The sequence below is a fragment of the Microcoleus sp. K1-B1 genome (genome assembly GCF_036704705.1).
GTDB lineage: Bacteria > Cyanobacteriota > Cyanobacteriia > Cyanobacteriales > Microcoleaceae > Microcoleus.
Genome location: NZ_JAUBSH010000022.1, coordinates 1 through 57,671 on the forward strand (window position 1 = coordinate 1; position 57,671 = coordinate 57,671).

General features: G+C 45.3%; 50 protein-coding genes (1 of these 50 running past the window's edge). 21 read left to right on the forward strand and 29 right to left on the reverse strand.

The window, feature by feature from the left end; translation table 11 throughout:
* Positions 1-502: 502 nt before the first annotated feature.
* The 7 genes from QUA83_RS10740 to QUA83_RS10770 form a co-directional block, all read right to left on the reverse strand.
* Positions 503-1,561 carry a potassium channel protein gene (locus tag QUA83_RS10740; protein ID WP_333293131.1) on the reverse strand — a complete coding sequence of 353 codons (1,059 nt, stop codon included), beginning with the start codon at positions 1,559-1,561 and terminating at the stop codon, positions 503-505.
* A 332-nt stretch (positions 1,562-1,893) separates the two neighbouring features.
* Positions 1,894-4,734 (reverse strand): AAA-like domain-containing protein, encoded by a 2,841-nt coding sequence (locus QUA83_RS10745; RefSeq protein WP_333293133.1) that lies wholly within the window; start codon positions 4,732-4,734, stop codon positions 1,894-1,896.
* 22 nt (positions 4,735-4,756) lie between these two features.
* Positions 4,757-5,269: a type IV pilin-like G/H family protein gene (locus QUA83_RS10750; protein ID WP_333293135.1), complete on the reverse strand. Its 513-nt coding sequence runs from the start codon at positions 5,267-5,269 to the stop codon at positions 4,757-4,759.
* Positions 5,270-5,370: 101 nt separating this feature from the next.
* Positions 5,371-5,898 (reverse strand): type IV pilin-like G/H family protein, encoded by a 528-nt coding sequence (locus QUA83_RS10755; protein WP_333293137.1) that lies wholly within the window; start codon positions 5,896-5,898, stop codon positions 5,371-5,373.
* Positions 5,899-6,005: 107 nt separating this feature from the next.
* A complete protein-coding gene (locus QUA83_RS10760; protein WP_333293139.1) occupies positions 6,006-6,524 on the reverse strand; it encodes a type IV pilin-like G/H family protein in 519 nt (172 codons plus the stop codon).
* Between the two features lie 116 nt (positions 6,525-6,640).
* Positions 6,641-7,201 carry an SPFH domain-containing protein gene (locus QUA83_RS10765; protein WP_333293140.1) on the reverse strand — a complete coding sequence of 187 codons (561 nt, stop codon included), beginning with the start codon at positions 7,199-7,201 and terminating at the stop codon, positions 6,641-6,643.
* A gap of 166 nt (positions 7,202-7,367) precedes the next feature.
* A complete protein-coding gene (locus QUA83_RS10770) occupies positions 7,368-7,913 on the reverse strand; it encodes an NfeD family protein (protein WP_333293141.1) in 546 nt (181 codons plus the stop codon).
* A gap of 175 nt (positions 7,914-8,088) precedes the next feature.
* Between QUA83_RS10770 and QUA83_RS10775 the strand changes: the two genes are divergently transcribed.
* Positions 8,089-9,870 (forward strand): AAA-like domain-containing protein, encoded by a 1,782-nt coding sequence (locus QUA83_RS10775; protein WP_333293142.1) that lies wholly within the window; start codon positions 8,089-8,091, stop codon positions 9,868-9,870.
* A gap of 7 nt (positions 9,871-9,877) precedes the next feature.
* Here the strand turns inward: QUA83_RS10775 and QUA83_RS10780 are convergent, their stop codons facing one another.
* On the reverse strand, positions 9,878-10,438 hold the full coding sequence (locus QUA83_RS10780; protein WP_333293144.1) for a Uma2 family endonuclease: 561 nt from the start codon (positions 10,436-10,438) through the stop codon (positions 9,878-9,880).
* A 312-nt stretch (positions 10,439-10,750) separates the two neighbouring features.
* Between QUA83_RS10780 and QUA83_RS10785 the strand changes: the two genes are divergently transcribed.
* Complete coding sequence (locus QUA83_RS10785) at positions 10,751-11,851, forward strand: iron-containing redox enzyme family protein (protein ID WP_333293145.1); 1,101 nt, start codon at positions 10,751-10,753, stop codon at positions 11,849-11,851.
* Between the two features lie 269 nt (positions 11,852-12,120).
* Here QUA83_RS10785 and QUA83_RS10790 read toward each other — a convergent pair whose 3' ends face one another.
* Positions 12,121-12,840 carry an SAM-dependent methyltransferase gene (locus QUA83_RS10790; RefSeq protein ID WP_333293147.1) on the reverse strand — a complete coding sequence of 240 codons (720 nt, stop codon included), beginning with the start codon at positions 12,838-12,840 and terminating at the stop codon, positions 12,121-12,123.
* 248 nt (positions 12,841-13,088) lie between these two features.
* On the opposite strand from QUA83_RS10790, the gene QUA83_RS10795 reads away from it, so the two are divergent.
* Positions 13,089-13,721: a hypothetical protein gene (locus QUA83_RS10795; protein WP_333293149.1), complete on the forward strand. Its 633-nt coding sequence runs from the start codon at positions 13,089-13,091 to the stop codon at positions 13,719-13,721.
* A gap of 186 nt (positions 13,722-13,907) precedes the next feature.
* Here the strand turns inward: QUA83_RS10795 and QUA83_RS10800 are convergent, their stop codons facing one another.
* Complete coding sequence (locus tag QUA83_RS10800; protein WP_333293151.1) at positions 13,908-14,081, reverse strand: ChaB family protein; 174 nt, start codon at positions 14,079-14,081, stop codon at positions 13,908-13,910.
* A 1,258-nt stretch (positions 14,082-15,339) separates the two neighbouring features.
* On the opposite strand from QUA83_RS10800, the gene QUA83_RS10805 reads away from it, so the two are divergent.
* Complete coding sequence (locus QUA83_RS10805; protein WP_333293152.1) at positions 15,340-16,269, forward strand: hypothetical protein; 930 nt, start codon at positions 15,340-15,342, stop codon at positions 16,267-16,269.
* A gap of 71 nt (positions 16,270-16,340) precedes the next feature.
* Complete coding sequence (locus QUA83_RS10810) at positions 16,341-17,084, forward strand: DUF4142 domain-containing protein (protein ID WP_333293153.1); 744 nt, start codon at positions 16,341-16,343, stop codon at positions 17,082-17,084.
* A gap of 191 nt (positions 17,085-17,275) precedes the next feature.
* On the opposite strand, the gene QUA83_RS10815 is transcribed toward QUA83_RS10810, so the two are convergent.
* Positions 17,276-17,644 (reverse strand): Lin0512 family protein, encoded by a 369-nt coding sequence (locus QUA83_RS10815; RefSeq protein ID WP_333168719.1) that lies wholly within the window; start codon positions 17,642-17,644, stop codon positions 17,276-17,278.
* A gap of 286 nt (positions 17,645-17,930) precedes the next feature.
* Here QUA83_RS10815 and QUA83_RS10820 point away from each other — a divergent pair, with 286 nt between their 5' ends.
* The gene (locus QUA83_RS10820; protein ID WP_333293154.1) at positions 17,931-18,845 is read left to right on the forward strand and encodes a branched-chain amino acid transaminase; all 915 of its coding nucleotides are present in this window, start codon (positions 17,931-17,933) and stop codon (positions 18,843-18,845) included.
* A gap of 163 nt (positions 18,846-19,008) precedes the next feature.
* On the opposite strand, the gene fghA is transcribed toward QUA83_RS10820, so the two are convergent.
* Positions 19,009-19,863 carry an S-formylglutathione hydrolase gene (gene fghA, locus QUA83_RS10825; protein WP_333293155.1) on the reverse strand — a complete coding sequence of 285 codons (855 nt, stop codon included), beginning with the start codon at positions 19,861-19,863 and terminating at the stop codon, positions 19,009-19,011.
* A gap of 137 nt (positions 19,864-20,000) precedes the next feature.
* Positions 20,001-21,110, reverse strand: a complete 1,110-nt coding sequence (locus QUA83_RS10830; RefSeq protein WP_333293157.1) for an S-(hydroxymethyl)glutathione dehydrogenase/class III alcohol dehydrogenase — start codon at positions 21,108-21,110, stop codon at positions 20,001-20,003.
* Positions 21,111-21,188: 78 nt separating this feature from the next.
* On the opposite strand from QUA83_RS10830, the gene QUA83_RS10835 reads away from it, so the two are divergent.
* The 3 genes from QUA83_RS10835 (at position 21,189) to sppA (ending at position 25,132) form a co-directional block, all read left to right on the forward strand.
* Complete coding sequence (locus QUA83_RS10835) at positions 21,189-21,872, forward strand: SDR family NAD(P)-dependent oxidoreductase (protein WP_333293159.1); 684 nt, start codon at positions 21,189-21,191, stop codon at positions 21,870-21,872.
* Positions 21,873-22,018: 146 nt separating this feature from the next.
* A complete protein-coding gene (gene fni / locus QUA83_RS10840; RefSeq protein WP_333293161.1) occupies positions 22,019-23,068 on the forward strand; it encodes a type 2 isopentenyl-diphosphate Delta-isomerase in 1,050 nt (349 codons plus the stop codon).
* 243 nt (positions 23,069-23,311) lie between these two features.
* Entirely contained in the window at positions 23,312-25,132 is a 1,821-nt protein-coding gene (sppA, locus tag QUA83_RS10845) for a signal peptide peptidase SppA (protein WP_333293162.1), read from the forward strand.
* 228 nt (positions 25,133-25,360) lie between these two features.
* Here the strand turns inward: sppA and QUA83_RS10850 are convergent, their stop codons facing one another.
* Complete coding sequence (locus tag QUA83_RS10850; RefSeq protein WP_333293164.1) at positions 25,361-25,633, reverse strand: GlsB/YeaQ/YmgE family stress response membrane protein; 273 nt, start codon at positions 25,631-25,633, stop codon at positions 25,361-25,363.
* A gap of 299 nt (positions 25,634-25,932) precedes the next feature.
* Between QUA83_RS10850 and QUA83_RS10855 the strand changes: the two genes are divergently transcribed.
* On the forward strand, positions 25,933-27,120 hold the full coding sequence (locus QUA83_RS10855) for a tetratricopeptide repeat protein (protein WP_333293165.1): 1,188 nt from the start codon (positions 25,933-25,935) through the stop codon (positions 27,118-27,120).
* Positions 27,121-27,230: 110 nt separating this feature from the next.
* On the opposite strand, the gene QUA83_RS10860 is transcribed toward QUA83_RS10855, so the two are convergent.
* Positions 27,231-27,956: a carbonic anhydrase gene (locus QUA83_RS10860; RefSeq protein ID WP_333293167.1), complete on the reverse strand. Its 726-nt coding sequence runs from the start codon at positions 27,954-27,956 to the stop codon at positions 27,231-27,233.
* Between the two features lie 389 nt (positions 27,957-28,345).
* On the opposite strand from QUA83_RS10860, the gene QUA83_RS10865 reads away from it, so the two are divergent.
* Positions 28,346-29,161, forward strand: a complete 816-nt coding sequence (locus tag QUA83_RS10865) for an MOSC N-terminal beta barrel domain-containing protein (protein ID WP_333293168.1) — start codon at positions 28,346-28,348, stop codon at positions 29,159-29,161.
* A gap of 19 nt (positions 29,162-29,180) precedes the next feature.
* Here QUA83_RS10865 and ylqF read toward each other — a convergent pair whose 3' ends face one another.
* Together ylqF and QUA83_RS10875 are read right to left on the reverse strand one after the other, a co-directional pair.
* Positions 29,181-30,035 carry a ribosome biogenesis GTPase YlqF gene (gene ylqF, locus QUA83_RS10870; protein WP_333293170.1) on the reverse strand — a complete coding sequence of 285 codons (855 nt, stop codon included), beginning with the start codon at positions 30,033-30,035 and terminating at the stop codon, positions 29,181-29,183.
* A 193-nt stretch (positions 30,036-30,228) separates the two neighbouring features.
* Positions 30,229-30,642 (reverse strand): universal stress protein, encoded by a 414-nt coding sequence (locus tag QUA83_RS10875; protein WP_333128466.1) that lies wholly within the window; start codon positions 30,640-30,642, stop codon positions 30,229-30,231.
* A 183-nt stretch (positions 30,643-30,825) separates the two neighbouring features.
* On the opposite strand from QUA83_RS10875, the gene QUA83_RS10880 reads away from it, so the two are divergent.
* A complete protein-coding gene (locus QUA83_RS10880) occupies positions 30,826-32,025 on the forward strand; it encodes a phosphoglycerate kinase (RefSeq protein WP_333052811.1) in 1,200 nt (399 codons plus the stop codon).
* Positions 32,026-32,216: 191 nt separating this feature from the next.
* Entirely contained in the window at positions 32,217-32,933 is a 717-nt protein-coding gene (locus tag QUA83_RS10885) for a pentapeptide repeat-containing protein (protein WP_333293171.1), read from the forward strand.
* A 215-nt stretch (positions 32,934-33,148) separates the two neighbouring features.
* On the opposite strand, the gene QUA83_RS10890 is transcribed toward QUA83_RS10885, so the two are convergent.
* Entirely contained in the window at positions 33,149-33,814 is a 666-nt protein-coding gene (locus QUA83_RS10890) for a response regulator (protein WP_333293226.1), read from the reverse strand.
* A gap of 266 nt (positions 33,815-34,080) precedes the next feature.
* Here QUA83_RS10890 and QUA83_RS10895 point away from each other — a divergent pair, with 266 nt between their 5' ends.
* On the forward strand, positions 34,081-34,218 hold the full coding sequence (locus QUA83_RS10895; RefSeq protein ID WP_333293173.1) for a hypothetical protein: 138 nt from the start codon (positions 34,081-34,083) through the stop codon (positions 34,216-34,218).
* A gap of 20 nt (positions 34,219-34,238) precedes the next feature.
* Here QUA83_RS10895 and QUA83_RS10900 read toward each other — a convergent pair whose 3' ends face one another.
* The 3 genes from QUA83_RS10900 to QUA83_RS10910 all read right to left on the reverse strand — a co-directional run bounded on the left by QUA83_RS10900 (position 34,239) and on the right by QUA83_RS10910 (position 38,544).
* Positions 34,239-35,585, reverse strand: coding sequence for an EAL domain-containing response regulator (locus QUA83_RS10900; protein WP_333293174.1), 1,347 nt, complete (start codon positions 35,583-35,585; stop codon positions 34,239-34,241).
* 574 nt (positions 35,586-36,159) lie between these two features.
* Positions 36,160-36,429, reverse strand: coding sequence for a hypothetical protein (locus QUA83_RS10905; protein ID WP_333232223.1), 270 nt, complete (start codon positions 36,427-36,429; stop codon positions 36,160-36,162).
* Between the two features lie 222 nt (positions 36,430-36,651).
* On the reverse strand, positions 36,652-38,544 hold the full coding sequence (locus QUA83_RS10910) for a serine/threonine-protein kinase (RefSeq protein WP_333293176.1): 1,893 nt from the start codon (positions 38,542-38,544) through the stop codon (positions 36,652-36,654).
* A gap of 253 nt (positions 38,545-38,797) precedes the next feature.
* Here QUA83_RS10910 and QUA83_RS10915 point away from each other — a divergent pair, with 253 nt between their 5' ends.
* Positions 38,798-40,057, forward strand: a complete 1,260-nt coding sequence (locus QUA83_RS10915; RefSeq protein WP_333293178.1) for a transposase — start codon at positions 38,798-38,800, stop codon at positions 40,055-40,057.
* A 189-nt stretch (positions 40,058-40,246) separates the two neighbouring features.
* Complete coding sequence (locus QUA83_RS10920) at positions 40,247-41,776, forward strand: phenylacetate--CoA ligase family protein (RefSeq protein ID WP_333293180.1); 1,530 nt, start codon at positions 40,247-40,249, stop codon at positions 41,774-41,776.
* Positions 41,777-41,963: 187 nt separating this feature from the next.
* Here QUA83_RS10920 and QUA83_RS10925 read toward each other — a convergent pair whose 3' ends face one another.
* Positions 41,964-43,058: a Rho termination factor (modular protein) gene (locus QUA83_RS10925; protein WP_333293182.1), complete on the reverse strand. Its 1,095-nt coding sequence runs from the start codon at positions 43,056-43,058 to the stop codon at positions 41,964-41,966.
* Positions 43,059-43,222: 164 nt separating this feature from the next.
* On the opposite strand from QUA83_RS10925, the gene QUA83_RS10930 reads away from it, so the two are divergent.
* Entirely contained in the window at positions 43,223-43,348 is a 126-nt protein-coding gene (locus QUA83_RS10930; RefSeq protein WP_333293183.1) for a hypothetical protein, read from the forward strand.
* A 125-nt stretch (positions 43,349-43,473) separates the two neighbouring features.
* Here QUA83_RS10930 and QUA83_RS10935 read toward each other — a convergent pair whose 3' ends face one another.
* The 4 genes from QUA83_RS10935 to QUA83_RS10950 all read right to left on the reverse strand — a co-directional run bounded on the left by QUA83_RS10935 (position 43,474) and on the right by QUA83_RS10950 (position 47,658).
* Positions 43,474-44,403, reverse strand: coding sequence for a ParB N-terminal domain-containing protein (locus QUA83_RS10935; RefSeq protein WP_333293185.1), 930 nt, complete (start codon positions 44,401-44,403; stop codon positions 43,474-43,476).
* On the reverse strand, positions 44,403-45,905 hold the full coding sequence (locus tag QUA83_RS10940) for an AAA family ATPase (RefSeq protein WP_333293187.1): 1,503 nt from the start codon (positions 45,903-45,905) through the stop codon (positions 44,403-44,405). The genes QUA83_RS10935 and QUA83_RS10940 overlap by 1 nt, the downstream gene beginning before the upstream one ends.
* 182 nt (positions 45,906-46,087) lie before the next feature.
* Positions 46,088-47,140, reverse strand: a complete 1,053-nt coding sequence (locus QUA83_RS10945) for a fatty acid desaturase (protein WP_333293188.1) — start codon at positions 47,138-47,140, stop codon at positions 46,088-46,090.
* 257 nt (positions 47,141-47,397) lie between these two features.
* A complete protein-coding gene (locus QUA83_RS10950; RefSeq protein ID WP_333251484.1) occupies positions 47,398-47,658 on the reverse strand; it encodes a hypothetical protein in 261 nt (86 codons plus the stop codon).
* Between the two features lie 138 nt (positions 47,659-47,796).
* Between QUA83_RS10950 and thrC the strand changes: the two genes are divergently transcribed.
* Positions 47,797-48,921, forward strand: a complete 1,125-nt coding sequence (gene thrC / locus QUA83_RS10955; RefSeq protein ID WP_333293190.1) for a threonine synthase — start codon at positions 47,797-47,799, stop codon at positions 48,919-48,921.
* Between the two features lie 579 nt (positions 48,922-49,500).
* Positions 49,501-50,355, forward strand: coding sequence for a formyltetrahydrofolate deformylase (gene purU, locus QUA83_RS10960; protein ID WP_333293192.1), 855 nt, complete (start codon positions 49,501-49,503; stop codon positions 50,353-50,355).
* A gap of 137 nt (positions 50,356-50,492) precedes the next feature.
* On the opposite strand, the gene QUA83_RS10965 is transcribed toward purU, so the two are convergent.
* Together QUA83_RS10965 and QUA83_RS10970 are read right to left on the reverse strand one after the other, a co-directional pair.
* Positions 50,493-51,482, reverse strand: coding sequence for a mechanosensitive ion channel family protein (locus tag QUA83_RS10965; protein ID WP_333293194.1), 990 nt, complete (start codon positions 51,480-51,482; stop codon positions 50,493-50,495).
* Between the two features lie 415 nt (positions 51,483-51,897).
* A complete protein-coding gene (locus tag QUA83_RS10970; protein ID WP_333293195.1) occupies positions 51,898-52,533 on the reverse strand; it encodes a hypothetical protein in 636 nt (211 codons plus the stop codon).
* Positions 52,534-52,662: 129 nt separating this feature from the next.
* On the opposite strand from QUA83_RS10970, the gene QUA83_RS10975 reads away from it, so the two are divergent.
* Both QUA83_RS10975 and QUA83_RS10980 read left to right on the forward strand, forming a co-directional pair.
* On the forward strand, positions 52,663-53,679 hold the full coding sequence (locus tag QUA83_RS10975; protein ID WP_333293197.1) for a YihY/virulence factor BrkB family protein: 1,017 nt from the start codon (positions 52,663-52,665) through the stop codon (positions 53,677-53,679).
* A gap of 368 nt (positions 53,680-54,047) precedes the next feature.
* Positions 54,048-54,710 (forward strand): hypothetical protein, encoded by a 663-nt coding sequence (locus QUA83_RS10980; RefSeq protein WP_333293198.1) that lies wholly within the window; start codon positions 54,048-54,050, stop codon positions 54,708-54,710.
* Between the two features lie 331 nt (positions 54,711-55,041).
* On the opposite strand, the gene QUA83_RS10985 is transcribed toward QUA83_RS10980, so the two are convergent.
* Positions 55,042-57,671, reverse strand: the final stretch of a protein-coding gene (locus tag QUA83_RS10985) for an AAA family ATPase (RefSeq protein WP_333293200.1). It continues 2,644 nt past the right edge of the window; the window shows 2,630 of its 5,274 coding nt (coding positions 2,645-5,274); the start codon falls outside the window, past its right edge; it ends in the stop codon at positions 55,042-55,044.

The window sequence follows — 57,671 nt, forward strand, 5'->3', positions numbered from 1 at the left end:
TCCCCCCAAGTCAAACAAATAAAATTTTCGTAATCGAACGGTCGTGGGTTCAAATCCCACCATCGGCTTTGGGTTTCAGCGATTTTTGTCTATGACTTGTCTATGATTGTTGCAAATCTGTAGCAAAACGCAGTTTAACTGCTCAAAAATGCTCTCGGCAAAGTAGCCGAGAGCATTTTTATTTGCCCTAAATCCTTGTGTGGTGGAGATGGTGAATTTTTAAAATCATATCGTTTCCGGTTGCATCGGTATTGTTCAAATGTCCAAACAGTCAGTTGTCATATCAATTCCGGTTGTATCGGAATGATGAAACCGCTCTTGACACAGAGGATACAGAGAAAGGGAAGAGAGAGATGAATTATTCCGATGCCAACGGATTTGATATCATATCGTTTCCGGTTGCATTGGAATAATAAAATCGACTCAACATTTAACAGTCAACAGTCAACAGTCAACAGTCAACAATCAAGAGGAGTGCAACCGGAATTGATATGACATCGTATTAGTTCGGGGGTCGGGGGAGGCGAAAACTCAGGGGACTGAGGATTTGATTGAGAGTTCGCAGTTGTTCAGCAGTACCCAAACAAATCAGCATATCTCCTCCTTCGATCGCAGTTTCTCCGGTAGGCCCGACAATCAAAGTCCCGCTAGCGCGCCGCACTGCTAAAACCAAGGCCCCTGATTGCGATCGCAACTTGGCATTTCTCAAAGTTTGCCCTACGTAGACACAAGTATTGGGATCGACCAAAAATTCTTCCATGTAAAAAGAACTATCAGTCCCGGTCAAAACACCATCTAAAAAATCCATAACTTGAGGCCGCAAAGCAGCCGCAGCCATGCGTTTTCCCCCGGTAATGTAGGGGGATACTACGGCATCGGCGCCGCCCCGCTGCAACTTCTTTACGGCTTCTTCTGTGGTGGCGCGGGCGATCGCCCGTACCTTCGGATTCAGAGTTTTCGCCGACAGCACAGTGTATAAATTCTCGGCATCCGAAGGCAAAGCTGCTACTATGCAAATTGCGCGATCGATCCCTACACTCAGCAAAATTTCGTCCAAAGTCGCGTCTCCTTGGACAGCCATGTACCCCAGCGTCAAAGCTGCCTCAACCGACTGTACCGCCGAATCTATCACCACAAAAGAGATGTTTTCTGCCTGAAATTCCAAGGCAATTTGGCGGCCAGTGCGCCCAAAACCGCAGAGAATGTAATGCCCGATCAAAGAATCTACCAATCGTCGCTGCTGCCTAATTCTTGCTCCTTCTTGAAAATATCCTTCAATCAGCGCTTCTGTAAAGCGGTTGACGATGAAACCTATCACAATCACACCCATCAAAATCAGGCATATAGTAAACATTCGCCCGCGTTGACCAAGGGGCTGAAGTTCACCGTAGCCCACAGTTGCTAGGGTAAAGACTGTCATGTAAGCGGCATCGAGCAAAGACCATTTTTCCACCAGGCAATACCAGAGAGTACCCGTGCATAAAATGCCGCCCAGGGCGATGACTCCGTTTCTTAAGTCTTTTTGCAGGCGCTGGTACTTTTGTTCTAGAGTTGAATACACCGATCGGGCTTACCTATTACCTATTAGCTCCTACTAATTTTAACGATATCAGCCCTAGACGCAGGGGCGGTCAATCGATTTTAGATTTTAGATTTTAGATTTTAGATTGACCCCAGGGATAAATGCGGGGGCTTGAGGATTTTAGATTGACTCCACGGATAAATCCGGTGGCTTGTACCATCAAGAAAATCTTGGTCAAAAAGCCAGTTTCTGCCTAGATACTTTGCTGCAAAACTCAACATTTTGACCGAAAGCATCCAGGATACAAGCCACCGAATTTATCCGTGGGGTCAATGCTTCAATTCTAAAATCTCAATTCTAAAATCTAAAATCTAAAATCTAAAATCTAAAATCGATTGACCCGGTTTTTTTTGCGTGAGTTCCGACTGAGTTCCAATCCCGTCGCAGAGGTGGCGATTGTTTGGATTTGCGATCGGATTTGTCTGAAAATAACTGCGGGCTCCATTACAACCCTGCTGCAACAAATCGTCAAGATTAAAATTCCACAGCATCACAGTACCGTCAGCACTAGCACTTGCGATCGCCTTGCCGTCTGGACTAAAACTCGCACTCCAAACAGCATCCTTGTTACCTTTTAAAGTTTTGAGCAATGTACCGTCAATGTTCCACAGCCTCACCATTTTGTCTGTGCTTGCAGATAGCAACATTTGACTGTCGGGACTAAAGCTGATATTAGTCACTCCACTTGTATGCTTTAAAATAGTTAGTGGTGTGCCGTCTTTGCTCCAAATTCTCGCAGTTCCCCCAGCACTTGCAGCCGCCAGCATTGCTCCGTCTGGACTGAAAGTTACACTCATAATTTTATCACTTTCTACCTGTAAAGTTCGGAGCAATTTGATATCGGTGCTTGCTTGGATTGACTGCTGTTTTTGCAACTTTTCCGCAACCTTTCTCAAATTCCAAAGTTTAACAGTGCCATCAGTGGCAGCCGCAGCAATTATCTGACCGTCTGGGCTAAAACTGGCGCTGGTTATCCAACCTCGTTCCACTTTTAAAGTTGACAATTCTTCACCGTTGATTTTCCAGAGTTTAACAGTTCCATCGGCACTTGCTGAAGCAATAATTTTACCATCGGGACTTAAACAGACGCTGGTTATCAGACCGCGGTGTCCTTTTATATCATGAATTAACTTGCCATCTTTTTGCCAAATTTTGATAGTTTTGTCGTCGCTTGCAGAGACAATTATCTGACCGGTAGGACTGAAAATAGCCCTGATAATTTTATCAGTATGCCCTGTCAATGTTGCTTGCAAAGTTCCATTAGTTTGCCAAAGTTTGATATAATTATCATCGGTAGCAGTCACAATTGTTTGACTGTCGGGACTGAAACTCACGAAAGCGAGGGTACTGGCTTGACTCTGCAAGCGGCGGCGTTCCCGAAAGTTGTATACTGCCTGTTCGAGGGCGATCGCCACTCGCATCTGAATATCTGAACTCACTCCGAGCGATCGTTTCATTTCTGTAACAGCTCTGATGCTTTCTAGCAAAGCTTCTTCTTTTTTATCTGCGGCAAATAGCGTTTCTGATAGTAAACTGAGAGTGAGAATTTTGTGGTTTCTTTCTTCGATTGACGGTTTTACCCAAAAAGCTACTATCAGGATTGATATTAATATGACTGCGGCTCCTGTAACTGTTTGCACTCTCAGTTGTTGCTCGCGCCAAAGTTTAACTGCAATCACTTTTTTCTGCTTTTGTGCTTCGCTTAGTTCCTCTAGTAACTTTTTTTCGCGGCGCAGTTGTTCAATTTCAGTTTGAGTTTGTTTTTCGCGATCGCGCAATTTGGCAAATTCCGCTTCTTGACTTACACCTAAAAATTGATAATCTTGAGTGCTCAAGCTTTTATTGGCCGCCCACTGTTGGGCATCTTCCAGTGCTTGACCGCGCAACAAGCGAGATTCGTCTTGACAATTTGTAGCTATCCATGCTGTTAGGGATTCAGCATAGGGGCGCAAGTCGCCGAGCGCTTTTTCTACCCAGTTATGGCTGAATATAGCTGCGTAAATGCGGTTGGATACGGTTAATTTTCCGGCTCGTTTTACTACTAATCCGCTCAGCCGCAATTCTGTTTGTTCGGGAGTATCATCCGCCCAGATTCCCCCTACCAGGGCGGGCACGGGGGCACCGCCCCTACAATCGGGGGGTTCTGAAAGTGGCAATATTTTTTGATATAGCCCTAATAACCTACTGGCGCGGTGCTGACTTCTGAGAAGGCGATCGCGAATTGTTTTGATGTGTACAGGTTCATCGGATGATTCCCAATTATCAATAATATGAGATTGCACTATCTCGCTAATTAATAATGATGGATTTGTAGTAAAATTTTCAGTTTTGCTTTCATCCGTTGAGTCTGATATAATAGACGCTGAAGCTAAGCTTTTTACATGGTGCAGAATCAGCTTGCAAAGCTTTTGAGTTAGAAATGGCTGTCCTCCAGTCCAGTCCAAAATCTCTTTTAAAATCTCTTGAGGATTTTCTACTTTTCCCTCAAATCCCTTTGCTAAAGGCAGAGCTTCCTGTAATTTAAAACCGTGCAATTCAATAGGTAAACCGATATTAAAAGGCGTGCGAGTTGCATCGCTAATTAAATCCGATGGGGTAGCTACTCCCAGCAAAGCAAATGTAATGCGCTGATATTCGGAATTGTGAGCGCGTTTATTGTAGCAACATCTAATTAATGCAAAGAAATCGTCTAGCGGTTCTTGGAAACTCAGAACGCTATCAATTTCATCAATAAAAATGACCAGGTTTTGAGAAATTTTGACCAGCAGCAATTCTTCAATTAACTCTCCTAAGCGCTGCACCGGTGACATCAACTCTCTCTCCAGCCACCAAGCCATAAACTCGACTGGGTTAAACAGGTTGAAACTGCACAATAGCTTGTAAGCGACGCCGCCGTACCACTTATCTAGAGAGACTTGCTGGTTGCCAATGTCCGAAAGGTCGATCGTAGCACAGGCAATGCCATCAGCCGAGAGCTTTTGTACAGTTCGCACCAGCAAACTGGATTTGCCCATTTGCCGAGAATTGAGCACGTAACAAAACTCTCCAGCTTTCAGGGCTTGATAAAGTTCTGAGTCAGCTTGTCGCACTACATAAGTAGGTGCATTTTGGGGGAGACTGCCGCCGATTTGATATTGGTAATCGACTGTCATGATCTAGCCTCTAGTTAAATTATTAGGACACTTGTGTTGTGCCTTTACCGCACACTATTCCACCATTTTGATAAGTTGGTTCCGCTGGTTTAATTGTACCAGGAGAATCAGCTCTGCACAATATATATCTGGTCGTTATTTCATTTTTAGAAGCCTTTGAGTCAACTTTTGTAGCAGGAATTGCAAAGACACCACCGACAAAGCTTTTAAGGTCTTTTTGCTTTGAGACTCCATAATTAAATGTTGCTTTTTTTGTGGTTAGAAGGGAATATTTGTAATTTTCTGTCTCGGTTTTAATGCCAATTCCTAAAGCCTTTACAGAAGTGCTAAAAATACTTTTTTCGGCAAAATAGGCTTGCTGACTTTTGTTGATTGAGCTAACATACTCTCGGGCTTCCGATTGCTTTATGTTCCAAACCTTATTGAGATATGATGGCAGAGCGATCGCGCCAATTACTCCAATGCCCATTAAAAGCAATAAGCACCCGCAACCATTAGGTAAAATGCTAGCTGATTTAGAATCTTGTTGACTCATAGTTTTGTATCCTCCCTGTTTGTAGTAAAGACTTTAGTCCGGTCAATCTCAATTGAGAGCCGATTTAATCTTGTAATCGACTGTCATTATATTGCGTATAGTTAGTTTGGTGAGACCATTGGTATTGTGCCTTTACCGCAAGCAGTTTTACCATTTTTATAGGTGGGTTCCGCTGGTTTAATTCTACCGATAAACTCTGTTTCGCAGAATATGAACGTTGTAGTTATTTCCTCTTGAGTAGCATTGGAAAAAAAGTTTTTTGGCGGAACAATAAAAACACCGCCGACATAACTTTTTAATTCGTTTTCCTTTGCTACTGCATAATTAAATGCTGCTTTCTTAGTGGCGCGAATTGAATACTTGAAAACTTTTGTCTCTGTTTTAAGGCTAATTCCCAAAGCCTTAACAGAACTGGAAAAAGCATTTTTTTCGGCAAAATAGGCTTGCTGACCTCGACTCATTGATCTAACATACTGTATCCCTTCCATTTTCTTATATTTACATCCCTTGCAACCACCTAGAAATGATGGGAGAGCGATCGCGCCCATTACTCCAATGCCCATTAACAGCAATAAGCATCCGCAACCATTAGGTGAAATGCTAGCTGATTTAGAATCTTGTTGATTCATAGTTTTTTATCCTCCCTGTTTGTAGTAAAGACTTTAGTCCGGTAAATTTCAATTGAATGCCGATTTGATAGTGGTAATCAACTGTCATTATCGTGCGTATAGTTAGATTATCTGGTCACTGGTGTTGTGCCTTTACCACAAGCAATTTTACCATTTTTATATGTGGGTTCCGCTGGTTTAATTGTACCGGGAGAATCAGCTTCGCACAATATGGACGTTGTAGTTTTTTCCTCTTTAGCAGCATTTAGAGCAAAGTTTTTAGCAGGAACTAGAAAGACACCGCCGACATAAGTTTTCAAGTCTTTTTTCTTGGATACTCCATAATGAAATGCTGCTTTCTTAGTTGCACGAATTGAATACTTAAAATTTGTTGTCTCTGTTTTAAGGCCAATTCCTAAAGCATCAAAAGAAGTACCAAAAGCACTTGTTTCTATAAATACGGCTTGCTGGGCTTTGTTCATTGCGCTAACATACTGTTTGTTTTCAGATTGCGGTGCCCTCCCACCCTGATTCATAAATGATGGCAGAGCGATCGCGCCAATTACTACAATGCCCATTAACAGCAATAAGCATCCGCAACCGCCATACGCTGCATTGCTAATACTTGATTCTTGATATTTAGTCATGGTTTTATCTCCTTAAATGGTATATACAATGCGATTTAAAGTTGCCGAGGTAGAGCCTTTGGATATGCGTTACCAGGAAGAGCCTGGTAACGACGAAAAGAAGGAAATACTAATCTCTAAGCTCGCAGCTTTTGTACTTCTTTCCGGTCAATGGATGTGGGCTGAATCACTTTACTGCCGATCGCAAAATCCCGCAATTCCACCCTCGTAAACTTCACACCCCAAGGATCAGTCGTTGTATCCAACTCTTCCACTAAAGCATTATTAATCTCATGTCGAGCCGTGTAGAGTTCCTCAACAGATAATTTAGCAAGGTGAGTCCGAATTGAAAGAATCAGCATATTTAACATCGCTTCCTTGAGATTCTGCACTTTGTAGGAAGCTTTTTCTAAGTCAATGATTCGCCAGTACACAATAAAATCTACGGTGATAGCCACCCGATCGCGCGTTGTGCATTCTTGCGGTGGCAAGTTTAAAATTTGCTCGCGCAGAGTTTGTTTATAGGCGACTTGCTCGACAAAGGGAATCAAAAAGGTTATACCCGGTTCTAGTTTTTTTCGATCGTACTTTCCGAAAATTTCAACTAACGCCTCATCTCCTTGACGGACGATTTTGACGCTGCTGGCTAAGGATACTCCGGTGATGGCAAGCAATACCGTCAAAAAATAGTGATACATAGTGAATCTCCTGGTAAATAGTTGATAGTTGACTGTTGACTGTTGACTGTTGACTGTTGATTGTTGACTGTTGACTGTTGATAGTGATTTATTAGTCTCTTAGAGAGGGACTTTGTTTGGCAAGAAGCGATTTCAATCTCCGAGTCATAAAAGAGCTAACTGAGATTTAGCTGTTGATGTGAATTAATCTGTCAGGTACAACAATCAGCGTGTTTCCTTCGCGGCGCAAAACGTAAACTTTTTGTCTGGGTGCGATCGCCCCTTGGGAATCTTCATTGCGAGCTTTCCACGAAGCCCCTTCATAAATCACCATTCCGGTTTCTCCGGGGAAAATTTCGGAGATAGTTGTCGCTTCGGTGGCTTCGGGAATTACAAACTTTTTGCGGACAATGAAAATTGGTCGAATCCAGATGCTCAGCGCGAGGGCTATCCCCATCCAGTAGAAGATTTGCCAGTCAAAATCTTCATACATTATGTTCGCCCAACTAAACTCAAATGCTACCGAACCTCTCCACAAAATAAATGATTCAATTACAGCCGAAGCTCCCATCATTAGCAGGTAAAATCTGTATTTTTGGGGCTGAGTTTTGATGATTAATAGCTCCATCGCACTAAGCACAACTCCGATCAGCAACCATAATAGGGGCGGGGTGAAGGCGAAACTTGGTTGATTAGTGGCTGAGGCCAGTGACCAAATTAGGATAGAATACACAATGCTTTTACCTCGTTGTGATGGGATTCAACCTTGTTATTTCTCATCTAATCAGGTGGCTATTTGAGTTGGCGACTGAGTTATTTGAAAATTCATCGACTTTTCATCGACTTTTCATCGACTTTAGGGGCGGTTGGCATTTATGATGGTTTCAGTGTTTTGATTGTGATAAGCAATGCCACGATCGCTAAGGGTGCGCGAAGAGTGCATTCGCGCAGTTAAATCCTGTCTCCTGAGAAATGGCTTTCCCAGTCAGAAAATCTTGGCTGAGGATTTAGGGATGGCCCAATCTACTGTCAGCCATTTTCTGAATGGCAAACCTGTGGATTATGCCAATTTCATCGAAATTTGTCGCGGATTGGGGCAGGAATGGCGCGATATAGCCGATTTTGAGGCGAATTCAGATCCAGACGAGGTAGTGCTGGTGAGGGCAAAAGTGGCGATCGTCTTCGAGGGCTTTGCCAACGCTCGATCGACCTCACACAAAACCCTCTCCCAGCAGTTACACCAAACTTTGAGTGCGGGAGGTCACGAAGTCTTTTTTATTAACAACAGCAGCGACTCAGGCTCATATTTAAAGCGTTGCGATTATTTGCTGTTGCTGATTTCCGAAGAATCGGCCGCTAGCGAAATGGTATTGGAACAAGTGCAGCTAGCCAAGGAATTGCACAATTTAACGGCTCACAAACCAGCAATTTTACCGATTTTAGTTGAATTAAATACACCGCTTTCCTTTGACTTACTCAGCTATTTAGCAGGAGTTCAGCCCTGGCTGTGGCGCGGTATTGGCGACTCATTTAAGTTATTATCAGAAATTTTCAATATCATCAAAGAAGGTCGCACATCGTTAACTGCCGACCATGAATTAGCTGTAGAATGGAACGCAATTACTAGCACAAAACAGTCCATAATTCAACCCCTGCCAGCAGCGCCGCCAGAATTGCCGGGAGGACAAGTTGAAATAGCTTCTCGTTTTTATATCGATCGCCTTCCGATCGAATCCCGCTGTTACGAGACGATCGCCCAACCGGGAGCCCTCATCCGCATAAAAGCACCCAGACAAATGGGCAAAACTTCCTTGATGGCAAGGATTTTGCATCACGCAGAACAGCAAGGTTCTCGCACGGTAGCGCTGAGTTTTCAGCTAGCCAATAGGAAAATATTCGCTAATTCAGATACATTTTTGCAGTGGTTTTGTGCTAGCATCGGTCAAGAGTTAGGAATGCTGGAGCAGTTGCCCAAGTGTTGGGAATTAGCCGATTTGATTGGCAGCAATCAGTGCTGCAAAGCTTATTTTGAACAGTATTTGCTGTCAGAATCCTCAAAACCTCTGACGTTAGGCTTGGATGAGAGCGATCGCCTATTTGAATCGCCGGAAATTGCCGACGACTTCTTTGGGTTATTGCGAGCTTTGCACGAAGAAGCAAAACGGCGAGATATTTGGAAAAAATTTCGCTTAATTGTGGTGCATTCGACAGAAGTTTACATCCCGCTGGATGTGAACAAATCCCCTTTTAATGTGGGATTGCCGATAGACTTGCCAGAGTTTAATTCGCAGCAAGTGCAAGATTTGGCAAAGCGGCACGGATTGAATTGGAGTGAGAATGAAGTTGGAGAATTGATGGGGTTAGTGGGCGGAAATCCTTATTTAGTGCGCTTAGGAATGTATCATATTTCGCGTCAAGATGTGACTTTAGATCGGTTAGTGAAAGAATCTGCAACTGAAGCGGGAATTTACAGCGATCATTTGCGGCGACATTTATGGAATTTAGAGAAATACTCGGAATTAATGGAGGCGATGAGAGAGATTGTGAGTGTTTCCCAGCCAGTTAGATTGAGGTCAGAATTGGGGTTTAAGTTAAATAGTATGGGGTTGGTGAAATTGGATGGAAATCATTGCATTCCGAGATGTCGGTTGTATCAGGAGTATTTTGGCGATCGGCTTGACTGCAAATAATCCCTATTTACCCGATCGCCAAATCCACACTAACTACAAATTCGGGAAATGCCAGCGGCGAAACTCGATCGCCACGCCAAAACCTCAGCATTAAACTGTAACCGTTAACCGTTGGCTGGCGGTAAACTTCCAAGCAGTTTTCCTGTAAATTTACTATCCAGACTTCCTGAATTTGCGATCGGGCGTAAATAGGAAGTTTCACGTCTCTGTCATAATCTATTGAAGTGTCAGCTACTTCTATTAACAGTAAAACTTCGGATGGGACAGGATGGGCAGTTGAATAGTAATCGGCGCGAGGTTGCAGCAATACTAAATCGGGTTGCGGTTCGGTTCGCTGGCTGACTTGAATGGGGTTTTGTACAGTCACAATCGCCCTTTCTTCTGGAAGGCGGCAAAAGAGTCGGGTAATGCGGTTAACACAACCTGCGTGACGAGTTCCAATTGCGGCCATTTGAACAAGTTCTCCTTCTATCAATTCCACGCGATCGCCCTCTGAAAGAATACCAGCTTTACCCATCAGATGGTATTCTTCTACGGTGAAAAGTCTTTTGAGCAACTGCACTGCCATAACTTACCGTTCCTCTAGTTTTGGGTTCCATTGTAGTTGATGGAAACACAGCTATATTAACAGCGGTCATAAAAAAATACAACTTGGGTGGGGATTTTTTATTAAGAAACCGCGAAGGCGCTAAGGACACGAAGGTAGAGAAAAAAGAAGGGAAGAGAACCAGCGCAACCCAAAAATATCTATCAATAGAAAGGTGTATGCGGCTGATTGATTCGGTATCTTGAAATTAATTAGCCATTATCCTCAGCAATCTGCAACGGTTGGCTGTTTGGGCAGGCACCACAATAATTAGAGTTAGCATAACTTTATTCCATGCAAAACACCCTAGAGATACTTCCTTCTTCCGACTCGCCGAGTCTTCCCAAAAAGCAACCCGCACCCCCAAATTACGAAGCAGCCGATCGGCAATTTGTCAATTTGCTAGAAGTCGAGGATTTAGACAAGACAGTGGCGGCAAAACCGTTACTTGTCAGCGATTTTGAAAGCGCGATCGCCTACGCAATTCAAGCAGCTTACCAACAGGAACCGGGCGATGAGGCCGCTCACCGCTTCTTGCAGCGCGTACTTTACCGCATCAACCGCCTCAACTTGTTTTGGTACGACGATTTGCGCCGCTACAACAACGAACGATCGCACTATTTGCGTTCTGTGCGCGATCGCATTGAGGAACCTTGGCAGCAGTGGGAAATCGCGCAAATCGACGTTGCAGCGCTGCAAAAATTGCCGGATGTCAAGCAAGCGCTGCGCGATCGCGCGGCCGCCGATGTCGATCCTCCGCTAACGGATCTCGATCGCTACCAGCGGGAACAGATGACTGAAGAGGGATACAAACACCTGCTGGCGATCGCTTCTTTCGACGGTTTAGTGGAAGCCAGCCGCCTTTCTCGCATCCTCGGCGGTGCCGGCAACGAAATTCAGTGCACCCTTACGCGAGTGCTGATCGAAGAATACGGCGGCGGTCGCCTCCCCCGCAAGCATTCGACCTTTTTTGCCCAAATGCTGGCAGAATTCGGGATGAGTACGGAACCGGAAGCGTACTTCGATTTAGTGCCTTGGGAAGTGCTCGCAGGCATTAATCACAACTTCCTGCTTACCGAACGCAAGCGGCATTTTCTGCGCTACAACGGCGGACTCACATATTTTGAGGTGGCGGGGCCCGTCGCTTACCGCAATTATCTAGCCGCCGCCCAGCGTTTGGGCCTCTCGCAAGCTGCGATGGGTTATTGGGAACTGCACATCAAAGAAGATGAGCGTCACGGCCGCTGGATGTTGGATGAAGTGGCGATCCCGCTGGTGGATAGATACCCGCAGGAGGCTTGGGAGCTGGTGTTGGGGTACGATCAGGAGAAGTCGATCGGCGATCGGGCTGGGGCTGCTGTGGTGCGATCGATCCAAGCCGCAGAACGGAATTAACGGCTATCTAGTAGGGTGCGTCAGAGACTGATGCACCCTAGCTCTTGCACCGTTCTCAATAAGCCTTTGAGGAACAGGCAAGATGCCTGTTCCACAAGAAATACACTCTTTGTGGAACAGGCATCTTGTCTGTTGCTGACATTCTCAATAAGCCTTTGAGGAACAGGCAAGATGCCTGTTCCACAAGAAATACACTCTTTGTGGAACAGGCATCTTGCCTGTTGCTGACAATGGTGGAACAGGCATCTTGCACCTACCAGGCCTGTATTTTAAAATGCTGTCATTAACTGAATTAGCTCGATCGACAAATCTCTTTGCGACTTTTGGTGCTTCTTAAACAAAACTCCAGCCAGCAGATAGATGTTTTCCGAATAAAAAGCCATTCCCTGTTCTCTGAGACTGGCGATCGCGCTTTTCACTTTGGGTTCCGAACTATAATAGCCAAAAGTTAAAGGTGCAATCTCAAAATTCGCAACCGAGTAGCCTCGATCCAAGGCATAATCGACCAAACCCACCGGATTAGAATAGCTAGAAACCATCAGCAAAACTTCATCGCTGCCCAGAGATAAAAGTTTTTTAGCAATTGTCGAACCATCACTCCCGCCGTGCAACAGCGGCTGGTAAATCTGATCATCCACCGCCGGCAAGTAAGGCGGATTTGAGATGACACAATCCGCCGATTCGTATAAAGGCGAATCAAAAAAAGAGCAATTGTTTACCGTGTATTTTTCGCTCAGTTCATATTCCTTAATTTGAGACTGAGCAATTTTCCAAGCTACATTATTTAGCTCAAATCCCTGTATTTTCCCATCAAAATCACTTCTCAGCAAAGACTTAATAACTGGACTTCCCTCTCCTGAACCAAACTCTACGATAAGTCGAGAATTGTCACTAGCATTTAACACTAAACTTTCCAAGCAGTGCGCGTAAAAATCCGATTCTTCCGGGCAGTGGAATACCTGTTTGAGAGGATGGGATGAAGTGAGCATAAATTCTGTAACAAAGTTGACTATTTTCAAAGTATCGAATAAGTAATATTCCAGCCATCTGTCGCAAGAGCTATTTGATCAACTTGTGCAATCTATCTCTTCCTGTTTTACCTGGTGCGCTCAAATAACTATTTCTGCCGACAGATCATCCAATTAATTAGATTAATCCGATGGACAGATTGCAATTAGAGCGATTGCTGGTGAGATATTACCTAAGCAACTAATTGTAAATTTTAATAGTGTCAGATATGACCTTTTTTAATTATTCAGTTCCGCCTCTGCGCCGGAAACAGCTTAACATCGAGGTTCAGGATTTAGAAGGGCTTTGGCAGGTTCAGTTTCCCCTTGGCAAAGATCGATTTTATTCACAATTTTATACTTGTCTCGATCGAACTTGCTTGCTGTGGAGCTTGCTGTTAATACCCATATTCGGCACAGCACAATTTTTTTCTGTGAGTTGGATGCTGCAAGCCGGTTGCTGGTCAGCGCTCAGCCTCGTAGGTACAGCAGCAATGGTAAGCATGACATACTCTTGGGTCAAAATAGAACGCCTGATTTGGGTGCTTTACGGTTGGGTAATACTAATGTTATTAGGATTGTTGCTGACCGATTTAGCAATTTTTCTCACTTGGGGAAAAGTGTTGGCGAATCTGTGTCCCCTGTGGTTGGGAATGAGCGGAATTGGGTATTTGGGGACGGGATTGGCAGTGCGATCGCGCGCGCTTTTAGCGGCAAGTTTATTTCACCTGTTGGGAATATTAATTTTACCTTACACGGGGGGTTGGCTTTTCCTATTTACGGGAGCCATAATGGTATTTAGCTTGCTCGTTTTAGCCGAATTGCAATGGGATATGCGCCAGCCTATTAACAGGCTCGATTAACTTGTGTACCACCGCGATTCCAACAGCTATCAACGTCAAGCATTAACCATAAGTGATGAGTAGATTGCTAATGACTCATGATATCATGCCCGCTAGAATAACGTCACTGAAATTGGTTGATAATGAGGATTCTTCGTTTTCATCAAAAGTTGAGGAATGAAGCCCTCACTACACAGCGAATAGGGGTTATGTTAGCGGACACGATATTACTAATGGCTGATAACTAATTGCCACCAGACTGTACAGATTTGCGAGTTTGGTAATATCGTCGCCCTTGTGATGCCACTTGCCACCTTCGCCTTGAATGTATTCAGATTTTACATTGTTCCAAGCAACGCTAGTAGCACCATCTGCACTCATTCCATCTTCGCTAGCACTCTTAAAAGCAGCCTGAAAAATTTGTTTATCTCATTTGGGGAGGTCTTGTGCTTCCGAAGGTAAGGTGTCAAATTGTTGTTCTGGCATAATGACCTCTAATTATTAAACCTAAGTTTAATCTTATATACGATAAGCAACTACTTTCCTCTCTCTAACAGCCAGTTTTCAACCGGATTTTTATCATTCCTATGACAGATGTAAGATTAAATTTATTCGGATCGGTCAAAGGAATTTAGTTGCCGTTGCTGGTGCTGCCGCCTGTTTGGGTAATTTATTTTATGAAACAGCCATTAATCTGATTTGGGCTTTTTCACTTGCCAATTGAGAAAAAGAGATGAAAATTAGATAGCGAATTCCGGCAATAATTCGATACAGCTTACTTGATATCTGCTTGTGAAATGTGTTAGGGAATAAGCGCTATCTGGCATAGTTTTGGCTTTACTAGATCAGAGTTTAGCCGATCGCACTCACAAGCAATTCTGACGACTGCGCCGCCGCTGGTTAATTTAATCTCGCGCGGGCAGGACTCGGATAGCCCTCAGTTCGCTTTCCGGTTTGAAACCACTCAAATCCCAGTCAAAAGCCTTGCTGTTGCGGGGTTGTAGGCGCTCTGGGACTATGAGCGGTCGATCGGGCGTTTTGAGATAATTTAGTTTCTGGGAAAGTTTGAGCGGTATTCTGCCAGTGCCCAAATTGCCAGCAGCAAGTTAAGGAAAAATAACGCTCATAAAATTTGAAACTAACTCCTATGGCGTAGCGCTAACCCAAAATTGAGGGTGAGAAAATCAATAATTTCTGTCTCAAAGCACCTGCATCCGGGAAAAATTCATAGGAACAACCGCGCGCTTGTGTCAGAAACCCGGTTGATTCCTATATGTCTGGTGACTCAACCCAAAATTTTTCAGATGAACCCGCTTTTTATCCCCCGTACACAAATTTTGAGTTAGCTAGTCGGCCGCCCCATCAAATATCATCCACCACTTGAAATAAAACGCCATTTTGCCAAATATTCCTAAAGATGAATGGCGAACTTGAACGATACCTAATAGCTTATAAACTGTTAACGCGGCGGTCTAATTTATCCGTGGTAAATAATCGAGGAAACGGGACTAAATATGCTCCTTTACCTTCATTATTCCACAGCAAAGGTTAGAAAAGTTGCACGTTACGCTGTCAATTTTACCCTGCGGTTGTGGCATCACAAGCGATCGCAGGACTCAATGCAAAAGCAAGCATTACCATGAAATCTTCTAAATTGTTGAAAGTTGTTTTAGCAAGCGCTTGTACTTTAGGTTTAGCAACGGTTTCCTTCGCAGTGCCTGCTTCTGCCCAGTCAGGCGGTGCTGGAAGCGGTGCAGGCACAACTGGTACAGGCACCGGCACAACTGGTACAGGCACCGGCACAACTGGTACAGGTACCGGCACAACTGGTACGACAGACGGCACGACTGGCACCGGCACAACCGGTACAACAGACGGCGCGACGGGCACGGGTACAACCGATACGACGGGCACGGGTACAACAGGCACGGGTACAACCGGTACAACCGATACGACGGGCACGGGTACAACCGGTACAACCGATACAACCGGTACAACCGATACGACGGGCACTGGCACAACAGGCACGGGTACAACCGGCACAACCGGTACAACCGATACAACCGGTACAACCGATACAACAGGTACAACTGGTACAACCGATACAACAGGTACAACTGGTACAACCGGTACAACCGATACAACCGGGACAACTGGTACAACCGGTACAACCGATACGACGGGCACGGGTACAACCGGCACTGGCACAACCGATACAACCGGCACTGGCACAACCGATACAACTGGCACTGGCACAACCGGGACAGGTACAACCGGGACAGGTACAACCGGTACAACCGGGACAGGTACAACCGGGACAGGTACAACCGGGACAGGTACAACCGGTACAACCGGTACAACAGACGGCGCGACGGGCACGGGTACAACCGGTACAGGTACAACGGGTACAACCGGTACAACCGATACGACATCGACGCCGGCTGAGACGAATTCAGGAGTTTTGAGTGCTCGGCGCGATAGCCCCAACAATTTCGGGTGGCTGGGTGCCTTGGGCGCGTTTGGTTTGATCAACTTGTTTCGGAAAGACAGTACACCCTCCCATCGGTAGTTTGGGGCGATTCCCTACGGGATAGCTTCGCTTCACATACTTTTGAAAACAACTTAGAGGCTTAGAAATTCATGACTTCACTCAATCGCAAAAGTTTGTTCAAAAAATTGGTAACAGTTGCCGGAATTGCGGGCGTTAGTTCCTTGATAGCTGTGCCGGGATTCGCAGAATTAAACCGCCAGACTCACGGCTTCAACCAGTCGGGCGATCGGGTTTTTGAGCTTGCTGATAACGCTACCGACGATGCTACTACTCCCAACACTCCAAATACCCCCACCAACAACACTCCCGGCCGTTCTCCAAATAGCCCCATCAACAACACTCCCAGCCGTTCTCCCAACACTCCCACAGGTAGCGAAACTTCGCCTAATTCTCTCAGCAGCCAAGACAAAAACTTTGCCATGCAAGCAGGTCAAATTGGTATGATGGAAGTGGAGCTCGGCAAGTTAGCCGTGGAGCGCGGTTCTAGTGCTAGTGTGAAACAATACGGGCAAGAAATGCTTGAGGAACACACCCAGGCTAATGAAGAATTGATGCAGTTAGCAATGCAAAAAGGCGTAAAACTGCCAACCGAAATCAGTACCCAGAACAAAGCTTTGATGGATCGACTTTCGGGACTCTCTGGTACAAGTTTTGACAGGGCTTATAAGCAGGCTATGATCGACAGCCACAATCAGGCTATTGCTTTGTTTCAGGCTCAATCTCAACAGGGACAAGATCCCGAATTGAAGGCTTGGGCCACCCAAAAGTTGCCGAACCTTCAGGCGCACTTGCAAATGGTTAACCAAATGTTGGCAGATACCAGCAAGCCGTAATATTAGGTAGAGGAGGTAGAGTGCGATCGCCTAAAAGCCGATGATCGCACTCTACTTTTCCTAATTCGAGACTTAGCCTAAATTAATCATTTTTTAACAGACAGGCGTACGATCGCCCGATCGCGGAAACAAGCAAGTGCGATCGGGCGATCGTATTTCACCGCAGATTTATTCAAACAACACAAAATTAATTAGTCCTCAGTGTCCACAAAAACACTCACAGCCGCCACAGCGATTAGCATTTCATCATTTTTATCATTCAGAGAGGCGATCGCCCTTCCTGGCACAATCATGCCTCCTTGTTCCACAATCAGAGTTTTGCTGCCAAAAGGCAGCACAGCCAACACCTCCTGTTCCCGCACTTGTTCCGGGTATGGAACGGCCACCTTAACCTCAACAATCATCTGATTCGGGTCAGTCAAACCCGCCACTTCCCAGACGCCTAGGAGAGCATTGTGGGCGATCGCATTCCGTACAGCCCTTGCACAGGCTACAGTCGGTTCCTGCCCGTGCTGGTCTATACCCATCCCCATTTCGATGATGAAACATTTACGTGCCATTGTTGCCCCTTGGTTGATTTTTGTTCGTAGTCGATCGCACATTTCCCCAAAACAATTATCAACCCAAATGACCGCATTTTATATTATTTTATAGCTCTAGCGAATAACACAATAATCATCTCACTTAGTAAAAAAAAGGTAACTTTAGACAACATCCAAACCTAGATCTAATCAGTCCTTATAAATCTAAAATCTAAAATCTAAAATCTAAAATGGTATAACTTATGGTAATATAACCAAATTCACCATTCCTCGCGGACTGCAAAACTCATCGCCAGCTTGAATCATGGATAGTTTTCTACCACTTGCCTACTTTCAAAACCAATTTCTCCCCTTTACCGACGCCAAACTTTCCATAGCCACCCACGCACTGCACTACGGAACCGGAGTCTTAGGCGGGTTGCGGGGAATTCCAGACCCCCAAAATGCCGATCGAATATTGCTATTTAGATTAGACCGCCACTGTCAAAGATTAAGTCAAAGTGCCAGCTTCCTCCACTGCGATTTACCAGCCAGCAAAATCCAACAAATAATTATTGATTTTGTCCACAAAAACCAACCAACAAAATCATTTTATATCCGCCCTTTTATCTACACATCCAGTTTAGGAATTGCCCCCCGACTGCACAACGTAGAAACCGACTTTTTTGTCTACGGATTAGAACTTTCCGACTATTTGCCCAAAGAAGGAGTCAACTGTAGAATTAGCTCTTGGTATCGCCAAGAAGACCGCAGTTTGCCCTTAAGAGGTAAAATTAGCGGCGCTTACATCACCTCAGCATTAGCTAAAACAGAAGCAGTACAATCCGGCTTCGACGAAGCTATTATGATGAATACTCAGGGAAAAGTTAGCGAAGCTTCAGGGATGAACATATTTGTCGCCAGAAATGGTAAATTAGTTACTCCCGGTTTCGAGCAAGATATTCTCGAAGGAATTACCAGAGACAGCGTAATCACAATCGCCAGAGACTTAGGAATTGAAGTCATAGAAAGACCAGTTGATAGATCAGAACTGTTGATTGCAGACGAGATTTTCCTCTGCGGAACCGCAGCCAAAATTACGCCAATTAACCGAGTAGAAAACTATCAATTGCCCCCAAATCGACCCATCACCGAAAAGATTTTGGACAAACTGACGGAGATTATCGAAAATCGCGACAGCAATTATAAAGAATGGGTATTTCCGATTAATCTTAATTAACCGAAAATACCTGTGATCGTAGAAGCGAGTTCACTCGTTACCAGGCTCTGCCTCCACATTTCATGGCAGCCATTCGAGGCAGAGCCTCTAGATATCGGTTCCCAGGCAGAGCCTAAGAACCAGTTGTTGTGGAGCAGGCATCTTGCCTGCTTCCTGCTAAGAACTACCCGCACAAAACAGCCGCGTGATGCCGAATGTGATCTTCCATAAAACTCGCTATAAAATAATAGCTATGATCGTAACCCTCTTGCATCCTTAAAGTTAGCGGTTGTCCCGCTTTTCCACAAGCCTCCGCGAATACTTCCGGCAACAACTGCCCGTCAGCGAGATACGAATCAGCAGTGCCGCAGTCAATCAGAATCGGACGGTTGTATTGCGCTGCAAGCACCAATTCGCTAGCATCCCAAGCCTTCCAGAGTTCTTTGTCGCCACCGAGGTAGTGCCCGAATATTTTTTGTCCCCAAGGGCAGCGCATTGGCGCGGAAATAGGCGCTAATGCGGAAACTGAAAGATAGCGAGAGCAATTTTTCAAAGCGCAAATTAAAGCCCCGTGTCCGCCCATCGAATGACCGAAAATTCCCTGTTTTTCCGGTATCGCTGGAAAATTTTCGGCGATTAAATTGGGCAATTCATCAACCACATAACTGTACATTCGATAGTGAGCATTCCAAGGTGCGACTGTCGCATCAACATAAAAACCCGCACCACTTCCTAAATCCCAATCGTCATCTTCGCCAGGAATGCCAGTATTGCGTGGGCTTGTGTCGGGCGCAACCAGCATTAACCCGTATTTGGCCGCAAATTGTTGCGCCCCCGCTTTTGCCATAAAGTTCTCTTCTGTGCAGGTTAAACCAGATAGGAAATATAAAACTGGTACGGGTTGAGATAAAGCTTGCGGCGGTTGGTAAATGGCGAATTTCATTTCGCTATTGCAGGTTGAGGATTGATGGCTGTAAAAGCCGAGTTTGCCGCCGAAGCTTTTATGTTCTTTGTGCTGTTTTAAGGATTGGGATATCATATTAATTGTATTTTTTTTATGAATGGATTTTTTTTTTACCGCAGAGGGCGCAGAGGGCGCAGAGGAAGAGAGAAGAAAGAAGTTATTTCGGGTGCGCGGAAGAGTACCTTCTTCCTTCTTCCTTCTTCCTTCTTCCTTCAAAATGTCAAAACTGTGCGAATTACTTCGCCTTTGTGCATTAAATCAAAGGCTTCATTGATTTTGTCTATCGGCATTACCTGAGTTACCAGACTGTCAATATCAATTTTACCGTCCATGTACCAATCAACAATTTTAGGAACATCAGTTCTGCCTTTCGCACCGCCAAAAGCCGTGCCTTTCCAAACTCTGCCAGTTACTAGCTGAAACGGGCGGGTGCTAATTTCTTGACCGGCTCCCGCTACCCCGACAATTACGCTCACGCCCCAACCTTTGTGGCAGCATTCCAAAGCTTGGCGCATCACATTAATGTTGCCGATACATTCAAAACTGTAATCAGCTCCGCCTTTAGTTAAATCTACTAAATAAGGTACTAAATCGCCTTCGACTTCGTGAGGATTGACAAAGTGAGTCATGCCGAATTTTTCCGCCATTTCTCGCTTGTCGGGATTCAAATCTACGCCGACAATCATGTTAGCTCCCACCATGCGAGCCGCTTGAATTACATTCAAACCCACGCCGCCCAAACCGAAAACTACCACATTAGAACCAGGCTCTACTTTCGCCGTATTTATGACAGCGCCGATGCCAGTTGTTACGCCGCAGCCGATCAAACAAACTTTATCAAAAGGAGCATCTTCGCGAATTTTTGCTACCGCAATTTCTGGCAAGACTGTATAATTAGCAAAGGTAGAAGTTCCCATGTAATGGTAAAGTTTCTGCCCATCTATGGAAAACCTGCTCGTGCCGTCGGGCATCACTCCCTGGCCTTGAGTCACGCGAATTGCTTGACAGAGATTAGTTTTGCGGCTCAAACAATATTCGCAGTTGCGGCATTCGGGAATGTATAGAGGAATTACCCGATCGCCCACTTTGACACTCGTTACTCCCGGCCCAACTTCTGCGACAATCCCGGCTCCCTCGTGGCCTAAAATAGCCGGAAACAAGCCTTCAGGATCGGCACCGGAAAGAGTGTAAGCGTCAGTGTGACAAACACCCGTGGCTTTAATTTCCACCAGCACCTCTCCAGCCCTCGGCCCCTCCAGATCCACCGTTTCAATACTCAAAGGTTTGCCGGCACTGCGAGCAACTGCTGCTTTTACTTTCATGCTTTCTCCCTGCTATCGATTTGTCAATTGACCAGTCAATATGTATTGTATTACTTAATGTCAAAAATCAGCAAATCTATGACAAAATTAATTGTAATTACCGGAGTCAGTCGCGGTCTTGGTCTTGCCATGACCGAAAAGTTTATTGAATTGGGACATACAGTTTTGGGATGTGCCCGTTCCTCCGAAGCGGTGAAAAAACTCAACCAAAAATATAGTACGCCCCACCATTTTACTTGTTTGGATGTCACCAACGACGAGCGAGTAAAAGCTTGGGCAACAAAAAGTTTTGCAAAAAATGAGCCACCTGATTTGCTAATTAATAATGCAGGTATAGCTAATCATCTCGCGCCTCTTTGGAATGTCAGCAACGAAGAATTTTCTCAGGTAATTGATGTTAACATTAAAGGTACGGCTAATGTAATTCGCCACTTTGTCCCGGCAATGATTGCTCGAAAAAGCGGCATAATTGTCAACTTTAGTTCGGGTTGGGGAAGGTCAACTTCGCCGGAAGTCGCGCCCTATTGCGCTTCCAAGTGGGCAATAGAAGGACTTACGCGATCGCTCGCTCAAGAATTGCCCGCAGGTATGGCAGCAGTTCCTGTAAATCCGGGGATAATTCACACAGATATGCTGGACATTTGTTTCGGAGAAGATGCGGCAAATTACCCGTCAGTCAAAGCATGGGTGCAAAAAGCAGTTCCTTTTTTACTCAAGTTGAAACCTTCAGATAACGGAAGGCCGCTGACTGTTCCTGGATAATACAGCAACCCTTACAACATTTGCGAACCTCTCTCCTTTCTTCTCCTCTGCGCCCTCTGCGCTCTCTGCGGTTCATAAAAAAAATCTCAAAAATGAAATAAAATTGCTATATTCCCAAATCACAACTCTTTCCCCAAATAGCCACTGTGAACTTGCCGCTAACCTCCCCCTCGCAAACCGAAACCCGCAAAGCAGACCACCTGCGGATTTGCCTCGAAGAAGACGTACAATTTCGCGAAACTACCAGCGGCCTCGAACGCTACCGTTTTGATCACTGCTGTTTGCCAGAACTCGATCGCACTGAAATCGATTTAACCTCCACATTTCTCGGCAAAAAACTAGCCGTTCCCCTGCTAATTTCCTCAATGACCGGCGGCACAGAATTAGCCCAGACAATCAATTATCGCCTCGCCGATGTCGCTCAAGAATACAAACTAGCAATGGGAGTCGGTTCCCAGCGAATCGTTGTAGAAAATCCTCAACTAGCTCCTACATTTGCCGTCCGTCGCCGCGCTCCAGATATTCTGCTGTTTGCCAATATCGGAGCAGTTCAATTAAACTACAATTACGGTTTGGAAGAATGCCAAAAAATTGTTGATATTTTAGAAGCAGATGCCCTAATTTTGCACCTCAATCCGCTGCAAGAGTGCGTTCAAACCGAAGGCGATACTAACTTTAAAGGACTGCTAGATAAAATTGCCAAGTTGTGCGATAAATTACCAGTACCAGTTATTGCTAAAGAAGTCGGCAACGGTATTTCAGGAAAGATGGCAAAGAAATTGCTCGCCGCTGGGGTAGGTGCGATCGACATTGCCGGGGCAGGAGGCACTTCTTGGGCGAAAATAGAAGGAGAGCGAGCTAAAGATGGCAAGCAGCGCAGGTTGGGCGCAACCTTTGCCGACTGGGGCATACCGACAGCCGAGTGCATTGTCAGCACCCGTGCCGTAGCGCCGGATGTTCCCCTGATTGCCTCTGGAGGCTTGCAGAATGGGTTGGATGCAGCGAAGGCTCTCGCTCTTGGCGCGGATATTGCGGGACTGGCGCGGCCGTTTCTACAAGCTGCTGCGGAATCTGAATCAGCCGCAGCCCTTCTAGCTGAGGTTTTAATTGCAGAAATCGCCACCGTCATGTTCTGTACGGGCTGCGGTAATTTGGATGAGTTAAAACATTCTGGGGTTTTGGAAAGGTTAAGATAAAAGTGAGTCAGCAGTCAAAAGTCATTAGCTAATAACTAATGACAGCAAATTCGCTAAATCCTAGTTACAGGAATTACCCATAATTTCGTTTCCGCTGGCATGGGAATAATATTTTTCCGAGTGCAATGCTAGCCTCCCGCTTACGCGCTCGGTATCATTCCGCTTTAACCGGATTTGCTCTCACTAATGACTAATGACTAATGACTAATGACTAATCACTAATAACTAATTACCATTTTTCTAATGAAAGATTTCCTAAAATATACCTGTGCAAGTTTACTGGGAACCTTCCTAGGACTGTTGCTGCTGGGCAGCATCGGATTGGGGGGACTGGTACTGCTAATTGCTATGGCGGCATCGTCGTCTAAAGATTCAGGCCCGCAAGTTAAAGATAAGTCGGTATTGGTATTAGACCTTTCTTCAAATATCACCGACAGCAAACCGAGCCGTAGCACTGGCGCTGCGATTGAAGAAGTGCTTTCGGAAGATTCCGGCGATACAGTGACGCTGCGGACTGTTTTAGACACGATCGAATATGCGAAAAAAGACCCGAAAATCGTTGGCATTTATCTCGAAGGCAGCTCGGATTCGAGCAGCACCGGGTTTGCCAATCTCAAAGAAGTTCGATCGGCCTTGCAGGGTTTCCGAGATGCCAAAAAACCCATTTTTGCTTACCAGATGGACTGGAATGAGCGAGATTATTACCTCGGTTCCGTTGCTAATACAATTGCCGTCAATCCTTACGGCGCTTTGGAAATCAACGGTTTTAGCAGTCAGGGAATGTTTTTCACCGGTGCTTTGGAAAAATACGGCGTGGGAGTGCAAGTGACTCGCGTCGGCAAATACAAGTCAGCCGTCGAGCCATTTTTGCTCACAAAAATGAGTCCAGAAAATCGCCAGCAAACTCAAAAGTTGCTCGGAGATATGTGGGGAGAATACCTGAAAACTGTCGCTCCGAGCCGCAAAGTGACTGTTGGGCAACTGCAAGCGCTTGCAGATAATGGCGGAACTTTGATGGCTGACGAAGCTCTCAAAAACAAGTTAGTTGATAAAGTTGTATACTTTGACGAAATATCGACAGAACTCAAAAAACTCACAGGAACAGATCGCGAAAACAAATCTTTCAAGCAAATTAGTTTGAAAAACTACGCGAAAATTGCTGAGAATAAAAACTCAACTCGCGCTGACAATAAAAACCAAATTGCTATACTTTACGCTGAAGGAGAGATTGTAGACGGCGAAGGGGACCCGACTCAAGTAGGAGGCGATCGCATCGCTCAAGAAATGCGGAAAATCCGAGAAGATGACGACGTAAAAGCGGTAGTTTTGCGCGTCAACAGTCCCGGAGGCAGCGCCACGGCGGCCGAAGTCATCGGGCGCGAAGTTATGCTGACGGGCAAAAAGAAACCAGTTATCGTTTCGATGGGCAATTTAGCAGCTTCCGGCGGCTATTGGATTGCGATGGGTTCCAACCGCATTTTTGCCGAACCGAATACGATAACCGGTTCGATAGGCGTTTTTGGAATGTTGCTCAACGTCGAAAAGTTGGCTGCTAACAACGGCCTAACTTGGGACGTGGTGAAAACCGGCCGCTTTGCGGATACTAACACAGTTTCCCGCCCGAAAAATCCTCAAGAATTGGCGAATATTCAGAGAATAGTCGATCGCATTTACGATCGATTTATTACTAAAGTCGCGAACTCCCGCAAACTGCCGAAAAACAAGGTACAAGAAATTGCTCAAGGCAGGGTGTGGTCTGGTACGGCTGCGAAACAGTTGGGTTTAGTCGATGAAATTGGTGGCCTTGAAGATGCTGTCAGAGAGGCGGCGAAGCAAGCGAAACTCGGCGACGATTGGAAGGTGGAAGAATATCCAAAACGCCGCACTTTGGAGGAGCGAATTTTGGAAAAAATTTCAGGCGTTCACGTTTTGAAACCAGCCGCCAAACTCGACCCGCTAACGGCGGAATTTAAGAAAATGCAAGATGAATTGGCTGTGATCAAGTCGATGAACGACCCCCAGGGGGTTTATGTTCGCTTGCCTTTCAATTTGCGGATTGATTAATTAATACCAAGTCCGGGATTTTTACCCCTTTATTCTTCAGTCCCCCTCTGTGCGGACGAAAGTTTTGCTCTTGAACTGTTGCAAGCGCTGAGTCTGATAGGGGTTTTTAACGCGGATTTGGTAAAAGTACGCTGACGCACCTACAAACAACTGAAAAACCCGGTTTCTTGAAGAAACCGGGTTTATGAATACCCTAAAAGTCGATCAACTGGGAATTGGCAATATTTGTTATGCAGCACGCTGAGTTAACAATCCCCAGACGAAAAGTACCACGATCGCACCTACGACTGCAAAAGCTATGCTGGGTAGAGTTATTACTCCGAAGGATGCTCCCCCGCTCGTCCCGAGCAACACTTGACCTAGATAACCTCCCACTAGGGCGCCCACAATTCCTAAACCTGTTGTTGCCAGAAAACCGCCGCCTTGAGTTCCCGGATAAATGGCTTTGGCGATCGCACCAGCAATGAGTCCTAAAACAATCCAAGCAATAATACCGCCCATGTCTTTTTCTCCTGAATACTTAACTTCTCTCGTGCCTTGTCTTATGTTCTTAGAATAACAACCCCTATCCCGCCCTTACCTCTACCGCAGGGATGAACCGAAAGTGGTAGGATTTCTCATGAATCGTCGGAGTTTGAGGCTTTTTAATATCTCAAAAGACTTAACCCACTTTTTCTAGGGAAGAAAGGTACTTATGCTCAAAGCCAAAGGGAAATAGGAGAATCTTTTCTGGGACTTTTTGTGTTTTGGTGGTTAAAAAAATTACAATATTTCTGTGAAATAAGGAAAGTTTGCGCCCGATGGATCTGACTCTGTGCATGATTGTGAAGAATGAAGAGGCAACACTGTCGCGGACTTTGGACAGCGTTAAGGGTGTTGTTGACGAAATGGTGGTGATGGATACGGGATCGGGCGATCGCACCCGTGAAATTGCCAGAGAATCCGGGGCGAGGGTTTATGACTTTGAATGGTGCGACGACTTCGCCGCGGCGCGCAACGAGTGTCTGAAGCACGCCCAGGGCGACTGGATTTTGGTTTTAGATGCCGATGAGGTTTTGGTACCGGAGATTCTACCTCACATTAAGCAGACAATTGCGAGCGATCGGCTGCTGCTAATCAATCTCATCCGCCAAGAAATCGGTGCCTCTCAATCTCCCTATTCCCTAGTGTCGCGCTTGTTTCGCAATCGCCCCGACATCCGCTTTTCTCGCCCTTACCACGCCATGGTAGACGACAGCGTGGCTGAGATTTTGCACAGGGAACCAAATTGGAAAATAGCTTCTCTCCCCGATGTGGCGATTTGGCACTCTGGTTATCAAAAAGATGCGATCGCAGCCAAAAGTAAATTCCAAAAAGCTCAAGCAGCAATGGAACGCTATATCGCTTATTATCCAAACGATGCTTATGCTTGTAGCAAATTAGGTGCGCTTTATGTAGAAAGCGGGCAAATCGCGCGGGGAATTAATTTATTAACCAAAGGCTTGACTGCCGAGGCCATTAATGATTCTATTCTTTACGAACTCAACTATCATTTGGGAATTGCTTATCGCCAGCAGCAGCAGTTTTCCAAAGCAAAAGAACACTATCAAGCGGCAATTAATACCAATGTGTTCCCGCCGCTCAAGTTAGGTGCTTACAATAATTTGGGCAATTTGCTCAAAGATGAAGGAGATTTGAAATCTGCTGAAAAAGCTTACAAAGCAGCTTTAAAAATTGACCCTAATTTTGGAGTAGGTCACTACAATTTAGGACTGACGCTGAAGGCAGCCGGAAATTTAGCAGATGCGATCGCCTATTACCGACAAGCGATTAAAATCGATCCAGAACACGCCGAAGCTCATCAAAACTTGGCAGTAGCCTTGCTGAAAATTGGCAAAATGCCAGAGAGTTTAGCAGAATTCAAAAGAGCGATCGCCCTTCACGAACAGCGCCGCCCTTTTGAAGCAGAACGTCTGCGCCGGGGACTGCAAGAAATGGGTTTACTTTAAACTTGTTACCAAATAATTTGTAGGGGCAATCCCCCCGTGGTTGCCCCTCGAACCGGACGGGGTAAGCACGGGGGCATTACCCCTACAAACTGTAAAAATTACCAGCAAAATCAAGCAATTATCTCTACTTTGCCGCTATCCAAATCGTAGCGGGCCCCAACAACTTTAAGCTTCCCCGCTTTGACTGCTTCAGCTAAAATAGGCGACGAGGATTGTAAATTATTGACATTCATTTTCACATTAGCTCTGACTGCATTATCCCAGGCATCGCCTGTTTGACCTTTAGTCGAATCAACTGCCGGTTTAATCGCCGCCACCAAAGTGCTAATGTGACCCGGAACAGCTTTACCATCTAAAGCTGCTTTGACAGCACCGCAGCGTTCGTGACCCAGAATTACTAATAGTGGTACTCCTAATTCTAAGGTGGCATATTCTATATTCCCGAGAACCACATCGTCGAGAAAATTTCCAGCTACTCGAATATCAAATAAGTCCCCTAATCCTTGGTCAAAAATAATTTCGGGAGCAACGCGCGAATCAGAACAAGCCAGGATGGTTGCAAACGGATGTTGACCCTGTGCTACTTCTACAACTCGCGATCGAGTTTGGTCAGGAAATGTCCGTTTTTGCTCAATGTAGCGTTGATTCCCCTCCATCAATTTCTTAAGAGCATTGTTAGGAGTAATGTCAGTAGGAGTAAGGTCAGAGATTGCCTCTGCCTTTGCTGCTTCGGCTTGTAAAAACGCTGGTGCAATGCTGGCAGCCAGCATCCCTGCACCAGCCCTCAGCATTAAATTCCGTCGCGAAATCATACCTGTTCTTTCGCTTTTAGTCATTGCTTGCAACTCGGTTCAATTGTTTGTATTTGTTAGCATAATATATACCACAAGCTCAGTCAATCGATTTTAGATTTTAGATTTTAGATTTTAGATTTTAGATTTTAGATTTGAAGCATTGACCCCACTGATAAATTCGGGACGCAAGTTTCATCGGATACAGGTTTTTTATTTCTGGACGGATGAATCCGGAGGCTTGTATCCTGGATGCTTTCGGTCAGACTTTTGATTTTTCTTTACAACCTGCTCCGGCACAACGTAAACTTCAAAAAAGTAGCCCATTTTTATTTCATTCATATTTTATTTAGTAAAGTCAACAGCAGTCATCCTTCTGCGGACAGGGATGCTAGAATGTATCTAAAACGACTATTTTTTATCAATGGCTCGAAATGTCCTACGTCGCCAGCATTCATATCTATCCGGTCAAGTCCCTTGACGGCATAGCAGTCAGTCAAGCAACTATTCTAGCCAGCGGAGCTCTAGAAGGCGATCGCTCTTTTGCAATCTGCGATGCAGCAGGAGAATTGGTTAACACTAAGCACAACAGCGGAGTCCGTTTTCTACGCTTATCCTTTGACATCAAAAAGAGAATTGCCGGTCTGAAAATTCAAGGCACTGAACAAGAATTTTTTTTTCATGTAGATAGAGAACGCTTGGGAATAGAATCTTGGTTGAGCAGCTACTTCGGTTTCCCCGTCAAGTTAATTGAAAACTTGCTGACTGGTTTTCCCGACAATCTCGCTGCACCAGGGCCAAGCATTATCAGTACCGAAACAATTGCCGAAGTTGCATCTTGGTTTCCGAGAGTTTGCGTTAACGAGATGCGCCATCGCTTGCGAGCTAATATTGAAATAGGAGATGTCCCGGCTTTTTGGGAAGACCAACTTTTCCCACAAGCTGATGAAATTGTGAGGTTGAAAATAGGGACTGTAATATTTGAAGCTATTAATCCCGGTCAGCCATGTCTCTTATCTACGCGAAATTATGCGGCGCCAGCAAGCGATATAAATTTTAAAAATATACTAGCAGCCAAGCAGAAGGAAATCATGCCTGACCTGGTAAAAAAAGGGCATTTAAATCACTTTAGTCGGCTGATAGTTAACACGCGACTCGCACCTCAAGCAGCAGAAAAAATATTACACATAGGAGACGAAGTTCACATTATCAGCGTCAGCAACTCTCTATTGAATACCATTTCTGATTAGTTGTAGGTTACGAGTCTGATCAAGCCGGCGGCAACTCCAAAGTAAGCTGACCCAAAACACCAGTTCTAAAATCGTTTAACATCTGCCGCGCCGTTCGTTCGACATCTCCTTTATACCTGTCTTTTGCTACCTCGTGCAAATAATCTTCACCATTACTAGAGGCTGCATCTAATTTATACCGGGATTTGAAACCAGATAGTGATATCAACGTGTCATCAGTCGCCTCCAGCCCTTGGAGCAAATCTACCATAGCTGCTGCTACTACTTGATTGTCGTAAGCTGCTTCGCCAATATCTTCGCAAATAGCTAATTTTAGGGCATTTTCTTGATTGTTAATTCGGGTTGGGATCACTCCGGGGGCGTCTAATAATTCAATTTCGTCAGAAATGCGAATCCATCGCAGCGATTTAGTTACTCCAGCTCTGCGCGCACTATCCACCACTCTCCGCCCTAACAGCCGATTAATTAAAGCAGATTTTCCGACATTGGGAAATCCCATTACCACTGCCCGGACTGGACGGGGCAGCATACCTCGATCGAACCTTCTTTTATTTAGCTGCACGCCAGCATTCTGCACGGCATCAGCCACATCATGTACTCCGTGACCGTGCTCGGCATTAGTAAAATATGCAGTTTCCCCCTGGGACTCAAACCATGTTTCCCACGCCTCGCGCGCGCGAGGCGTAATCATATCCATGCGGTTGATGACCAAGACTCGCGCCTTGCCGCCCACCCAGCTCGGCATTTGGGGGTGATAAGTAGCCAATGGAATGCGGGCATCTCGGACTTCTAGTACCACATCTACCCGCTTTAGCTGTTCTTTTAATGCCCGTTCAGCTTTGGCAATGTGACCGGGATACCATTGAATTTTCATTAGTTAGTTGACTGTTGACTGTTGACTGTTAACTGTTGACTGTTGACTGTTGACTATTGTTATTGGTTAGTTGTTATTGGTTAGTTGACTGTTGACTGTTGTTATTGGTTAGTTGTTAGTTGTGAGTTCTTGAATGACAACTAACAACTGCCAACCGTCAACTGCCAACAGTCAACTGTCAACTGACAACTGACTAAGGCACAATCAAAACTGCACAAGGAGACAGATTGATCACCCGATTGGTAACGCTGTCAGACGCCCCATCATCGGTTAAACCCATCCCCCGACAGCCCATCACAATCAAATCGGCCCCAATTTCGTCAGCCACATCGCAAATCGTGAAAGCAGGTTTGCCTTCCCGTTCGATGATTTCAGCTTCAATTCCCTGCTGGGAAAACATCGATTGGGCCTCAGAAAGAAGTTTGGCGACTGCTTCGGGGGAAGTCATCACCTCTCGCGCGGGGGCGTCGGCCTCCTCGGCTGGGGGCTCGACTACCGACAGAATAACTAAGCGAGAACCGTAGGTTTTTACGATATTGACCACCTTTTCGGCAGCTTCGCGGGCTTCTCGGCTTTGATCGACAGGAAATAAGACTGTCTTGAACATACTGCACATCTCCGGGACACGGACTCCGATAAAATGTTTAGGTTAAGCCAATCAGTGCCGTTTGTTCCATCTTCCGTTTTTTGTACGGGCGCGGTTGAATGCGTCCGAGGCCGGGGTGCAAGTTACCAGTGCCGCCATTTCAACGGAATTCGACAAAAACACACATATTAGGAGGTTAATCCTGTGACAAAAAAAACTGTAGCAAATTTATCGGCATCGGACTTATCGGGCAAACGGGTATTGGTGCGGGCGGACTTTAATGTGCCGCTCGACAACGGCAATATCACCGATGATACTCGCATCCGGGCGGCTCTGCCGACAATTCAAGATTTAGCGTCCAAGGGCGCTAAGGTGATTTTGTGCAGCCACTTCGGCCGTCCCAAGGGTGTGACGGAGAAGTTGCGCTTGACGCCGGTTGCTGTGCGCCTGTCGGAATTGTTGGGCAAAGAGGTCAAAAAGACTGACGACTGCATCGGTGATGAAGTCGCTGCTACAGTCGCCGCGATGCAAGATGGCGATGTGCTGTTGCTGGAAAATGTCCGTTTCTACCCAGAGGAGGAGGCAAACGACCCAGAATTTGCTAAGAAGTTAGCTTCTGTGGCAGATTTGTATGTCAATGATGCTTTTGGTACTGCTCACCGGGCTCACGCTTCTACTGAGGGCGTTACTAAGTATCTGAGTCCTTCTGTGGCTGGGTTTTTGATGGAGAAGGAACTGCAATATCTCGGCAGTGCGATCGACAATCCTCAGCGTCCTTTAGCTGCTATAATCGGCGGTTCTAAGGTTTCCAGCAAGATTGGAGTCATTGAAAAACTGCTCGAAAAGTGCGACAAACTGCTGTTGGGCGGTGGCATGGTTTTCACCTTCTACAAAGCTCGCGGCTTGAACGTGGGCAAGTCTTTGGTGGAAGATGACAAGCTGGAACTGGCTAAGTCTTTGGAAGCTAAGGCGAAGGAACGGGGAGTTGCTTTTCTGTTACCTACTGATGTGGTAGTTGCTGACAAGTTTGCTGCTGATGCTAACACTCAAACTGTTCCTGTAGAAAGCATCCCCGACGGTTGGATGGGTTTGGATATCGGCCCGGATTCAGTAAAAACTTTCCAAGATGCTTTGGCCGATTGCAAAACTGTCATCTGGAACGGGCCTATGGGCGTGTTTGAGATGGAGAAGTTTGCTGTGGGAACTGAAGGTATCGCTCATTCTTTGGCTGGACTTACTAAAACTGGTACTACCACAATTATCGGTGGTGGTGACTCGGTGGCGGCTGTTGAACAGTTGAATTTAGGCGAACAAATGAGCCACATTTCTACTGGTGGTGGTGCTAGTTTGGAGCTGCTCGAAGGTAAGGAATTGCCTGGTGTTGCTGCTTTAGATGAAGCTTAATTAAGTTAAGTAGGGCGGGCTTTGCCCGCCTTGCTGGAAGCAGGTCTAAATCCTGGGCTGCGAATCATTTTTTTGAATATTTACCGCAGAGGGCGCAGAGAACGCAGAGGAAGAGAAAAGAGAGAAGGATATGGGTTTAAAGTCTATAGTTTGCTAGTATAATTTATTTGAAGTAGCAGTGAGGTTGGTTTGTGAAACTTAAAATCTTGGCAACTGTAACGGCAAGTTTAGCTTTGTTTGGGCTGGCAGCTCCCGTTAAGGCTCAAAATCCAGATCATGTTAGGCAATTGCTGGAAAGTAATGAGTGCGAGGGCTGTGACTTGAGAAATGCTGATTTGTTCAAGGCTAGCTTGTACAGAGCTAATTTAAGAGGAGCCGATTTAAGCGGAGCAAATCTCTATGAAGCTAATTTGCTAGAAGCGGATTTAAGTGATGCTAATTTGGCAAATGCTAACTTAGTTAATGCCGAGATGTACGGGGCTGAATTGAATGGTGCTAATCTACGAAATGCGGATTTGTCTAATGCTTTTTTGGGGCGAGCGAATCTGACGAGTGCGGATTTGCGCGGTGCTAAACTTTTTAATGCGAATCTGGGCGAAGCTTTTCTGCTGCAAGCTAATTTGTCGAATGCCGATTTGAGGCGTTCGCTGCTGTTTAGAGTTAATTTGAATCGTGCGAATTTAAGCGGAGCGGATATGTCTTTCGCCGATGTGCGGGATACTAATTTGCAGAATGCTATTTTGTCAAATACTAGGCTTCCTGGGGCTCAATTGACCGGAACAAATATTGATGCGGCAAATAACTTGCGGCAGGCTGATTTGGAACGTGCCAACTTGCGAGGTACGAATTTGGGGCCGGGCGTTTGCGTGAGCACTAATTTTCCTTATTGTGTTTTGAATGTGGAATAATCTGCCTGCTGAGTGCGTCAGCCTCCATTTTTTTTGCAGCTACGGGAGTTTTTGATTCCGACCAAAAACGGATACAAGCCCGCGACTTAAGTCGTGGAAAGATCAAAATTTTAGGCTAAAGTTTTAGCTCCCAAATGAATCGGTGGAATAACTCTAAAATCTAAAATCTAAAATCTAAAATCCCCTGGCTGGCGCACCCTAAGTTGAGATACGAGCTAAGTTTGAGGTGGTTTGTATCCTCTTTCTAGGGCAAATCTCACAAGCTGGGCACGATTTTCTAACTGTAATTTGCTGAAAATGCTGCCTAAATGAGCTTGCACAGTCCGGGGGCTAATAAACAGCCGATCGCTAATTTGTTTGTTAGTATAACCCTGGATAACCTCCCAAAAAACTCTTTCCTCGGCTGGTGTTAAAGGCAAAGGTGCAGGTGCTGGCAATACTGCCACAAATTGTGGTTCCACCGTTCTACCGCTAGAAGTTTGCAGCAGTCGGACTATTTCGGCGTGAATCCGGTGAGAGCGCTCTAACTGCGCTTTTACCTTAGCTAAGATTTCTTCAGACTGAAAAGGTTTTACCAGATAATCGTCACCGCCGATCGAATGACCTTCAACTTTTGACTCAATCTCCCCTTGACCAGACAAAAATATAAACGGGACTAACTGTCCCAAACGGGTAGTTCGCAAACGGCGACAAAACTCAAACCCGTCCATTTCCGGCATCATGACATCTGAAATTACCAAATCTGGGGGGGCATTTTCAAAAATCGAGAGCGCCTCAACCCCTGAATTAGCGCATTCCACCCGATATCCTTGACTTTCCAGGTACATTGCTAAGACTGTTTGACAGTCTGCTTCGTCGTCCACCACTAATATTCTTTCCATGACAGGCTTGCACCAATTCCAGTTGGACAGTTCTTGAAACTGCCAGTCCCAAAGTAGGAACTTAATTGAGTTTACCTCCTGCAACTTGATCAAGGCTCGCAATTTCAACACGCCACACTTTCTCAAATAGTCCAATTAGGGGCGCCTAGCGCATAAAAGGGGAAGCAGTAAGCTGTTCTACATTTAAATTGTCTGTTAAAAAACAATTCCCCGTCTTGTGGGGAGTAGGGGTTGGGCGTCCCGCCCGCCCTGAATATACAATTTAAATGCGCGACAGCTTAGAGCAATATGAGGAACAATCTCTTTCTTGGATTCGCCAATCATCAAAAGCTACAACTTTTTACGAGGAAGCGCCAACTTTTATGCAGAAAATAGAAGGTAAAAGAAATAATTTTACCCTATAAAACAGAAATCTTAGTGACACTTACACTATTCCGAGACCCGACATTGAAAGGTTTTTAGATTTTTCTGGTTCGGACACAGGTACAAAAGGGACAACGCGACCAGGTGCTGCTGCTGGGGGCGGCCCGAACAAACTCGGGGCGGCAACCAACATACTTTCAATTATCGGTGCGGGTTCGGGCCGGCTGAACAGATACCCCTGCATGATATCGCACTGATGTTGTTTCAAAAAATCTAGTTCTGCTTCTGTTTCCACTCCCTCTGCAATTACAGTCATATTCAAACTGTGACCCAGTAAAATTACTGCTGTAGTAATAGCAGCATTTTGAGTATCTTCGTTGGCATTACGGACGAAAATTCGATCGATCTTTAAACTGTCAAAAGCAAATTGCTTGAGATATCCTAAAGTAGCGTAACCGGTGCCGAAGTCGTCAATAGCAATCCGAATTCCTAGAGCTTTTAGTTGGTTTAAAGTAGCGCCTGCTACTGTCGCATTTTCCACCAAAGCGCTTTCGGTCATTTCTAATTCTAAATTAGCAGGCTCTAAACCTGTAGTTTCCAATATTTGGACGATTCGCGCCTTGAGTTCCGGGTCTGACAACTGCCGGGCCGACAAGTTTACTGATATTGTAAAGGGGGAAAACCCAGCCGCCAGCCAACTAGCGGCTTGAGCGCAAGCTGAAAGCAGTACCCACTCCCCAATCTGAATAATTAAACCTGTTTCTTCTGCTAAGGGAATAAATTCGCAGGGAGAAATTATACCTCGATCGGGATTTTGCCAGCGCACTAAAGCTTCGGCGCCGATAACTTGGCCGGTCGCAATATTCACCTGCGGCTGATAATATACCTGAAACTCGCCTTGTGCCAAAGCGTGGCGCAGCAAAGCTTCGAGAGCAAACTTTTCAGGAGAAAGAGTCGTAACCTTGGTGGAGTCGTTAACTAAATCTTTGAGTCTGGCTTCTGCTTGGTGAAGCGCGACTGTCAGCGGTTGAGTAATAGTTTGCCGTTTCAAGACGCGAGAAGCAATGGCTCCCAGCAATTCAGCCTTGGTAAACGGCTTTGTCAGGTAATCGTCGGCTCCCAATTCCATCCCCCGACGAAAATCGGTTTTGTCACTTTGAGCCGTGAGGAAAATAAATGGAATTGTTCCAGCTAGCGAGTTTTGCCGCAGAGTCCGCAACACGTCATAACCGTCGAGTTCCGGCATCTGCACATCGCACAAAATTAAATCCGGTATCTCCGAAAGTGCCATCTGCACCCCAACTCGACCGTTCTCGGCCGCAATGACCCGGTAGCTGTGAGATTCCAGGAGTTGCAGAAGAGTTTCCCGGATTAATTCGTCGTCCTCAATTACCAAAATTTTGAGCATGATACTTAGATAACAGATGGCACTATATATCTGAACCTGACTAACTCTAGCATACTCAAACTAGGGAATTAGTAATTGGGCCAATTAGCCAATAAATGATTAGCCAAATGGCTGAATATTTTCCCTCGGTTCTTAAGTCACAATCAAAGAACTGCCTAAATTGGGAAGATTTCGCTCTCTTTCAAGAGCAGAAAACTGCTGCGCCCGACTCGTTTGATAAACTTTTATTACAAAATCCTAATATTTCTCATAAAAAAAATTAGCGAACAGTTTCAGTGCGCCGATGGCGGAAATTACTCAGGCTATCACTTATATTATGTCCGGTTAATTGTTCATAATTAGTCCGTGTTTGTACTGAAAACTAGAGTTTTCTCTCCAGGTATGAATCAGGATTCTGCATCCTGATTCATCCAAAAAAAGATACTTGCTTTCAGACAACAGTAGTGGAGAGATAAAAATTTTAGATTAAGGTTCAATCTCCCAGATTCATCTGTGAAGTAAATCTAACATCTAAAATCGACTAACAGAGAACTTAATTATGGTTCTCTAACCCGAAATCCTATTATGCGCTGCCTTAATTCACAGGCTTAGTGGAATTCGCGCAAAACTTGGAATCTACAATTGCAGAAGTGATACTGACAGCGTGCATGGATGATGACGGAATTATCTGGTCTTGCGGAACTACCACGGTCTTTTTACAAACCAGCTCGCTACTGCCTACAGAGGCAAAGTTCCAAGCATAAAATTCGGGAGTGCTGACTGTCGCATTGGCCGGATGTAAACCTAGTGCAGTCACTAATACTAATCCCAAAGTCACTAAAGCTACGATCGCGAATCTCAGCATATTCTTTCTTTGAACCCGACAACTTATCTGATTGGTATTACCTTATTATTGCCTGGGTGGATAGAGAGCGTCAATCGATTTTAGATTTTAGATTTTAGATTTTAGATTTTAGAGGCGACCCCACGGATCAATTCGGGGGCTCCTTTATCGGATACAGGTGTTTTATTTCTGGACGGATGAATCCGGGAGCTTGTATCCTGGATGCTTGATTGTCAATAGCAGTTATTCCGCCGTCAGGTTCAACTCGTAAGCGATCGGCTCAGATGCTTGAGAAACTACCACGAATTCATAAAAACCAGTATCATCCAGCAATCCTGACCAACTAAGTCCTTCTGCATCTTCCAGCAAAGCTCGCGCGCCCTTTGTTCGCCCTGGAGTATAAATTGACAGTAGGGTAGATTTGCGCGGTGCTTGCAAATTCACGCGCAAAGTTTGATTTTGAGCTAACCTGGCAATGTAAGCTTTCCCTTCTCCGGGTTTGAGATTGCCTGTGAGGCTTTGGCTCTTCGATAGGCGGTCAAATTCAACGCTTTCGACAGTTGCTCCAGCTTGTAAGGCTTCGAGTTCGTCGGCGGTAATTGCTTGCCAAATTTGTCCGATCGGCAAACCAATGATATTGCGATCGCGCGGCTGTTGTGGAAACCAATAAAAGAACCTAGCATCAGCCAAATCGTACAAAGCCCGACTGCTCAAATTCAGCTTGTTAACCTCAGTTTTCCAGCGATCGATATCAGTGGTGTCGTAACTGCCCAACCGTGCTCTAGCGTCGATGCTGAGATTTTCCAGCTTATCGAGCAACTCGTCGCCGATTTTCTGCCACCTTTCGCGCCACTGGCGATCTTCCTCGCCTTCTTTTAACAATCGTCCGCCCAATTCTGGGTATTTGGCATAGAAAGTCTCGTCCACAAGGTTGACGTAACCGCTATAGAATCGATCGGCAATTTTGAGCTTTACAAAACGATCTTGCAAAGCATCTTCTTGCTGCTGCTTCGGGCTTGAAGGCTGGGGAATTTTCTGCACTTTTGATTGCAGATTTAACAAAGAATTGCCCGCCAACCAGCCAACTCCCCCCATACTTGAGAGCACCGCCACCACAAACAAAACCATTTTCCAAGTAGGCATCTTTTGCTGATTGCCCATAGCAGCAACTCGCACCGGAGTTCCCAGCAGTTTTGGCGTGGGGGAGGGCGCGGGTATAGGCGAGAAATCCGGCGGCTGCGTCATCCCAAAATCCGGGGCTGGTGGTAAAGGCGGATTGCCGGAGAGAGCGAGCATTACCTCGCGAGCCGAGGAGTAACGCTGGCTCGGCTGCTGAGCAAGCATTTTATCCAGCACCAGGGACAAATTCGGAGACAGAGAACATTCCCCCCGCCAGTTCCAATTCAGGGTATGGCTGTCGAGCAATTGATGGGGTTCCTTCCCAGTCAGCAACACTAAAACCGTGGCCGCCAGAGCGTACAAATCGCTGTGGGGAGAGACGATTCCCATCTGCATCTGTTCGACGGGAGCGTAGCCGAGCTTGCCGATGCGAGTCGCGGGGGCGGGAGTGCCGTTAGCCTCAGCGAACAGAGACTCTACGGTGGCGGCGACTTGTTTTACTCCGCCAAAGTCGATCAGCACGGGCATCCCGTCAGAACTCCGCAGAATCAGGTTGTCCGGGGAGATGTCGCGGTGAATCACTCCTAGAGAGTGAATGTATTCGAGCAGGGGCAAAATCTGCAGCAGCAATTGATTGATTTCTGCTTCTATAAACCGCAAACCCTGACGCTTGCGGGCGTCGAGCAGAAAGCGGTAGGTTTGGCCGGGCACGTAGTCTTGGACGAAAAATAGGTATCCTCGATCGCTGATACTGACGCGGAAGAGTTCGCGAAAGCGCGGGATTTGATTGTGTTGCAGCTTGTAGAGCACTCCCGCTTCCCGCTCGAACAGTTCCTCGGATTTTTGTAAAGCGTAACTTCCATGTACTTGGGGCGCAAATTCTTTTAAAACGCAGGGTTCGTTAAATCGGTGGGCATCTTCAGCGAGGTAGGTGCGCCCGAAGCCTCCGTGTCCCAATTCGCGGACGATGCGGTAGTGGTTGTTGAGAGTTATGCCGGGGTAGATAGGATTGTTCATGGGAACTTGCTGCGTCGGATTTTCACGCTTGACTGAGACTGGGAGTTTTGGGCGATCGCTGATTTAATCTTGCCATAGTGTGTCAGTGTTTATCTTTTCGTGGGGGTTGGGTGGAGCTATAAGACCCACACCATAATCTCTGATTTGATGTGGGATACATGGACTCCCCCAAGTTAATTTTATGGGACTCCATGTCCCTTCAATTAACATTTAACGCTACACTACTCACCAGTAAACACTGTATAATACTGGAATGCTGACACTTACACACCGCTACCGAATCTATCCAGACTCCGCTCAAGAGCAACAACTCATTGAGTGGATGGAAATCTGTCGAGGCGCATTTAACTATGCACTTCGAGAGATAAAAGATTGGTGTGACAGTCGTAAGTGTCCGATTGACAGATGCTCTCTGGAGAAAGAGTACATCATTTCTTCGGAGCTAAAGTTCCCCGGCGAAATTCAACAGGTTAACAACTTGCCGAAAGCTAAGAAAGAATTTCCCAAGTTGAGTGAGGTTCCTTCTCAAGTTCTCCAGCAAGCTATTAAGCAGTTGCATAGAGGGTGGGAATATTTCCAGGAGAGAGGGTTCGGCTTCCCCAGATTCAAGAAGTATGGGCAGTTTAAGTCGTTACTGTTTCCTCAATTTAAAGAGAATCCGGTGACGAATTTGCACATTAAACTGCCCAAGACTGGGGCGATTCCCATCAACTTGCATCGACCTATCCCGACAGGGTTTGTGGTCAAACAAGTGCGAATCTTGAGGAAAGCCGATAAATGGTACGCATCTATTTCGCTGCAATGTGATGTCAAAGTTCCCGACCCAACACCCTACGGTCATCCCATTGGAGTTGATATTGGGTTGGAGAAATTCTTGGCAACAAGTGACGGTGTTCTTGTAAAACCGCCAAAGTTCTTTAAAAGTCTGCAAGGTAGGCTGAAAGTGCTGCAACGCAGACTGAATAGAAAAAGTAAGCGGTCTAAAAACTACGAAAAACAACGCCTTAAAGTTGCCCGACTTCACCATCAAATTGACAACACGAGGAAAGACTTCCACTTCAAGCAAGCCCATGCCCTTTGTGATGTTGGTGATATGGTTTTCATGGAAGACTTGGATTACCGCATCAGTGCCAAAGGGATGTTTGGGAAGCATATGCTTGACGCTGCTTTTGGACAATTCAGAACCATCGTTAAGTATGTGTGCTGGAAGCGTGGGAAGTTCTTTGCCGAAGTTGATGCTAGGGGGACTTCTCAAGAATGTCCTGAGTGTGGCGGGTTCGTCAAAAAAGACCTGAGTGTTAGAGTTCATAGCTGTCCTCACTGTGGATACACAACGAATAGAGATGTGGCAGCAGGTCAGAATATCAGAAACCGAGGAATATGCCTCATTAGTACCGTTGGACAGACGGGAATCGAAAGCGCCTGTGCAGCCGATCTACCGGGGACTGAGGCAACTCAGTCTAGGCAAGTGGCGAAATCTCGCAAGAAAGCAACCAGGAAACCTAGGAAGTGATTCTTGGGAAGCCTACACCATAATCTTTGATTTGGTGCAGGAGGATGTCACCTACTGCGCCATATTTTCGATCGACCTCAAAATGTGTTCAAATTTTTAGCGTCCAGCCCAATGTGCGATCGGGCGTTAGCGATCCTAATTGAACCTTGAGCGATCGAGGCGCAAAATACGCATTTTAAGGAGCAAATCATGCAGCCAGAACAGCGTCAGCGAGCAATTGGGGCGTTTGAAGAGTTTTTGAGGGCGCCGCTTGAGGAACGATTGAAACAGCAGCAGAGTCGAGTTGCCGAATCCGGGGCGATGGCGCTTTTTCAAAAAGTCGCGGCCACAGTACCAGCTTACCAGACTTTCCTAGCTGAACATAACATCAATCCCACCTCAATTCAAACCTTTGAAGACTTCCAAAAATTGCCGCTAATTACCAAAGAGAATTATTTACGCTGTCACCCGCTACCTCAGTTGTGCAACCAGGGCAAATTAGAAACTTGCGATTTCATTGCTGTTTCATCTGGTTCGACAGGAAACCCGACATTTTGGCCGCGTTTTATCAGCGACGAGTTGCAAATTGCCGCTCGTTTTGAACAAATATTTCACGACAGTTTTTACGCCGAAAATCGCTCAACTTTAGCTGTCATTTGCTTTCCGTTGGGAACTTGGGTAGGCGGAATGTACACGGCAAATTGCTGCCGCTATCTAGCGAGTAAGGGTTATCCCGTGACAGTTGTAACGCCTGGGAATAATAAGAATGAAATATTGCGAGTTGTGCAGGAACTTGGGGAGCATTTTGAGCAAGTAGTTTTGTTGGGATATCCACCATTTATCAAGGATGTGATTGATAGCGGAATTGCTGGGGGTGTGGAGTGGCAAAAATATCGAATTAAGATGGTGTTTGCAGGGGAAGTGTTTAGCGAAGAATGGCGGAGTTTGGTGAGCGATCGCACTAATTCTGACAATCTATATTACAACTCTGCGAGCCTTTACGGTACTGCAGATGCGGGGGTTTTGGGCAACGAGACACCGCTGAGTATTTGCATCCGTCGCTTTTTAGCAAAAAATCCCGAAGCAGCACGCAATTTATTCGGGGAGTCGCGGTTGCCAACGCTGGTGCAGTACGATCCGAAAAGCCGCTTTTTTGAAGTGAATAATGACGGCACGCTGTTATTTTCTGGCGACAACGGTATCCCGCTAATACGCTATCACATCTCCGATAACGGCGGTTTAATTTGTTACGAAGCAATGCTCAATTTTTTGGCTGAATGGGGATTTAACCCTGTGGCAAGTTTGCAGCAAGCAGCAGGTATGAAAGTTTCTGATTTCCCCAGAGGAATTCGCTGCTTGCCATTTGTCTATGTATTCGGGCGATCGCACTTTACCGTTTCCTACTTCGGTGCTAACATTTACCCGGAAAATGTCACCGTAGGTTTAGAAGTTCCCACGATTCGGGAATGGGTGACGGGAAAATTTGTACTGCAAGTCAAGGAAGATTCGGATCAAAATCGGTTTTTATCGGTGGTTGTGGAATTAGCAGCGGGGGTGGAGGGCGATGAGGAGATGCAGGAGGCGATCGCATCTTCAATTCTCGCGCAATTGCGACGGCTAAACAGCGAATTTGTTAATTACGTTCCGCCCGAATATCAGTTACCTGTGGTGACATTAACGGAGACGGGCGATGCGGAGTATTTTCCGATTGGAGTGAAGCACCGATACACGCGGCAGTAAACCGTGTTTGTGTGAGTAGGGATGCGCTAAATTGTATCGGGATCAATGTTTAATTCTCGCAGTTTCGCGGCCCGGCGATCGGCTCGTTTCTGCGCCCAGGACTATTCTGAAAGCCCGATCGCGCTTTTTGCCCAAAAGCGCGATCGAACACCGAACAATTAGTCTTTAACTATTAGCAATTATCGTTTTATTGACCGTCAGTTTGTCTGAGAGCCGCCAGAATTTCCGGTCGTTTCATGCGCGCGTAGCCCCGCACTTTCCGGTCTTTGCCGATCGCCTTCAACCGTCTCAGCGAAAGACTTTCGTAGTCATCCTCTGGGGACGGGGACGGAAACGGCAACTCCAACTGCAACTGCGGTAACTGAGGTTTCTGCTGTGCTTTCGACTGCTTCTTCGGCTGCGTTTTTGACTGCTTCTTCGGCGGTGCATCGGGCTGTATTTCTGAGTGCGTCGCTGCGCCTCCTAGTTGGCGGCGGAGCGTTTCAATTTGATTTTTTAGGTCATTTTCTACCTCTTCAAGGGTGTCGGAAACAAACTGATTAATTGTTTGGACTGTACGTTCTAATTTTATTGACAGCAGTTTTTCCAGTTCATCCAACTGTCTCAAAGCACCTTCAAGATTGACCTCCGAAATAACAGCAGATGTTGGCGGACGGTTGCTGCTCGATTGTTCAATTTTTTTAGCCATTTTATCTACCTTTTCATGAAATGCTTTTTCCACTTGTTCGAGCAAATGCTTAATCTGTTCTATTTGGTTACGCTCAAAGTTCTGCTCAGTTAGAGCTTTTACGTGCTTTTTTAGCAGGTCTTCATTTTTTTTAACAGATTGTTCTATTTGTTTTGTTAGACTATCTACCTTTTTTTGAAATGATAGCTCTAATTGTTGCAGTAGAGTCTCAATTTGTGGAGTTTTCTGAGTCGGTTGCGGAGCTAAATGTTCCATTTCTGCTTGAGCAACAGCTACCTCCTCGTCGGTCATTTCAAATACCCACGCCCACATTTGCTCGATGCCGAGTTCTTTAGCAACAATACACCAATCTGAGCCGCAGACAACTTCATATTCTTCTTCGTTGCTGTAAGCTTCAGTGCGACGTACAATTAAAGGAATCAAGTTGCTGCCTTGCTCGATCAGACTTCTCCTGAGAGCTTCGCGGCGTTCGCGAGGAATTTCGCCCCGCTGAGGCTCTGGTATTGCAATTTGGGAAGTGTAAATCTGACTGTGACTAATTGGCTTTATCCGCAAATATTCAACTATTCGGTTTTGATCGGACGATCGATCCATCTTGTTACAAGTCCCCTTTTGTCATTAAAATCTGGTGTGTAGGTGTTTATGTATGTTTGCACTTTACAGCCTGCGTTTTAAGTGCTGCAAGACTAACCCAAGAACTCTAATTGTAAGGTGCGAGACAAACACCTTACCCAGACTGTGGTAAGTTAAAGGGTTTCTTGGCTTCAGTCTTCCAAGTCTGCGATCGAACTCGGTTATCTGGCGGAGATATGGCGTTGCTGCTGTACCTGTGCGGCTGGCTGTGCGGTAACAGCCTGGGCGGCAAAAGTTACTGCAATTCCTAAAAAAAGCGACTGTGAAGAGTTTAACTGCCTACGGGACACCAATGATCCACTGCTTTACTCATCTTTACTTATTTTGGCGTCAGGGCGATCGGGCTGGCGTTGCGAGTTGCGGCAGGAGTTGCGAGTTATGAGTGTTTTTGCCACTTGTCAATTATTTTAATCATTGTTTTGTCGGTTAACCCATCAATACGTTTGACCGCACTTGTAAATGACACAAACGGCTGCACCTCTCGTTCTTTGATTATTCTTTTGATTACTGGAGACTTCAAGCCCGCATCTTGAAAATTCGCCAACATTTTAAATTCATCTAGGGTATTGAGTGCTTCCAACGCCGACATTGATTCGGAAACTACGTTTTCAACTTCTGGTATCCTCTCTACCACAACTTGTTTTTCGGGTGGCGACTCGGATTTCAACTCATTAATTCTGTTTGCTAACCCAGCTTCAACTAACAGAGGTACTTGTTGTAAGATTCGGTTTTCAAGTTCTTGTATACTCTGGGCTAAAACTTGTTGTTCACGGGCGTACTCGGCTTTTAATTCATTAATTTGACTTGCAAACTGAGCTTCAATATTTGTTAGTCGCTGTTCTAAACTAGATGAATCTTCGGGAGTTTCATTTTCACCTAAATTAGGGACTTCGACTACAGAAACAGGGTTTGTTATTGAATCTGCGGGCGGCGACGAAGTATTTTCGTACAAAAACCCGGTTTCTGGGAGTTCAACTAAATTCTCAGTGATTGCGGTTTTTCTGAGAATTTCAAGTTGTTTGAGGAGAAGTTCTTCATTTTCTTCTTCCAGGATGAATGCTCCGATTGTCTCGCCCTTGAGAGGTTCTATTTCCTTTGCTCTCGCCGCCGCGTAGTATTCAAAATTTCCGTCTACTATCTCGTAGGCATCCATACCGTTTCGGCGGACAATTATCGGATTAATCAATCCTCCTGAATCTAAAATCAGTCTCGCTAATTTATCCAAATCAGCATCTGCAAAATTGGAACGTGGCACTGCAGATGTAATTCTTTTCACTGCAACCAGTGAGGGAAATAATTTTTTCATTAGTTTTTACCTATTTTTTCCAAAACTTCGATTGCTAGCATTTCAAATTCTTGGGAGGCGATGCAATCAGGCTTAAAGTCCAGCACTGAAATCGGATCTGCGATTTCCATATTTCCCACGATTTGAAATTGTTCTGCACACTTTGCCAAATCATCTCTTTCGTAAATTACGCTGTCCATAATTTCAAGGTCGTACCGTTTGGGAATGGCCTCCCTCCGCTTGGGCAAACTATACTGTACAAATTTAGTATTAGTTGAGATTTTGCAAGGCAGAACGCCTAAAATTGCGATCGGCTGTTTGCCGATTATTTTTCTGAATCCGTTAACTTTTTTGATGAAATCCTTGACATTAACCAATCCTTGATTAGCAAAAGGTTTTAAATCAGAAGGAATAATTAAATAATCCGCCGTAATCAGGGCAACTCTAGCATAAAAATTCAAAGATGGCGGCGTATCGATCAGTACAATATCATATTTATCCTGTACTACGGCTAGTTTCTGAATTAAAATCATTCGGCTGTAATCTAGTTGATTGAATTCAGTTTCTTCGTGCATCAAATTGATATGGGAAGGAACCACATCAATTTCGGGATGGCAAAAACTTGACTTGCGTGCTACTTCGCCTATGGAGTAACCATCTTCTGACTGCAAAACGTGAAGAATGTTGCAATCTTTCAAATCGTCTTGTTCTTCATCCTCAAATTTTACTAAACCTGTCGCAAAGGTTGTATTAGCCTGACTGTCTAAGTCTATCACCAAGACTCTCTTACCTTTCTTGCTCAGCGCTGCAGCTAAGTTGACTACTGTTGTAGTTTTACCCACGCCACCTTTATTGTGGTAAACTGCAATGATTTTCATAGTATTTTGCCTTTTTTGGGGAACGGTTACATCTGATTTAACTTGAGGCTTAACTGGATAATTTTCAGGTATTGGTTCCGGTTCTGAGATTTGAATTGGCTCAGGTTCTGCGGGGGCGGGATTCTTTGGCTGTACTGGGACTTCGCTAACTAACTCAGGGCTAACCAAATTAATTTTACTATCTTCCAGTTCGAGATTATCGGGATTTTTTATAAATTTTAAACTATCTCTGCCAATTAAAGCGATAATTTCATCAATTCTATTTTCAAGGTCTTTTCCAGCACACTTAAAGACTAGCTGAATATCATCGGCGATTCTTGCATAAATTCTAATTTCTTTACCGTTAGTTATGAGGCCGTAGCGGATGCTCAAACTTGTTAAATAGCGATTGAGTTTTCGCAGGTGGCGGTCTAAATTTTCCTTGGGATGTTTAGCCTCCATAACTACACTCATCGGCGAGTCTGCATCGACAACTATGGGGATAACTTGGGTGGCAAATGAGAGGAAGTCTAGACGAATATTCCCAAATGCTATTTCTTGGTGCCAAGTGTCGGGGGTATAGCCGAGTTTTGGTAGCAGATAGCTGACAATTAGTTTGCTTTCTACTTCGCTTTCGTTGCGACAGTTATTGGGATTGAAAGTCATTCGATTTTAGATTTTAGATTTTAGATTTTAGATTGGGAATGACTGATTTAATAATGGTATGGATTGTGATATTGACAGGAGGGCGCGCATTCCTCCCCTTACAAAAGCTAGGGATTGTAATATCGAAAAACCCGGTTTTGTTTGACAAACCGGGTTTTTAGGGGATTAATCGCGTTTCAAACTTACTTGGTTTGAGCGTTAAATTCCTGCAATGTTTGATAGCCACCAGCGGGATTGTACAAGTGACAGTTGTCGGCAATCCGCTTCATTAAAGACCAAGAAAATTCTGTTTCGTAGAGATGATCTTGCCAATTTTCCTTTAAGCTGCTGTGGGCGAGGCGCAAATTGTACCAGGGAATAGCAGTTGAAAGGTGGTGGGGAACGTGTACGTTAATGTCGTGGCACAGAAACTCTACCCAGCGGGGATAATCGCAGTGAACTGTTCCCGATAGTTGCGCTTGGGCTTCGTTCCATTCTTCGGGTTCTTGAAATGAAATGTCTGGTGCTGTGTGGTGAACGATCGTAAAAGTGCTCATCCAGAAATGGTAAACCAGCCAGGGCATCAACCAAAATTTGACAAATCCCCAAATGCCTGTGGTTGCAATTAAAATCGGGAATCCGATCGCAGCACCGATTAAAACGACAAAAACTGAAAACCGCACTTGTTCTTGTTTCTGTTGACCTTTGAACCGCCACCACATAAAGTGTACTTTGGCCCAGTGGGCGATCGAGCCGATCCACCACATCCGACCGAAAATTAAACTATAAGCTAGTTGTAAAGCCTTGGGCGCGCCAGTGTAGTCTGCTGCTGTCATCGGGTGCCAAGCATTATCTTCGCCAAGTTTATTGGTGTGCTTGTGGTGATAATTGTGGCCGTGCCGCCATGCGTGAAACGGATAAATTAACGGCAGAAATGCAATATGTCCGACTAAATCGTTTACCCAGCGGCGGTTAGCAAATGACCGGTGCCCGCAGTCGTGGCCGATCACAAAAAAACCGGTTAATCCGGTTCCTGTGAAAATCCACATTAGGGGTAGTAGAAACCAAGGAGATACTGCTATGCCCCAATAACCAACAGCAACGAGTAAAACGTTGACGATTACTTTTGTCCAAGCTTTGCGGGGGTTTTTGACGAATACTTCCCGCGGCAGGGTTTTGAGAATATCTTTGAGGCGCAGGTTGGAGGTGTCACTTGCGGATGTCAAATTTAGTGGTTTTTCGATCGATGCTGTCATAAACTGATTTCGATTCTCCGTATGCCATGAGGATGGCTTAACAAATTAGCGCAATAAAAAAGCGCCGTAAAATGTCAGCTCGTTGCCAGCAAGCAGCAGACGAGTTGAGCTGTAGGCAAGCGCGTTTTAGCAAAAGCTAGCGATCGCTATCCGCAGTTAGGAATTTCTAGCACTTTTGGCAAAAAACACTGCGGGTAGCAAAACATTCGTTTTTATAACACAGGGCCAGGACAATTAGCATTAGCGACTGTTGTCAGCTAATTGCTGTTCCTGCCAGAAATGGGGTCGATCTCCCGCAAGCCAGCGATCGAGCGCTGTTTGAGGCTTTGCACTTCCAGCAGCAAGGATTCGATTTCCGCTTGCAAGTGCAGGAACTTAACTTGCTGATCGGCTTGGTAGGGGCACTTCACTGAATTTACTTTGCGGGCAAAACTGGTCGATAGCGTAGAAGAACTAGCCATTTCGGGATTGCTCGCGGTAACTTGAGGCCGGGAAAGAGTCGATGAATTATTTGACATTAGTAATTGGGTAGACATATCTACACATTCACACCATTAAGTTACTTTAACCTGAACCGATCGTATTAAACATCAAATTAACCGATCGAGCTAAAATTAGTGTAAATTCTTCGGCCATTGCCTAAAACCATTGACACCGTGACCCTGATTCTACCTGCTACTGACTCTGCTGCTAACTCTGCTGCCCGCGCCGCCGAGCCGAAACGCTACGGCTGGCCCGGCTTGATCGAAGCTTATCGCCCCTACCTGCCGGTCACAGAAACCACGCCGGTAGTGACCCTCCAAGAAGGCAATACTCCCCTGATTCCAGCACCTGCGATCGCCTCTCTCATCGGTAGAGACGTGCGCGTCTTGGTCAAATACGACGGCCTCAACCCCACTGGTAGTTTCAAAGACCGGGGGATGACAATGGCGATTTCCAAGGCAAAGGAAGCTGGTGCCGAAGCTGTAATTTGCGCCAGTACCGGCAATACTTCGGCCTCCGCTGCCGCCTACGCCCGACGCGGGGGAATGCGAGCTTTCGTGTTGATTCCCGAAGGTTACGTGGCTTTGGGCAAGCTGGCGCAAGCTTTGCTTTACGGTGCGGAAGTAATTTCGATTGGGGGAAATTTCGATCGGGCTTTAGAAATTGTCCGCGAAATGGCTGTTAACTACCCCGTGACATTGGTCAACTCCGTGAATCCTTACCGCTTGGAAGGTCAGAAAACCGGAGCTTTTGAAGTCGTTGATGCCTTGGGCGATGCCCCCGACTGGCTGTGCATTCCCGTCGGAAATGCGGGAAACATCACAGCATACTGGATGGGTTTTTGTCAATACCACCAAGCCAAAAAATGTTCGCGCCTGCCGCAGATGATGGGATTTCAAGCCGCCGGGGCTGCGCCGTTGGTAACGGGCTCACCGGTATCGCACCCAGAAACCCTGGCGACAGCAATTCGGATCGGCAACCCTGCTAGCTGGAAACAGGCGATCGCAGCTTCCGAAGCCAGCCGCGGCAGTTTTGCCGCAGTCACCGACGCCGAAATTCTCGACGCTTACCGTTTGTTAGCATCGCAGGAAGGAATTTTCTGCGAACCGGCGAGTGCAGCTTCTGTGGCCGGTTTGCTGAAGGTAAAAGACCAAGTTCCGACTGGGGCGACGGTGGTTTGCGTGCTGACTGGTAACGGTTTGAAAGACCCGGATACCGCAATTAATCACAGCAACAATCTATTTAAAAGCGGCATTGCTCCGACTTTGGATGCAGTAGCTGGGGCGATGGGATTTTAAGAAATTAGTTGACAGTTGTCAGTTGTCAGTTGTATTCTTTGTGTCCTCTGTGGTTCATTTAAACTAAGATATTGCACCGGTGGTCAACAACCTGTAGGGGCGGGTTCACCAACAATATCTAACAAGTACCAACAATCTGAATAAACCCGCCCCCACCCAACAGTAAATCGCAATCTACCTCTTTTAAGATACAAGGGGCTGCTTCCTCAATAGCTTTCAAGGATACCAAAAGACTAAAAAACCCGCCCCCACCCCGCGCGAAAGTCCTCGATTGATATTGTTGTAAGATATCAGTTTAAATTCACATCTTGCACCAATATAAGAAACAGGCAAGATGCCTGTTCCACTCTTAGTTAAAATCTTTTGTGGGGAGTAGGGGTTGGGCCGAAGAGCCCGCCCGTAAGCCCATCGAAACAGGCAAGATGCCTGTTCCACAAAATATAAATTTTCTTGTGGAACAGGCATCTTGCCTGTTCATAAAAGGCTAATTGAGAATGGTGCAACATCTCAGTATCAATAAACTCCTGTGATATCACTTTTTTATCAATAAATTCAGCGAGACAATTTTGTCATTATCTTATGACTAGCCCTACTGCAACCCTGTTAATTGCCTGTCCCGATCGCAAAGGACTCGTCGCCTTACTTGCCAATTTTATCGCGTCCCACAACGGCAATATTATCCACGCAGATCACCATACAGATTTTACCGCCGGATTATTTCTGAGCAGGCTAGAATGGCAATTAGATGATTTTGACTTAACCACCGAACAAATAACACCTGCTTTTAGTGAAATTGCCAAGGATTTACAAGCCAATTGGCAACTGCATTTCTCCCAGAAAATTCGACGCATCGCAATCTGGGTCAGCCGTCAAGATCATTGTTTATTAGACTTGATTTGGCGACAGCGAGCGCAAGAAATCAGAGGTGAAATTCCCCTGATAATCAGCAACCATGAAAATTTAAAGCCCATTGCCGCACAATACGGTATTGACTTTGAGTATATTCCCATTACTAAAGACAATAAAGCTATTCAAGAAGCACAACAGTTAGAACTTCTTAAAAAATATAAAATTGATTTAGTGGTTTTGGCTAAATATATGCAAATTTTGAGTCAAGACTTTATCAGAAATTTTCCCAATGTGATTAATATTCACCATTCATTTTTACCCGCGTTTGTGGGTGCAAATCCCTACGAAAGGGCTTATGAAAGAGGGGTAAAAATTATCGGTGCAACAGCCCACTATGTTACACCTGATTTAGATGCGGGCCCGATTATCGAACAAGATGTTGTGCGCGTCAGTCACCGCGATGAAGTGTCTGATTTGGTTCGCAAAGGTAAAGATTTAGAAAGGGTTGTGTTAGCAAGAGCGGTGCGATATCATTTACAAAATCGTGTTTTAGTTTACGGCAATCGGACTGTGGTTTTTGCTTGAAAGTTAGGTATCATATCAATCCTGGTTTGTTACTCCTTCGATCGCTCGGCGAGTGATATCAATTCCGGTTGCACGATCGCAGTGTAGCGACTCCCAAAGTTTTCTCAACTTGATATTTTTCATAAATTGTGACGCGGTTAAGATTGTCCGTTGTCCTCAAGTTGCGATCGCCTTTCGACCAGTTTTCGCAAAGAGCGACCCCTACGACGAGGTTTCGGAACTTTACTTTTGCCCGCGGGCCATCCTTCACGCTGCTGCGAGCGATCGCCATCTGTCTCTTCGGCTTGATCGTGGAACAAAATGTTCCGCGTGGGATAAGGCAAATCGAGGCCGTTTTCCACATATAGCTTTTTTTTAATAGCAGAAATTACCTTGTCGCGCGATCGCAGATCGTCAATTCGGCGCGGCGGAGCAATCCACCACCGAACGCGGATATTGACGGTACTTTCTGTTAACTCCATCGCCAGCACATCGGGTTCAGGAGCTTTCAAAACCTCCTTCAGGCTGTACAGTGCTTCCAGGATTAACTGCTTGGCGTGGTCAATATCGTCGCCGTAACCAATACTAATATCGTATTCCATGCGGCGTTTATCGAAAGCAGTATTCACTGTCACCGTATTCGTAAACAATTCGGCATTAGGAATGACAATCCGCCGACCATCATAGGTTTGGATTGTTGTAGCGCGCGTCTCAATATTTTCTACCGTTCCCTCAAAGTTTTTAAACACAATTTGGTCATCGATTCGGAACGGTTCCGTCAACAGAATTAGGATACCTGCTAAGAAGTTTTGCAAGATATCGCGAAAGGCAAAACCAATCGCCACCCCGCTAATTCCAAGCAGTTGCACCAAATCGCCAGCTTTCAATGTGGGAATTATAATCGAAAGAGAAATAAATAGACCAACTAGAACGATCAGACTCTGGGCTAACCGTCCTAACACCAGCCCCAAATTTCGAGCTTGGTGGTGCTTCCGGGTAACTCGCCTGACCACTCTCTTAATTTGCCGACCCACAAAGTAAAAAATTGCAAAGACAATTAACGCCAGCACAATATTAGGCAGCATGATCAGAAAGCCGTCGATCATGCTCTGAATCTTTTTCCAGACTAGGGATATCTCTGCCCTCATGAAGTTTCCTCGCGCATCAGTCGTTGTCGATAGTAGTAGAATCTAGCTCGATTAAGTTCTATCTAAAGACTGTAGGTTGGTACGACGCGAGGAAGATTTTTTGGCAGTCCTCAAAATTTTGAATGCGGATTATAGGTTGGGATGTAGTACATTTACATCGATTAGTAGATTATCCGTAGATGCGGAATAATATCAACTCAGCCCTTCATCGGAATTATTCATCTCTCTTCCCTTCCTCTGTATCCTCTGCGTCCTCTGTGGTTTAATCATTCCGATAGAACCGGAATTGAATATCATCAAGAAGCTGAGAAATTAATGCCGCTTAATTGCAGTAAAAGCAAAAACAACACATCGGTAACTAAATCCCACCTGCGAAGGGGACTCGCCATGACGACAATTCCTGAATTTTTAACTCCTAATTCCCAAAGGGCGGTAAATCGAGTAACTGATTTTTAGAAGGTGGAAGTTGGGCGGGATTTTTGCCTGTTTGGGAGGAAGTTTGGCGGATTTCCAGAGCAGTTTCGCCAGGATTTGCAGTGCGAGTAGGTACTATTTCTAAAGAATATACTGTCTCCGTTTTTGCAGGGGCAGGATTTTGGGCTTTCGTGAGCAAGTCAACGGCATCTCCGAGGGCGCTAGTTAAATTTTTGCTAGTTTCGGCGTGACGGGCTTCTTCTTGTTTGAGGGCTTGAGTGAGTTGTTTAACTTGTTCGATCGCCCGATCGCGCTCTTCGAGAACTTCTGCTAACTTAGCTTTAAGTTCGCCAACTGTTTGCAGTTGTTCCACTTCCTGCTGGCGAGCAACTCCACCATCGTCGCCTTCGGGCATAATGGGGGAAAAATTTTGTAATTGCTGTATTTGTGCTTCCAGAGAAGCGATGCTTTGCTGAGTTAATTTAGCATCATTCCGCCGCTGCTCGGCTTCAGTATTGTATAGTTGGCGCCACTGAGCGGCACTTTCACCTGCCTCATCTCGATCGCGCGAAACTTCTGTTAACTGCTGTTGCAGCCGCTTGATTTCATCTAACCACTGTCTGACATCCTGAGCCATAATATTGATTTTAGATTTTAGATTTTAGATTTTAGATTGGGGAATTGGGAATTGGCAATTGCGAGTTGATAATGGCTTAATTAATTAACGACTTGTGTATCTCATCTTTCGCCCCATTGCCTGTGCGCTATGAACATTTTTTACTGGTTGCGCTACCTGATTTTAGCTTTGTTTAAGGCATTTTTGAGGCTGCTTCGAGCTCTCAAACGGAAATTTGGGGGTTTTTGGCTGTTTTGTCGGTGTTTGACTTGGGGCACGCTCAAGGAAGTCGGCGCGAAGGCGGGAGAACAGCGCTTGCCGGGGCTGTCTGCGGAAATGGCCTACAATTCTATGCTGGCGCTGTTTCCGGGGCTGTTGGCTATCTTATCTGCGATCGCTCTGTTTGAACCTTTGCAGTCAACACTTTATCAAATCGCCCGTCTTTTGGGCGAAATTATACCCGATGACGTGCGGAAGTTGATTGGTGGCTTAATCAAAGAAATTCTGTTAACTCGCAGTAAAGGGCTGTTTTCGGTGAGCTTTCTTGGGGCGATTTGGGCATTTTCTGGAGTAATGAGCGCGGCGATGGCTGCACTCGATCGCATCCATGAAATCCCCAGCCCTCGAACTCGACCATTTTGGAAAGCAAAACTTATTTCTCTGGCGCTGAGTATCGGCACAATTATACTATTGATTCTAGCATCGGGAGTAGTATTTGTCAGCGACTTAATTGTACAAGCTATTGCCCGTCAGAGTTGCTTGCTGGAGTCCGTCGCCAATTGCAATTTAAAAGATGTTCAAAATTGCTTGCTACTCGCCAGCACTTGCCCTTTGGAGTCGCAACTGTTAGGTGTTTGGCGGCTGTGGCGGTGGCCGATTTCTTTGGGAATTGTATCACTGGCTTTTGCCTTTGTTTACCGCTACGGGCCTAGCCGCCGTCAACCAGATATTCCTATTTTTTCTGGAGCTGTTTTTGCTGCTATTTTGTGGGCGCTATTTTCAGCTTTATTTCGGTTTTATGTTTTGCATTTGGGCAATTACAGTTGGACTTACGGCACGATCGGAACTTTTATTGTGTTGCTGCTGTGGCTCGATCTTTCTTCTTTGGTGATGCTGATCGGCGCTCAATTGAATGTGACAGTGGGAAAGGCAATGAAACTAAAATAACGGGCATTGGGCATTGGGCATTGGGCATTGGGCATTGGGCATTGGGCATTGGGCATTGGGCATTTGTTATTTGTTATTTGTTATTTGTTATTTGTTATTTGTTATGACAACAGTGAACAGTGAACAGTGAACAGTGAACAGTGAACAGTCAAAAAACTCTTATTAATTACCGGATGCTGGCTTACCGACGGAGTAAAGTGCTGAGGATACCCGCAACAAAAGACAACAAAATTAGTATCCAGATAACACCACCGGGAATGAATGTCAATATTCCAACACCTCTGAGAATCCAAACTAGGAGGGTGAGGCCCAAGATAGTCCAAAAGATGCGGGTAGATAGTCGCATTTGAAATCTAGGAGAATTAGTCATGTTGAATGTTAAAGTTTTGTCTGGATCAATGATAGCTGCTTTGCTGGCGATCGGCAGTTACCTCACCTTAATTTCGGTTCCCGGTTCCGCTATTGCACCTGGGGGTGCAAATAAGCTGGGAGAAGTGGCAAAAACTGCTCAAAAAACACCTGCTGCAAGTTTAACAATTTCCGATCGCACAATTGGAGCGGCGAAGGTGGGGATGACTTTCGGACAATTGAAAAAGGCCCTGGGTTCCACGGCGCAGTTTAAAGTAGAGTCTCCTTTTATGGTAGACTTTGATTCTGTGGCAGTTAGTCGATCGGGAAAAGTGCAATATCGGATTATCTACGCTGCGGGTACAAAGCTAAAAGATACCGATGTTATTGAACTTTTGATGACGGATAATTCTAGTTATAAAACAGTTCAGGGCGTCGGGCCGGGAATGACTTTGAAACAAGCTGAGGCAATTTACGGCAAAGCTACTTTATCTTATAACGTGGATAATGAAATGAGAGAAGGGGTTATATTTGCCAAGCAACCCACTAGAAACATTATGTTTGTTCCCCAGGCTAAAGGGAAACAATTTGCGGGAGTTTATGGCGCTGGCAAAGGGGGATTTTATCAGACTAATAAATATCACACCAATGCTGTAATTAAGTCGGTAATGGTGCGGAAGTGAATTAGTTAATAATACTAAGTTTAGGAAATTTCTGAGTCCGCCTTTCACGGAGTTTACCCGCTCCTGTAACGAAGGGTTGGAGGGTAAACTGCGGCGGACGAAAGTTGGTGTAGTTTGACCTCTTACACTCCTGGACGCACAGACTCTATCTTGCGGGTGCGCCGAAGCGCACCTTACCGCTATAACTAGCGTTTCACAACACTTGGGGCGTAAATCCTGCTCTGACTCGAATAACGAGCCTTGCATATAAGCGCTTCTTGTGGCTTTCGCCTACGAGTTTGAGGTCAAAAAAAGTGGTTTCAACCGCCTAGTCCCTAGGGTTAAAAACCCCTCACTTTTGTTTAATTACTAATAAAGTAATATCATCAAAAACCTTCTGAGTGCCAATATACTGCCTCACATCATCAATCACAGCTTCACGAATCTCTAGGGCCGAGCGCTGATGATTTTCAACTACCACTTGGCACAGCCTTTTTAATCCGTACTGCATTTTATTAATATCTCTAGCTTCAGGAATTCCATCCGTATAAAGCACTACCACATCTCCGGGATTTAACTGCACTTCTGTTTGAGCAATAAAGTCGCCAATTTCTTCCGTTAAGCCAATGGGAAAGCCTAAATCCATCGTGTCTATGCACTCGAGTTTGCCATCAGCGCGCACCACGATCGTTTCCTCATGTTGTCCGCTTAACTTGAGGAAGCCTCCGGCGTAGTCTAAGATGGCTAAAGTCATGCTTTTATCGGAGTCAATGCGCTGGAGATTGTCATAAAGAGTCTGGTTTATGACATCTAAAAATTTTACGGCATCGGTTTCGTTCATTTTCTGAAGCGTCCTGACTGCCGTTTGTGCCATAATCATCAACACCCCACTTTCTAAACCGTGTCCGGTAACGTCTCCAATGCTAATTTTTACTCGCTCGTCCTGTTGCAATACGTCGTAGTAATCGCCGCCCACTTCATCGGCGGGTTCCATAAATCCAGCTATTTCTAAGCCTTCAATAGTTTCTAGTTCCGATTGTTTTGGCAACACCATTTGTTGCAGTTTTTTGACAATATCAAGTTCCGCACTCATTCGCAGATTGTCTTTTTTGAGGAGTTCATTGAGAGTGATAATTTCTTGATTAGCTTGAGCTAGTTGAGCAGTTCTTTCGTTAACTTTATCTTCTAAAGTTTGATAGAGACGGGCATTTTCGAGGGAGATTGCTGCTTGAGTAGAGAGAATTTTTAATACTTCCAGTCGAGCGCGCGTAAATACTCCCTCAGCCCAGTTATTTTCCAGATAGATTAGGCCAATAAACTGACTGCGATACAGTAGGGGTACAGATAAAATGGATTTTGTTTGTTGGGAAATAATGTAAGGATCGTTAACAAATAAACCTTGACGGCTAGCATTTTCTAACACTACAGATTCTTGAGTTTTATACACGTATTGGATGAGCGATAAAGGCAAGCGATCGCTATTGTTAATATTCAATTCGATGCCTGTATTAATTTCCTCAGCTCCAACTTCGGCTATCGCTTTGATGATTAAATTTTCCTCTTCTAATAAAATTAAATATCCCCGTTGCGCCCCGGCATTTTCCATCGCTAATTTGAGTAATTTATCGATTAATTTATCTAAGAGAATCTCGCCAGAAATGGCTTGAGAGACTTTGACGATCGTACCAATATCAAGCAAATTAGCATATTTACTGCTAGAAGAGGTGTTAGATAATGTAATAGTTGTCTCCGCATTTTGCACTGTCGATCGAATGCGGGGAAAAGTGATTAATAGGGCTTCCGCTTTGGCGAATGCGCCCCAACTGCGATAGGCATGATAAGCATCAGCGAGGTAGTCGAGGGCAAATTTATCCCTCCCTATTGCCAGGTAAAATTCTCCTGCCCTTTCCAAACCGATTGCTACTTCTTGAATAAAACCATTCTGACGTGCTAATTCGATCGCTCGATCGTAGTACATCATGGCGGGTACTACATCCCCTAAAACTCGCGCTTTTTCTGCTAGTAATAACTCGTACTTACTTTGATAATTCATGGGGGCGTGACTCGCCCAAACTTGGATTTGTTGCAGGTTATTTTCAATTTTCTGTAAAACCTGTTCGGGCGGCTCAGTTACTGTTAGTTGATGATAACAGGCTAAACGCACGAGAGTATCGTAAAAAATATAACCTCCCGCTAACATTGAAGCCGTGGCAGAAGCCTCGTATTGGGCCGCAGTATTACTCTGAACTAGGGCAGCGGCATAATCTTTGCAAAAGTAAGCCAACACGGTTTGAGCAAAATGCAGGAAAAACAAAAACATTCCATTTTGAATCGTCTCGATATGTTGTCTGTCTTCCTCACTCAAGCTGGCTCCAACTAACTGCTCTTTCTGCTGATTTTTGCCTTGGAGATTTAAGGTAAGTTGATGCCAAATTTTTGCCGGATATAACCCATTTTCTTGTTGAATTTTATCCAAAAACTCTATATAATTTGCTTGCTTGTCTCCTACCATATCGAGAACTTCACCAGTTAGCATTAAATAGCCACAAGAAAACATATAGCAATAAGTAATGTAGACAAAATCTCCTGTTTCTAAGCCCATTTGAATTGTCTCAATAAAGGCGGGAACAGTTTGTCGATGAGGTTCTTGCCAATGACCAATAAAAGAGTTAAACAGCATATAAATTTTGCATTTTAACTCCGGGGCCGGATATTGTTCTAAAATTTGCAGGGATACTTTACCTGAATGGTAGCCCGTGGGTATATCTGCCAAGGGGCCGCACAACATTAAACCATACATTCCATAGGCATACGCGGCTAAAGCTGAATGACCGAACTCTAAGCATAAATTTACCATTTTGAAAACAATATATGGTAGTAAATCAGGTCGGGATTGATAGGCTGGCCCGGTGATAATGGTTAAGATTTGCAGGACGGCAACTTGCGCGCGATCGGTCATTGCTGGGAAATTTGCGAGTTCGC

Coding starts and splice junctions, on each gene's coding strand:
- QUA83_RS10945 (WP_333293188.1), bottom strand. CDS start 47,140: ATGACAGCATCGATCGAAAAACCACTAAATTTGACATCCGCAAGTGAC.
- QUA83_RS10925 (WP_333293182.1), bottom strand. CDS start 43,058: ATGGATCGATCGTCCGATCAAAACCGAATAGTTGAATATTTGCGGATA.
- fghA (WP_333293155.1), bottom strand. CDS start 19,863: ATGATATCCCAATCCTTAAAACAGCACAAAGAACATAAAAGCTTCGGC.
- QUA83_RS10935 (WP_333293185.1), bottom strand. CDS start 44,403: ATGAAAAAATTATTTCCCTCACTGGTTGCAGTGAAAAGAATTACATCT.
- QUA83_RS10865 (WP_333293168.1), top strand. CDS start 28,346: ATGTCCTACGTCGCCAGCATTCATATCTATCCGGTCAAGTCCCTTGAC.
- QUA83_RS10855 (WP_333293165.1), top strand. CDS start 25,933: ATGGATCTGACTCTGTGCATGATTGTGAAGAATGAAGAGGCAACACTG.
- QUA83_RS10780 (WP_333293144.1), bottom strand. CDS start 10,438: ATGGCAGTGCAGTTGCTCAAAAGACTTTTCACCGTAGAAGAATACCAT.
- QUA83_RS10795 (WP_333293149.1), top strand. CDS start 13,089: ATGACCTTTTTTAATTATTCAGTTCCGCCTCTGCGCCGGAAACAGCTT.
- QUA83_RS10810 (WP_333293153.1), top strand. CDS start 16,341: ATGACTTCACTCAATCGCAAAAGTTTGTTCAAAAAATTGGTAACAGTT.
- QUA83_RS10915 (WP_333293178.1), top strand. CDS start 38,798: ATGCTGACACTTACACACCGCTACCGAATCTATCCAGACTCCGCTCAA.
- QUA83_RS10905 (WP_333232223.1), bottom strand. CDS start 36,429: ATGCTGAGATTCGCGATCGTAGCTTTAGTGACTTTGGGATTAGTATTA.
- QUA83_RS10765 (WP_333293140.1), bottom strand. CDS start 7,201: ATGTATCACTATTTTTTGACGGTATTGCTTGCCATCACCGGAGTATCC.
- QUA83_RS10875 (WP_333128466.1), bottom strand. CDS start 30,642: ATGTTCAAGACAGTCTTATTTCCTGTCGATCAAAGCCGAGAAGCCCGC.
- QUA83_RS10745 (WP_333293133.1), bottom strand. CDS start 4,734: ATGACAGTCGATTACCAATATCAAATCGGCGGCAGTCTCCCCCAAAAT.
- QUA83_RS10830 (WP_333293157.1), bottom strand. CDS start 21,110: ATGAAAGTAAAAGCAGCAGTTGCTCGCAGTGCCGGCAAACCTTTGAGT.
- QUA83_RS10835 (WP_333293159.1), top strand. CDS start 21,189: ATGACAAAATTAATTGTAATTACCGGAGTCAGTCGCGGTCTTGGTCTT.
- QUA83_RS10755 (WP_333293137.1), bottom strand. CDS start 5,898: ATGAATCAACAAGATTCTAAATCAGCTAGCATTTCACCTAATGGTTGC.
- QUA83_RS10895 (WP_333293173.1), top strand. CDS start 34,081: ATGCGCGACAGCTTAGAGCAATATGAGGAACAATCTCTTTCTTGGATT.
- QUA83_RS10890 (WP_333293226.1), bottom strand. CDS start 33,814: ATGGAAAGAATATTAGTGGTGGACGACGAAGCAGACTGTCAAACAGTC.
- QUA83_RS10750 (WP_333293135.1), bottom strand. CDS start 5,269: ATGAGTCAACAAGATTCTAAATCAGCTAGCATTTTACCTAATGGTTGC.
- QUA83_RS10900 (WP_333293174.1), bottom strand. CDS start 35,585: ATGCTCAAAATTTTGGTAATTGAGGACGACGAATTAATCCGGGAAACT.
- QUA83_RS10785 (WP_333293145.1), top strand. CDS start 10,751: ATGCAAAACACCCTAGAGATACTTCCTTCTTCCGACTCGCCGAGTCTT.
- QUA83_RS10965 (WP_333293194.1), bottom strand. CDS start 51,482: ATGAGGGCAGAGATATCCCTAGTCTGGAAAAAGATTCAGAGCATGATC.
- QUA83_RS10860 (WP_333293167.1), bottom strand. CDS start 27,956: ATGACTAAAAGCGAAAGAACAGGTATGATTTCGCGACGGAATTTAATG.
- QUA83_RS10815 (WP_333168719.1), bottom strand. CDS start 17,644: ATGGCACGTAAATGTTTCATCATCGAAATGGGGATGGGTATAGACCAG.
- QUA83_RS10975 (WP_333293197.1), top strand. CDS start 52,663: ATGAACATTTTTTACTGGTTGCGCTACCTGATTTTAGCTTTGTTTAAG.
- QUA83_RS10790 (WP_333293147.1), bottom strand. CDS start 12,840: ATGCTCACTTCATCCCATCCTCTCAAACAGGTATTCCACTGCCCGGAA.
- QUA83_RS10850 (WP_333293164.1), bottom strand. CDS start 25,633: ATGGGCGGTATTATTGCTTGGATTGTTTTAGGACTCATTGCTGGTGCG.
- sppA (WP_333293162.1), top strand. CDS start 23,312: ATGAAAGATTTCCTAAAATATACCTGTGCAAGTTTACTGGGAACCTTC.
- QUA83_RS10775 (WP_333293142.1), top strand. CDS start 8,089: ATGCCACGATCGCTAAGGGTGCGCGAAGAGTGCATTCGCGCAGTTAAA.
- QUA83_RS10940 (WP_333293187.1), bottom strand. CDS start 45,905: ATGACTTTCAATCCCAATAACTGTCGCAACGAAAGCGAAGTAGAAAGC.
- QUA83_RS10970 (WP_333293195.1), bottom strand. CDS start 52,533: ATGGCTCAGGATGTCAGACAGTGGTTAGATGAAATCAAGCGGCTGCAA.
- QUA83_RS10910 (WP_333293176.1), bottom strand. CDS start 38,544: ATGAACAATCCTATCTACCCCGGCATAACTCTCAACAACCACTACCGC.
- QUA83_RS10920 (WP_333293180.1), top strand. CDS start 40,247: ATGCAGCCAGAACAGCGTCAGCGAGCAATTGGGGCGTTTGAAGAGTTT.
- QUA83_RS10760 (WP_333293139.1), bottom strand. CDS start 6,524: ATGACTAAATATCAAGAATCAAGTATTAGCAATGCAGCGTATGGCGGT.
- ylqF (WP_333293170.1), bottom strand. CDS start 30,035: ATGAAAATTCAATGGTATCCCGGTCACATTGCCAAAGCTGAACGGGCA.
- purU (WP_333293192.1), top strand. CDS start 49,501: ATGACTAGCCCTACTGCAACCCTGTTAATTGCCTGTCCCGATCGCAAA.
- QUA83_RS10805 (WP_333293152.1), top strand. CDS start 15,340: ATGAAATCTTCTAAATTGTTGAAAGTTGTTTTAGCAAGCGCTTGTACT.
- QUA83_RS10820 (WP_333293154.1), top strand. CDS start 17,931: ATGGATAGTTTTCTACCACTTGCCTACTTTCAAAACCAATTTCTCCCC.
- QUA83_RS10980 (WP_333293198.1), top strand. CDS start 54,048: ATGTTGAATGTTAAAGTTTTGTCTGGATCAATGATAGCTGCTTTGCTG.
- QUA83_RS10950 (WP_333251484.1), bottom strand. CDS start 47,658: ATGTCAAATAATTCATCGACTCTTTCCCGGCCTCAAGTTACCGCGAGC.
- QUA83_RS10800 (WP_333293151.1), bottom strand. CDS start 14,081: ATGAGTGCAGATGGTGCTACTAGCGTTGCTTGGAACAATGTAAAATCT.